Origin of the sequence: Haloferax elongans ATCC BAA-1513 (assembly GCF_000336755.1) — an archaeon.
Classification (GTDB): domain Archaea; phylum Halobacteriota; class Halobacteria; order Halobacteriales; family Haloferacaceae; genus Haloferax; species Haloferax elongans.
In genome coordinates this window covers 330,983-386,647 of the sequence record NZ_AOLK01000022.1, presented here as the reverse complement: position 1 = coordinate 386,647, position 55,665 = coordinate 330,983, and the positions used below count along the sequence as shown (strand labels likewise).

Annotated in this window: 59 protein-coding genes (2 of these 59 only partly in view); 25 read left to right on the top strand and 34 right to left on the bottom strand. The window is 62.0% G+C overall.

Annotation, left to right across the window (positions count from 1 at the left end; genetic code table 11):
* Positions 1-1,631: the 3' portion of a methyl-accepting chemotaxis protein gene (locus C453_RS16435; protein ID WP_049907768.1), read on the top strand. Its footprint begins 880 nt before the window's first position; 1,631 of the gene's 2,511 nt are visible here — the last part of the coding sequence; the start codon falls outside the window, past its left edge; its stop codon occupies positions 1,629-1,631.
* A 160-nt stretch (positions 1,632-1,791) separates the two neighbouring features.
* On the opposite strand, the gene C453_RS16430 is transcribed toward C453_RS16435, so the two are convergent.
* The gene (locus C453_RS16430) at positions 1,792-2,310 is read right to left on the bottom strand and encodes a peptidylprolyl isomerase (protein ID WP_008326196.1); all 519 of its coding nucleotides are present in this window, start codon (positions 2,308-2,310) and stop codon (positions 1,792-1,794) included.
* 137 nt (positions 2,311-2,447) lie between these two features.
* Between C453_RS16430 and C453_RS16425 the strand changes: the two genes are divergently transcribed.
* The 4 genes from C453_RS16425 to C453_RS16410 all read left to right on the top strand — a co-directional run bounded on the left by C453_RS16425 (position 2,448) and on the right by C453_RS16410 (position 6,131).
* Positions 2,448-3,419: a bile acid:sodium symporter family protein gene (locus C453_RS16425; RefSeq protein ID WP_008326167.1), complete on the top strand. Its 972-nt coding sequence runs from the start codon at positions 2,448-2,450 to the stop codon at positions 3,417-3,419.
* A gap of 72 nt (positions 3,420-3,491) precedes the next feature.
* Positions 3,492-4,508, top strand: a complete 1,017-nt coding sequence (locus tag C453_RS16420; RefSeq protein WP_008326153.1) for a succinylglutamate desuccinylase/aspartoacylase family protein — start codon at positions 3,492-3,494, stop codon at positions 4,506-4,508.
* Positions 4,509-4,619: 111 nt separating this feature from the next.
* Positions 4,620-5,501, top strand: a complete 882-nt coding sequence (locus tag C453_RS16415; RefSeq protein WP_008326151.1) for a mechanosensitive ion channel family protein — start codon at positions 4,620-4,622, stop codon at positions 5,499-5,501.
* 90 nt (positions 5,502-5,591) lie between these two features.
* Entirely contained in the window at positions 5,592-6,131 is a 540-nt protein-coding gene (locus C453_RS16410) for a hypothetical protein (protein WP_008326149.1), read from the top strand.
* 27 nt (positions 6,132-6,158) lie between these two features.
* Here the strand turns inward: C453_RS16410 and C453_RS16405 are convergent, their stop codons facing one another.
* A complete protein-coding gene (locus C453_RS16405; protein ID WP_008326148.1) occupies positions 6,159-7,226 on the bottom strand; it encodes an anthranilate phosphoribosyltransferase in 1,068 nt (355 codons plus the stop codon).
* Between the two features lie 131 nt (positions 7,227-7,357).
* On the opposite strand from C453_RS16405, the gene ahbB (C453_RS16400) reads away from it, so the two are divergent.
* The 4 genes from ahbB (C453_RS16400) to C453_RS16385 all read left to right on the top strand — a co-directional run bounded on the left by ahbB (C453_RS16400) (position 7,358) and on the right by C453_RS16385 (position 9,947).
* Complete coding sequence (gene ahbB, locus C453_RS16400; protein WP_008326147.1) at positions 7,358-8,401, top strand: siroheme decarboxylase subunit beta; 1,044 nt, start codon at positions 7,358-7,360, stop codon at positions 8,399-8,401.
* 136 nt (positions 8,402-8,537) lie between these two features.
* Positions 8,538-9,167 carry a hypothetical protein gene (locus C453_RS16395; protein WP_008326146.1) on the top strand — a complete coding sequence of 210 codons (630 nt, stop codon included), beginning with the start codon at positions 8,538-8,540 and terminating at the stop codon, positions 9,165-9,167.
* Between the two features lie 91 nt (positions 9,168-9,258).
* Positions 9,259-9,540, top strand: coding sequence for an ArsR/SmtB family transcription factor (locus tag C453_RS16390; protein ID WP_049907765.1), 282 nt, complete (start codon positions 9,259-9,261; stop codon positions 9,538-9,540).
* Positions 9,537-9,947: a hypothetical protein gene (locus C453_RS16385; RefSeq protein ID WP_008326144.1), complete on the top strand. Its 411-nt coding sequence runs from the start codon at positions 9,537-9,539 to the stop codon at positions 9,945-9,947. Before C453_RS16390 ends, C453_RS16385 begins: the two co-directional genes overlap by 4 nt.
* A 22-nt stretch (positions 9,948-9,969) precedes the next feature.
* On the opposite strand, the gene C453_RS16380 is transcribed toward C453_RS16385, so the two are convergent.
* Positions 9,970-10,833, bottom strand: a complete 864-nt coding sequence (locus tag C453_RS16380; protein WP_008326143.1) for a CehA/McbA family metallohydrolase — start codon at positions 10,831-10,833, stop codon at positions 9,970-9,972.
* Positions 10,834-11,028: 195 nt separating this feature from the next.
* Between C453_RS16380 and C453_RS16375 the strand changes: the two genes are divergently transcribed.
* Positions 11,029-12,759: a Rieske (2Fe-2S) protein gene (locus C453_RS16375; protein ID WP_008326142.1), complete on the top strand. Its 1,731-nt coding sequence runs from the start codon at positions 11,029-11,031 to the stop codon at positions 12,757-12,759.
* Positions 12,760-12,777: 18 nt separating this feature from the next.
* Here C453_RS16375 and C453_RS16370 read toward each other — a convergent pair whose 3' ends face one another.
* Positions 12,778-13,812: an NAD(P)/FAD-dependent oxidoreductase gene (locus C453_RS16370; protein WP_008326141.1), complete on the bottom strand. Its 1,035-nt coding sequence runs from the start codon at positions 13,810-13,812 to the stop codon at positions 12,778-12,780.
* 138 nt (positions 13,813-13,950) lie between these two features.
* Here C453_RS16370 and C453_RS16365 point away from each other — a divergent pair, with 138 nt between their 5' ends.
* From C453_RS16365 to C453_RS16340, 6 genes are all read left to right on the top strand, one after another.
* Positions 13,951-14,676 (top strand): HAD family hydrolase, encoded by a 726-nt coding sequence (locus C453_RS16365; RefSeq protein ID WP_049907802.1) that lies wholly within the window; start codon positions 13,951-13,953, stop codon positions 14,674-14,676.
* On the top strand, positions 14,673-15,449 hold the full coding sequence (locus C453_RS16360; RefSeq protein WP_008326139.1) for an aldo/keto reductase: 777 nt from the start codon (positions 14,673-14,675) through the stop codon (positions 15,447-15,449). The genes C453_RS16365 and C453_RS16360 overlap by 4 nt, the downstream gene beginning before the upstream one ends.
* Before the next feature lie 87 nt (positions 15,450-15,536).
* The gene (locus C453_RS16355; protein WP_049907764.1) at positions 15,537-16,241 is read left to right on the top strand and encodes an RAD55 family ATPase; all 705 of its coding nucleotides are present in this window, start codon (positions 15,537-15,539) and stop codon (positions 16,239-16,241) included.
* A gap of 6 nt (positions 16,242-16,247) precedes the next feature.
* A complete protein-coding gene (locus C453_RS16350) occupies positions 16,248-16,664 on the top strand; it encodes a hypothetical protein (RefSeq protein WP_008326137.1) in 417 nt (138 codons plus the stop codon).
* A 38-nt stretch (positions 16,665-16,702) separates the two neighbouring features.
* On the top strand, positions 16,703-17,119 hold the full coding sequence (gene msrB, locus C453_RS16345; protein WP_008326136.1) for a peptide-methionine (R)-S-oxide reductase MsrB: 417 nt from the start codon (positions 16,703-16,705) through the stop codon (positions 17,117-17,119).
* 226 nt (positions 17,120-17,345) lie between these two features.
* Positions 17,346-17,615 (top strand): hypothetical protein, encoded by a 270-nt coding sequence (locus C453_RS16340; protein WP_008326135.1) that lies wholly within the window; start codon positions 17,346-17,348, stop codon positions 17,613-17,615.
* An 18-nt stretch (positions 17,616-17,633) separates the two neighbouring features.
* On the opposite strand, the gene C453_RS16335 is transcribed toward C453_RS16340, so the two are convergent.
* From C453_RS16335 to C453_RS16325, 3 genes are all read right to left on the bottom strand, one after another.
* A complete protein-coding gene (locus C453_RS16335) occupies positions 17,634-18,062 on the bottom strand; it encodes a universal stress protein (RefSeq protein WP_008326134.1) in 429 nt (142 codons plus the stop codon).
* Positions 18,063-18,428: 366 nt separating this feature from the next.
* Positions 18,429-19,463, bottom strand: coding sequence for a PAS domain-containing protein (locus C453_RS16330; protein WP_008326132.1), 1,035 nt, complete (start codon positions 19,461-19,463; stop codon positions 18,429-18,431).
* 81 nt (positions 19,464-19,544) lie between these two features.
* Positions 19,545-20,153 (bottom strand): translation initiation factor IF-2 subunit beta, encoded by a 609-nt coding sequence (locus C453_RS16325; protein WP_008326130.1) that lies wholly within the window; start codon positions 20,151-20,153, stop codon positions 19,545-19,547.
* Between the two features lie 137 nt (positions 20,154-20,290).
* On the opposite strand from C453_RS16325, the gene C453_RS16320 reads away from it, so the two are divergent.
* Complete coding sequence (locus tag C453_RS16320; RefSeq protein ID WP_008326129.1) at positions 20,291-20,509, top strand: hypothetical protein; 219 nt, start codon at positions 20,291-20,293, stop codon at positions 20,507-20,509.
* A 41-nt stretch (positions 20,510-20,550) separates the two neighbouring features.
* Here C453_RS16320 and C453_RS16315 read toward each other — a convergent pair whose 3' ends face one another.
* From C453_RS16315 to C453_RS16305, 3 genes are all read right to left on the bottom strand, one after another.
* Positions 20,551-21,273 carry a fumarylacetoacetate hydrolase family protein gene (locus C453_RS16315; RefSeq protein WP_008326128.1) on the bottom strand — a complete coding sequence of 241 codons (723 nt, stop codon included), beginning with the start codon at positions 21,271-21,273 and terminating at the stop codon, positions 20,551-20,553.
* A gap of 148 nt (positions 21,274-21,421) precedes the next feature.
* A complete protein-coding gene (locus C453_RS16310) occupies positions 21,422-21,634 on the bottom strand; it encodes a hypothetical protein (protein WP_008326127.1) in 213 nt (70 codons plus the stop codon).
* Between the two features lie 190 nt (positions 21,635-21,824).
* Complete coding sequence (locus tag C453_RS16305) at positions 21,825-22,667, bottom strand: ion transporter (protein WP_049907763.1); 843 nt, start codon at positions 22,665-22,667, stop codon at positions 21,825-21,827.
* Between the two features lie 367 nt (positions 22,668-23,034).
* Here C453_RS16305 and C453_RS16300 point away from each other — a divergent pair, with 367 nt between their 5' ends.
* Complete coding sequence (locus C453_RS16300) at positions 23,035-25,440, top strand: methyl-accepting chemotaxis protein (RefSeq protein ID WP_008326125.1); 2,406 nt, start codon at positions 23,035-23,037, stop codon at positions 25,438-25,440.
* A 38-nt stretch (positions 25,441-25,478) separates the two neighbouring features.
* Here C453_RS16300 and C453_RS16295 read toward each other — a convergent pair whose 3' ends face one another.
* From C453_RS16295 to C453_RS16265, 7 genes are all read right to left on the bottom strand, one after another.
* Positions 25,479-26,309 (bottom strand): hypothetical protein, encoded by an 831-nt coding sequence (locus C453_RS16295; RefSeq protein ID WP_193788077.1) that lies wholly within the window; start codon positions 26,307-26,309, stop codon positions 25,479-25,481.
* A gap of 424 nt (positions 26,310-26,733) precedes the next feature.
* Positions 26,734-27,807 carry a hypothetical protein gene (locus tag C453_RS16290; protein ID WP_008326123.1) on the bottom strand — a complete coding sequence of 358 codons (1,074 nt, stop codon included), beginning with the start codon at positions 27,805-27,807 and terminating at the stop codon, positions 26,734-26,736.
* A gap of 120 nt (positions 27,808-27,927) precedes the next feature.
* The gene (locus tag C453_RS16285; RefSeq protein ID WP_008326122.1) at positions 27,928-28,770 is read right to left on the bottom strand and encodes an ABC transporter permease subunit; all 843 of its coding nucleotides are present in this window, start codon (positions 28,768-28,770) and stop codon (positions 27,928-27,930) included.
* Entirely contained in the window at positions 28,767-29,675 is a 909-nt protein-coding gene (locus C453_RS16280; protein ID WP_008326121.1) for an ABC transporter ATP-binding protein, read from the bottom strand. Before C453_RS16280 ends, C453_RS16285 begins: the two co-directional genes overlap by 4 nt.
* Before the next feature lie 208 nt (positions 29,676-29,883).
* Complete coding sequence (locus C453_RS16275; protein ID WP_008326120.1) at positions 29,884-30,978, bottom strand: hypothetical protein; 1,095 nt, start codon at positions 30,976-30,978, stop codon at positions 29,884-29,886.
* Positions 30,979-31,119: 141 nt separating this feature from the next.
* Entirely contained in the window at positions 31,120-32,271 is a 1,152-nt protein-coding gene (locus tag C453_RS16270; protein WP_008326119.1) for a deoxyhypusine synthase, read from the bottom strand.
* Between the two features lie 92 nt (positions 32,272-32,363).
* Positions 32,364-33,125: a Nif3-like dinuclear metal center hexameric protein gene (locus C453_RS16265; protein WP_008326118.1), complete on the bottom strand. Its 762-nt coding sequence runs from the start codon at positions 33,123-33,125 to the stop codon at positions 32,364-32,366.
* Between the two features lie 262 nt (positions 33,126-33,387).
* On the opposite strand from C453_RS16265, the gene C453_RS20030 reads away from it, so the two are divergent.
* Both C453_RS20030 and C453_RS20025 read left to right on the top strand, forming a co-directional pair.
* Entirely contained in the window at positions 33,388-33,675 is a 288-nt protein-coding gene (locus C453_RS20030; protein WP_152418076.1) for a hypothetical protein, read from the top strand.
* A 292-nt stretch (positions 33,676-33,967) separates the two neighbouring features.
* A complete protein-coding gene (locus tag C453_RS20025; protein ID WP_152418075.1) occupies positions 33,968-35,062 on the top strand; it encodes a hypothetical protein in 1,095 nt (364 codons plus the stop codon).
* 429 nt (positions 35,063-35,491) lie between these two features.
* On the opposite strand, the gene speB is transcribed toward C453_RS20025, so the two are convergent.
* The 5 genes from speB to C453_RS16240 all read right to left on the bottom strand — a co-directional run bounded on the left by speB (position 35,492) and on the right by C453_RS16240 (position 39,423).
* Positions 35,492-36,301, bottom strand: coding sequence for an agmatinase (gene speB, locus C453_RS16260; protein ID WP_008326117.1), 810 nt, complete (start codon positions 36,299-36,301; stop codon positions 35,492-35,494).
* Between the two features lie 15 nt (positions 36,302-36,316).
* On the bottom strand, positions 36,317-36,691 hold the full coding sequence (locus tag C453_RS16255) for a translation initiation factor IF-5A (protein WP_007542595.1): 375 nt from the start codon (positions 36,689-36,691) through the stop codon (positions 36,317-36,319).
* A gap of 144 nt (positions 36,692-36,835) precedes the next feature.
* A complete protein-coding gene (locus tag C453_RS16250) occupies positions 36,836-37,267 on the bottom strand; it encodes a DUF5518 domain-containing protein (protein WP_008326116.1) in 432 nt (143 codons plus the stop codon).
* Between the two features lie 57 nt (positions 37,268-37,324).
* Positions 37,325-39,001 (bottom strand): ABC1 kinase family protein, encoded by a 1,677-nt coding sequence (locus C453_RS16245; RefSeq protein ID WP_008326115.1) that lies wholly within the window; start codon positions 38,999-39,001, stop codon positions 37,325-37,327.
* Between the two features lie 8 nt (positions 39,002-39,009).
* Positions 39,010-39,423 carry an Hsp20/alpha crystallin family protein gene (locus C453_RS16240; RefSeq protein WP_008326114.1) on the bottom strand — a complete coding sequence of 138 codons (414 nt, stop codon included), beginning with the start codon at positions 39,421-39,423 and terminating at the stop codon, positions 39,010-39,012.
* A gap of 134 nt (positions 39,424-39,557) precedes the next feature.
* Here C453_RS16240 and C453_RS16235 point away from each other — a divergent pair, with 134 nt between their 5' ends.
* The 4 genes from C453_RS16235 (at position 39,558) to C453_RS16220 (ending at position 44,389) form a co-directional block, all read left to right on the top strand.
* The gene (locus C453_RS16235) at positions 39,558-40,856 is read left to right on the top strand and encodes a molybdopterin molybdotransferase MoeA (protein ID WP_008326113.1); all 1,299 of its coding nucleotides are present in this window, start codon (positions 39,558-39,560) and stop codon (positions 40,854-40,856) included.
* Positions 40,853-42,742, top strand: coding sequence for a molybdopterin biosynthesis protein (locus C453_RS16230; RefSeq protein WP_008326112.1), 1,890 nt, complete (start codon positions 40,853-40,855; stop codon positions 42,740-42,742). Before C453_RS16235 ends, C453_RS16230 begins: the two co-directional genes overlap by 4 nt.
* A gap of 101 nt (positions 42,743-42,843) precedes the next feature.
* Positions 42,844-43,596 carry a response regulator gene (locus C453_RS16225; RefSeq protein WP_008326111.1) on the top strand — a complete coding sequence of 251 codons (753 nt, stop codon included), beginning with the start codon at positions 42,844-42,846 and terminating at the stop codon, positions 43,594-43,596.
* Positions 43,597-43,666: 70 nt separating this feature from the next.
* Entirely contained in the window at positions 43,667-44,389 is a 723-nt protein-coding gene (locus tag C453_RS16220; RefSeq protein ID WP_008326109.1) for a methyltransferase domain-containing protein, read from the top strand.
* Here C453_RS16220 and C453_RS16215 read toward each other — a convergent pair.
* From C453_RS16215 to C453_RS16175, 9 genes are all read right to left on the bottom strand, one after another.
* Positions 44,347-45,015 (bottom strand): HAD family hydrolase, encoded by a 669-nt coding sequence (locus tag C453_RS16215; RefSeq protein WP_008326107.1) that lies wholly within the window; start codon positions 45,013-45,015, stop codon positions 44,347-44,349. The genes C453_RS16220 and C453_RS16215 overlap by 43 nt on opposite strands.
* A gap of 78 nt (positions 45,016-45,093) precedes the next feature.
* Positions 45,094-45,468, bottom strand: coding sequence for an LWR-salt protein (gene lwrS, locus C453_RS16210; RefSeq protein WP_008326106.1), 375 nt, complete (start codon positions 45,466-45,468; stop codon positions 45,094-45,096).
* Between the two features lie 10 nt (positions 45,469-45,478).
* The gene (locus tag C453_RS16205; protein WP_008326105.1) at positions 45,479-45,754 is read right to left on the bottom strand and encodes a 4a-hydroxytetrahydrobiopterin dehydratase; all 276 of its coding nucleotides are present in this window, start codon (positions 45,752-45,754) and stop codon (positions 45,479-45,481) included.
* A gap of 84 nt (positions 45,755-45,838) precedes the next feature.
* On the bottom strand, positions 45,839-46,315 hold the full coding sequence (locus tag C453_RS16200) for a hypothetical protein (RefSeq protein ID WP_083881612.1): 477 nt from the start codon (positions 46,313-46,315) through the stop codon (positions 45,839-45,841).
* Positions 46,316-46,413: 98 nt separating this feature from the next.
* Positions 46,414-47,811 (bottom strand): glutamyl-tRNA reductase, encoded by a 1,398-nt coding sequence (gene hemA / locus C453_RS16195; RefSeq protein WP_008326103.1) that lies wholly within the window; start codon positions 47,809-47,811, stop codon positions 46,414-46,416.
* Positions 47,808-48,455 carry a precorrin-2 dehydrogenase/sirohydrochlorin ferrochelatase family protein gene (locus C453_RS16190; RefSeq protein ID WP_008326102.1) on the bottom strand — a complete coding sequence of 216 codons (648 nt, stop codon included), beginning with the start codon at positions 48,453-48,455 and terminating at the stop codon, positions 47,808-47,810. The genes hemA and C453_RS16190 overlap by 4 nt, the downstream gene beginning before the upstream one ends.
* A gap of 1 nt (position 48,456) precedes the next feature.
* Positions 48,457-49,518 carry a siroheme decarboxylase subunit beta gene (ahbB, locus tag C453_RS16185; RefSeq protein WP_008326101.1) on the bottom strand — a complete coding sequence of 354 codons (1,062 nt, stop codon included), beginning with the start codon at positions 49,516-49,518 and terminating at the stop codon, positions 48,457-48,459.
* Between the two features lie 93 nt (positions 49,519-49,611).
* The gene (locus C453_RS16180) at positions 49,612-50,010 is read right to left on the bottom strand and encodes a DUF5778 family protein (protein ID WP_008326100.1); all 399 of its coding nucleotides are present in this window, start codon (positions 50,008-50,010) and stop codon (positions 49,612-49,614) included.
* A gap of 48 nt (positions 50,011-50,058) precedes the next feature.
* Positions 50,059-50,997 (bottom strand): response regulator, encoded by a 939-nt coding sequence (locus C453_RS16175; protein WP_008326098.1) that lies wholly within the window; start codon positions 50,995-50,997, stop codon positions 50,059-50,061.
* Positions 50,998-51,098: 101 nt separating this feature from the next.
* Between C453_RS16175 and uppS the strand changes: the two genes are divergently transcribed.
* Positions 51,099-52,043 (top strand): polyprenyl diphosphate synthase, encoded by a 945-nt coding sequence (uppS, locus tag C453_RS16170; protein WP_008326097.1) that lies wholly within the window; start codon positions 51,099-51,101, stop codon positions 52,041-52,043.
* A 31-nt stretch (positions 52,044-52,074) separates the two neighbouring features.
* Here uppS and C453_RS16165 read toward each other — a convergent pair whose 3' ends face one another.
* From C453_RS16165 to C453_RS16150, 3 genes are all read right to left on the bottom strand, one after another.
* Complete coding sequence (locus tag C453_RS16165) at positions 52,075-53,433, bottom strand: serpin family protein (protein WP_008326094.1); 1,359 nt, start codon at positions 53,431-53,433, stop codon at positions 52,075-52,077.
* A 75-nt stretch (positions 53,434-53,508) separates the two neighbouring features.
* Positions 53,509-54,870: a serpin family protein gene (locus C453_RS16160; protein WP_008326093.1), complete on the bottom strand. Its 1,362-nt coding sequence runs from the start codon at positions 54,868-54,870 to the stop codon at positions 53,509-53,511.
* A 569-nt stretch (positions 54,871-55,439) separates the two neighbouring features.
* On the bottom strand, positions 55,440-55,665 hold the final stretch of the coding sequence (locus C453_RS16150) for an undecaprenyl diphosphate synthase family protein (RefSeq protein WP_008326089.1). It continues 383 nt past the right edge of the window; only the last 226 of its 609 coding nucleotides appear in the window; the start codon falls outside the window, past its right edge — the gene reads right to left on this strand; the stop codon is at positions 55,440-55,442.

The window sequence follows — 55,665 nt, the reverse complement described above, 5'->3', positions numbered from 1 at the left end:
CGACCATCGAGGCGGTTCGAGCGCAGTCTGACGAGACGGTCGACGACATCACCGATACGAACGGCCGACTCGAAGAGGGTAGCGAGACCATCCAAGACGCACTCTCGGCTCTCGACGGTGTCGTCGAAGACCTCGAAGAGACGAACAGCAGCCTCCACGAAATTAGCGATGCGACCGACTCGCAGGCGGCAACGTCACAGGAGGTCGTGAGCCAAGCCGACGAAGTCGGGAGCATCAGCGACGAGACCGCAACACTGGCGTCGGACGTGGCCGGTTCGGCCCGCCGACAGACGGTGTCGCTGTCCGAGGCGATGACGAAGATTAACACGCTCTCGGAGCAGGCAGACGACCTGCAAGCGTCAATCGACGACTACCAACTCCACTCGGCGACCGAGTCGGGGCAGACGGTCGTCCAGTTCTGGCACGGGATGACCGGCGACACGGCGCTGGTTCTGGAGTCGCTCGTCGACGAGTTCAACGCGACGCACGACGGTGTCCGCGTCGAAACCGCGGCGAAAGGGAGCTATCGCGGGACGTTCGACGCGACGATGGCTGCCGCGCAGTCGGGAACGCCCCCGACAATCGCCCAACTCTACGAGGTCGGCACACAGCGGGCGCTCGACAGTGAGGCGTTTACGCCCGTCGAGTCAGTGCTCCCCGACACCTCGTTGGTGTCGTCTCTCGTTCCCGAACTCGCGAACTACTACCGACAGGACGGAACGCTCTGGTCGATGCCGTTCAATTCCTCGAATCCCGTCCTCTACTACAACGCAGATGCGTTCGACCGCGCCGGTCTCGACCCGGGTGCCCCACCGGAGACGTTCGATTCGGTGACGCGGGCGGCGGCGACAGTGAAGACGAACACGAACGTCGAATACGGTGCGACGTGGGCGAACTACAGTTGGTTCGTCGAACAGTGGTTTGCCGCTGCTGGTGCGTGTCTCTTCGACGCCGACAACGGCCGAAACGGGACGGCGAGCACGCCTCATCTCGACGGCGAGGTCGCGAGAACTGTGTTCGGATGGTGGCGCGACCTCGAACAGAACGACCTGCTGTACAACCCCGGCGTCGAAGCCAGAGGTGCCGCGAGAGAAGCGTTCCTCGACGGCCGTGCTGCGATGCTCGTCGACTCAAGTTCGAGCGCCATGTCCATCGTTCAGGGGGCCGAAGAGCGAGGATTCACGACCAAGGTCGGAAAGTTCCCCGCGCCGGACTCGCGTGCGGGCGTCGTCGTCGGTGGTGCCTCGCTGTGGGTCGCAGACGAAGCGACAGACCAGCAGCAGGCCGCCGCAGGCGAGTTCATCACGTGGCTGACCCAGCCCGAGCAACAACAGCAGTGGCACCAACACACCGGCTACTTCCCAGTTCACCGCCAGACGGAACAGCGTCTTCAGGACGCCGGCTGGTTCGACGAGCGACCCGGATTCGAAGTCGCGTTCGAACAACTGGCCGAGAGCGAGGATACGCCGGCAACTCGCGGCGCTCGTATCGGGCCGTTCACGGCGGTTCGAACCATCGTCTCTGAGGGGCTCTCGGAACTGTTCGACGGCCGCGACCTCGACGCCGTGCTCGCGGCGATGGACGACCAGATAACGACACGGCTTCGGGAGTACGAGTCGTCGGACTGCTGAACGCGTCACTGCAATCGCCTCTCGTCGCGTTCTCCGGTGCTTCTATCGGCCTCGCGCAGTTCGTCGCCGACCGTGGCACCGACTTCCCCTGCTCTCGGCAGTACGAGGCGGTCGCACTGGTCGAAGAAGACGGGGTCGGTTGACGCCTGCGGCAGTCGCGTTACTGGTCGATGTCGACTGATTCGAGGACGACGTCGGACACCGGCTTGTCGTTGCTGTCGGTCGGGACCGAACCGATGTCTTCGACGACGTCCATGCCGTCTGTGACCTTTCCGAAGACGGCGTGTTTGCCGTCGAGGTGCGGCTGGGCGTCGAGCGTGATGAAGAACTGCGAGCCGTTCGTGTTGGGGCCGCGGTTCGCCATCGACAGGACACCGGGGCCGTCGTGGCTGAGGTCAGAGTGGAACTCGTCGTCGAACGTGTAGCCGGGGCCGCCGCGGCCGGTTCCGGTCGGGTCTCCACACTGAATCATGAAGTTGTCAATGATTCGGTGGAAGAGGATGTCCTCGTAGAGCGGCTCGCCCTCTTTGGTCTCGTCGGTGTCGGGGTGGACCCACGTCTTTTCGCCTGTCGCGAGGCCGACGAAGTTCTCGACCGTGTTCGGAACCTTGTCTTCGAACAGTTCGACCGTGATATCGCCCTTGTTCGTGTGAAGCGTAGCGGTTGGGTTGTCGCTCATGGTTCCACCGTCGGGCGGATGGGTGAAAACCGTGCCGCCTCGCACCCCAGTCGGGCTACCGATAGAACTAATTGTCATTCGACAACGACTATCACGGAATGGATTATCAACGAACTGTGATGTCTTGGGGCAGCGCGATGCTGTCTGCTCTCCGGTGGCTCTCGGACCTCGCAAACACCTACTTCGTCGGCCTCGTGCTCGTTGCGTCGGCGACCGCACTGATTCGACCCGGGGCGTACACGTGGATTGCACCGTACATCTCGCCGCTCCTCGGCGTCATCATGCTCGGCATGGGGCTGACGCTCCAACCCGGCGACTTCCGGCGACTCGCCGAGCGTCCTCGCGACGTTGCCATCGGTGCCGTCGCGCAGTGGGTCGTCATGCCCGTGGCCGCCTATGCGCTCACTATCGCCCTCTCGCTCCCGCCGGAACTCGCCATCGGCGTCGTGCTCGTCGGTGCGGCACCCGGTGGCACCGCGTCGAACGTCATGGCGTATCTTGGGAAGGGCGACGTTGCGCTCTCGGTGGCTATCACGACTGTGACGACGCTGGCCGCGCCGCTCGTCATGCCTGCATGGGTCGTCGTACTCGCCGGAGAACAGTTGCAGGTCGGATTTATGGACCTGTTCGTCAACATCCTCCAAATCGTCTTCATCCCGGTCGTGTTCGGTTTCGCGCTCCGCCTCGCGCTCGATAGATACGCGCCCTCGGCGGCCGAAGTCGGACTCGACGTGTTCCCACTCGTCTCGGTCGTGACTATCGTCGCCATCGTCGCGGCGGTCGTCGGCCTCAACGTGGACACCATCCTCGGCGCAGGTGTCGCAGCCGTCTCGGCCGTCGTTCTGCACAATGCCATCGGTCTCGGAACGGGGTACGGCACGGGTCGTCTCGCCGGGATGTCCCCCGACCGCGTTCGGACGACGACGTTCGAAGTCGGCCTGCAGAACAGCGGGCTGGCGGCCGCACTCGCACTGTCGTTTTTCTCACCGGCGGCGGCACTTCCGCCCGCACTCTTCAGCGTCTGGCACAACATCACCGGGCCGCTCTTGGCGAGTTACTTCTCCCGCGGCGAGGACGCTGCCGTCGGTACCGCACCTGCTGACGACTGACGGATTTCAGACCCACCACCTGTGGTCGTGTCGCCCCCTAACTACAAGACGACACACTGCGATGCCTCGAACATGCACTCTGCGGAGACCGTGACGCTCGCCCGGCTCCCCTCCGGCGTCCCGGTACAGACGACGGTTCACACCTACGAGCCAGCCGACGGCGCGGACGGGCCGACGCTGTACGTGCAAGCCGCCCAGCACGGCCGCGAGATAAACGGGACCGAGGTCCTTCGACGACTGCACAGCCAACTCGAACGCGCCGACCTCACGGGTCGCATCGTCGCAGTCCCAGTCGCCGACCCGCTCACGTTCGACCGCGTCTCGTACGCGACGCCGGAAGCACTCGATTCCGTCAACTCGAACATGAACCGCGTCTGGCCCGGTGACGCCGACGGTACGCTCCACGAACGCATGGCAGCCAAACTCTGGGAGTTCGCCGGGAGCGCCGACGCTATCGTCGACCTTCACACCGGGAGCCCGGACATGCTCACGCACACGGTCTACCGCAAGCACGACGACCAGTCACGAGAACTCGCCGAGGCCTTCGGTGTTGACCTCCTGCTCGCGGAAGCCGCGGGTGAAGACGCCGAAGAAGAGTGGTCCGAACGCAACTTCGGCGGGAAGCTCCGCGTCGCGGCGACCGACGCCGGAATCCCCTCTATCACGCCGGAACTCGCCCACAACAAGCAACTCGTCGAACCCGCTATCGTCGCGGGCGTCGAGGGCTTACTCAACGTCGCCCGAAACATGGGCATCCTCGGCGGCGCTGTCGAACCGTGGGACGGCCAGACCTACCGGAATCACCTCGGTCGCGTCACCGCCGAAACCTCCGGGCTGTTCGTCGCGCGCGAAGACCTCCAACTCGGCCGCGAGGTCCGCCCCGGCGACCACCTCGGCTGGGTCTACGACCCGACGACGTACAACGTGCTACAGGAAGTCGAAGCCGAGCGTGCCGGTGTCGTCTACTCTATCACCCGCGAAGCGACCGTGACGGCCGGAAAGACGCTCGTCGGCGTCGCGCTCCCGCTTGACGATGGCCTCGACGAAGACGACCCCTTCGCAGACGGCGACGAAGCGTTCGAAATATAGTTTCGACTGCGTCTCGCGTTGGCTCTCACTTTCTCCACCGGTCGACGGTTCGTATCTTCTGCCAATCCGTAGCAAATAGTTAATATCTCTGTCTACATTTAACAATGTCCCATGTTACCACTTCAACTGGGTGTCTCGCTCGACCCACAGCAGTACGTCCCGCAACTGGTCAGTGCAGCCACGGCGGTCCTGTTGTTCATCGTCGTGTTCGCTGTTATCTACCTCCTCGGGAAGTCCGTCATGACCCGGGCGGTCGAAGAGGGTCTCAGACGCCGCGGCTTCGACGAGACGATTATCGGACTCGCAGTGAGTACCACGGTGGTCGTCACCGCTGTCGTCGCAGTCGCGTTGGCCGCGACAGTCGCAGGCTTCGGCGTCGTGCTCGCGGCGTTCGCGACGTTGGCCGGTGCTCTTGCCCTTGCGGTCGGCTTCGCCGCACAGGACCTCATCGCGAACTTCGTCGCCGGGGTGTTCATCATCCAAGACGAACCGTTCACTGTCGGCGACTGGATTGAGTGGGACGGAAACAGCGGGGTGGTTCGTGAGATTCAACTGCGGGTGACGAAGTTGGATACGTTCGATAACGAACTGGTGACCGTCCCGAACAGCGACCTCGCGAACGCGGCAGTTGTCAACAACGTAGCGAACGACCAGCGCCGGGTGTCTGTCGGCTTCGGCATCGGATACGACGACGATATCGGGCAGGCACGCGACGCCATCGTCGACGAAGGGTCGCAAATCGAGGGCGTCCTCGACGACCCCGAACCGACGGCCCCCGTCACGGAACTGGGTGACTCGGCGGTCGTCCTCTCGGGGCGAATTTGGATTGACCCGAACACGAGCAGTTACGGCGCGGTGCGCGCGAAATTCGTCGAGGCGGTCAAAGAGCGCTTCGACGCCGAGGGAATCGATATGCCGTACCCCAACACCGAACTCTCGGGCGGTCTCGAAGTCACGAATATCGACGGAGCGGCGGGGGCGACGAGCGACTGAACTGCTGCCTGTCGGCCGGAGACGCAGCGTTGTCATCGGCCCTTTGGTGTAATTCAAAGAACATTTATTGGACGCCGGACGAGTTGTCTCATGCAACGGCGGTCATTTCTCGCTGCGGTCGGGGGAGGAGCGGTTAGTTCGCTCGCTGGATGTGCCGCCCGGCATTCGATTCCGCAGAGCCGATTCGATTCGGACGCATCGTGTCCCGAGGAAGTCGACCGGTGTTACCACGAGACCGGCGACGAAGCCGTGTATCTGGCTCCGAAACGGGAGCGCGTCGAGATGGGTGGGTCCGCCACGTTCCATCTCGTGAATCGCCGACCATCCTCGCTGTCGATTGGGCCGGACTACTGGCGTCTCTGGCGGGAGACGGACAGTGGCTGGACGAAGGTACCCCGAAAGTCAGTCGTCGACCCCGGAATGTCGATTTCACCGTTTGGAACGCACCCGTGGAACGTCCCGATTACTCCCGATGACACGCCGCCCAATAGAGACGCCACTCCAGACTGGGTTGCCGAGTCCATCGCGTTCGAACCGGGTCGCTACTGTTTCACCGCGTTCGACGTGCAGGCCGAAGCAGGCAAGGATGAGACGTTCGGCGCGCTGTTCGACGTCGTGGAAAAACGGTAACGAACGGGGGTGTCGGGAAGTCGGAACTCAGAACGCGCGCAGGTCTTCGAGCACGTCAGCCGCAGCACCCGACTCGATTGCCTCGCGGGCCATCTCCAGCCCTTCGTCGATGGAGTCGGCGTCTTCGCGGGCGTAGATGCGCAGTGCGGCGTTGAGTGCGACGGCGTCGGCGAAGCGGTCGTCGCGCTCGCCGGAGAGCACGGCTTCCGTAATCTCCGCTGAGTCGCCTGCAACGTCGTCTTCGTCCACGCCGAGGTCGTCGTACTCGAAGTCCATGCCGTACTCGGCGGTCTCGATTTCGAAGTCGTCGAACTCGCCATTGGTCCACTCTGCGACCTTCGTGTATCCGGGGCGGATGTCGTCGTAGCCTTCCATGCCCTGGAACATGACGACGCGGCGCAGGTCGTGGTGCTCGCTCGCTTCGAAGGTGTTCACCATCTTCTTGGCGAACGCGAGGTGGTAGAACGAGCCGAGGTGCGTCGAGGCGTTCGCCGGGTTGGCGATGGTTTCGATGGTGTTGACGAAGGTACGGACGCCCATGTTGTCGCGGCGCTCCCACAGGTCGTGGATGGCGGGGTTGAACGCTGGCTGGTAGTAAAAGCCGAATCCGGTGTCGTCCACCATATCGGCGGACTCGTCGGGGTCGAGTTCCGTGCGGACGCCGAGTTCGTCGAGGACGTGCTTGTAGGCGTCCTGCTTCTGCGTCGGGACGCGGTCGCCGGAGTGGACGACGACCGGCGTTCCGGCCGCAGCGGCTGCGACGCCGGCTGCGACGCCGAGAATCGCCGTCTTGCCCTTGCCGTCGTAGTTCGCGCCGCAGTCGACGGGGTCGACCTTCGGTTCGGCGTACTGGACGTGTTCGGCCATCACGTCGGTGTAGGCGGCGAGCTCCTCGGCGTTGTTGTGTTTCCAGCGGTTCGCGAGCCAGAACGCACCGAGCGTCGTGTGGTCGGGTTCGTCGGCGAGGATGCGGCGCATCGCCTCCATCGCCTGCGCCCGCGTCATGTCCTCGGCGGATTTGGTCCCGGTGCCGACGACTTCGGTCATCAGACGTTTCAGCGGCCACTCTCCGAACTCGGTGTCGGCTGCTGCCATGGTGGAGCGTTCGGCCGAACGCGCAAAAAACGTCCTGTTCGGTCCCGCCATTCGAGGACCATCCGCCCCGTCGTCCCGGTGTGTCGCGTCCGTCCGAAAGCGATAGGCCCCCTGACTCCTAACCCCGGGCAATGAGCGCCCTCTCGGACGACTGGCGAGCCGACCTCGACGAGGTCGACGCCGCACTCATCGACGACTACCAGAGTGGCTTCCCGGTCGAAGCACACCCGTTCCGCGCTGTCGCCGCGGACCTCGGCATCGACGAAGCCGACGCTCTCGACCGCGTCCGTCGCCTCCGCGAGCAGGGAATCTTCCGTCGATTCGGTGCCGTGCTCAACCCGCCTGTCATCGGGAGTTCGACCCTCGCGGCCGTCTCGGCACCTGAAGACAGGTTCGACGAGGTCGCCGAGGTTATCAACGGCTATCGACAAGTGAACCACAACTACCGCCGCGACCACGAGTGGAACATGTGGTTCGTCGTCACCGCCGGGTCGCGGGAGACGCGCGACCGCATCCTCTCGGAAATCGAGGAGCGAACCGGCTGCGAGGTTCTCAACCTCCCGATGCTCACGGACTACTACATCGACCTCGAATTCCCCGTCATGAACGAGGACCGCTTCGCCCGCGAGAGCCTCGAACAGACGGCCGTGAGCGCGACTCGCATCTCGGAGAACGCGACGGGCAACCTCTCGGACCTCGACGCTCGGCTCCTCGTGGAGATTCAAGACGGCTTCCCGCTGTCGAAGACACCCTACGCGGACGTCGCCGAACGCATCGACGCCGACACCGACGATGTCGTCGCGGCCATCGAACGCCTCGTCGACGGCGGCTGTATCAAACGCATCGGCTGTATCGTCAACCACGTCGTCACCGGGTTCAGAAACAACTGCATGGTCGTCTGGGACGTGCCGGACGACGAACTCGACGCCCGCGGCGAGAAGGTCGGCAGCCTCCCGTACGTCACGCTCTGTTATCACCGCCCGCGACGACCCGAACAGGACTGGCCGTACAACCTCTTTACCATGATTCACGGCCGCGAGGCCGACGCCGTGGACGAGAAAATCGACGAACTCGCCGCCGACTACCTGCCGTTCGACCACGAGCGACTCTACTCGACGGAGACGCTGAAACAGACCGGCGCGCAGTACGAAGAACTCGTGAGTTCGGACGAGTAGGCGACGCGACAGAGTGCTGACCTCCGTTTCGACTGGAATTTGGGTCTAACTCGTGCCCGTTTGATGGCCGTCTCGTGCCCGAGTTCGGCAAATCTCCTTATTGCCCTCCAGCCACCGGTTCGACGGGTAAACACCCATGCGAAGCAAGACACTCCTCGGAGCGCTCCTCGCACTGCTCGTGGTGACCGGCGGCGTCGTCGGTCTCGCCGCGGCACAAGAGGGGACGACGGACACGCCGCAAACGGACACTGCACAGACTGACGACCAGCGACCGACTGACCGCCAGACCGACGACCGACCAGCAGAACCCCCCGCTGACGCCCCGCTGTCGGAATTCCTCGACCGACTGAATCTCACCGACGACCAACGCACGGCCATCGAAGACGAGGTAACCGAGATGCGCGCTGACGGTGCCTCCGCCCACGCGATTCGGCTCGTCGCTCACGGCCGTCTGCACCAGTTCGGTGTGACCGACACGGAACTGCGCGACGCTCGGTTCGACCACCGCCTCGACAACAAACTCGACCGACTGCAGAACCGCTACAACCTGAGCGACAGGGAGGTCGAGACCGTCCGCGACGCCGTCGAGGACGCTCGCGCCGACGGTTCGAACCCCGGCGAACTCCGTGAAGTCGCCCTCGACACGCTCGAAGAACTCGGGTACGACGTGAGCGACCTGCGCGAGCGCTGGAACGAACACTCGGCGAAGCACTGGCACCGACACCACCGCGGACACGGACACGGACACGGCCATGGCCACCGCTAAGCCTCGCACGTAGCCCCTGAGGGTACCCTGACGGCTCAGAACCTCCACCCGCCCGCACTGTTTTTATACCCGAACGGAGAGATGCGAATAGATGCGTCGGGTGCTCTGGTGGCTCATTGGCGGTGCGCGTGGCGGCAAGAACCGCCTGCGCATCGTCCGCACGCTCTCGGACACACCGATGAACGCGAACCAACTCGCCGACGAACTGGACCTGAACTACAAGACGGTGCGACACCACCTCGAACTCCTCGAAGAAAACGGTGTACTGACCACCATGGGCGACGGCTACGGAAAGACGTACTTCCTCTCAGACCGGATGGAACAGAACCTCGACCTGCTCGATACGATTGCGACGGAGGCCGACCTCGAATGAGCGAGCGCGACCCCGACCCGACGACACGGACGCTTCTCGTGACGCTCGTCGGCCTGCTCGTGGCCCTCGTCGTGACACTGGGCGTGCCCGCGTTCCTCGGACGCGACTTGCGACCTCGACTCGCGTTGTTCCTGCAGGTGAAACTCCTCGTCTCGACGTTCAACGTCGCACTGCTCGTCGCGCTCGCGTACAACTACGTCCGCGTCTACCGCGACTTGCCGAACCCGTTTACGATGAGCCTCGTCGTGTTCACCATCGCCCTGCTCCTGTACGCGCTCACGTCGAATCCGCTTGCGGCAGTAGTGTTCGGCTTCCGCCCGGCCGTGAGTATCGGCCCGTTCACGTTCCTTCCGGACCTGTTCGCGGCCGTCGCTGTCGTGGTGTTGCTGTACCAGAGTTATCGGTAACCCGTCGAGCGAGAGGTTCGTGCTACCGCGACGAGAACCGCGACAATAACTGGACGCCAGCGAGCGCGCCTCGCTTGGCGAGATAGCCGCTCTTGAGTGCGCCAATTTTGGCGTAGTAGCCCGATTTGAAGGCACCTTTCTTCGCGAGAATCGCACTGACAAGTGCCCCCTGTTTCGCGTAGTACGCAGACTTCCGGCCCGCCGCACCGACGTAGTGTTTCGTACTCGTCGGAATCGGCGTTCGTCGGCCCTGAACCGCGGTCGAGCCGTTGCGAATCGCGTCGAGGATGTGGTCGGCCGTGAGCGACGCGCGCGACACGTCTGGAATCTCTATCTCGGTGTATGCGCGGCCGACGTATCCGACCTTGTGGGCGTCGCTGCCGGCGACACCGGGATAGTTGCGCTCGTGCGCGAACCGTCGGCCGCGACGGTTCTTGTACCCCGTAAAGAGCCACGAGTTGTAGGTCTCGATGGCGTCGAACGCGTCGCCGTCGGCGTTCTCGTCGTATCGCGCGAGTCGCTTGCGACGGACGCCGTGACGACTTCGCTGGAAGGGGTGCGGGACGATTGCGACACCGCCGCGGTCGCGAATCCACTGCGCAGTCTCGTCGAGGGGCTGTCGACGCGGCGGGAGCTCTTCGACGCCCAGCGCCAGAAGGTGGCCGTCGGCTGTCGAAACCTCGACGCCGGGGATACCGACGAGGCCGTACATCGGCGCGAGTTGCGCCGCCCGGATGGACTCGTGGATGACGTCGTGGTCGGTGATGACCACGGCGTCGAGGCCGATTTCCGCGGCCTGCTCTAAGATGAGTTCCACCGGGTCCTCGGCGTCGTAGGACCCTTCTGAGTGGACGTGGGGGTCAATTCGGACGGTCAGCGAAGACACACCAGAAGCTATGAAGTACGGAACGAAAAATGCATGCCCGACGCATGCTAGCGCTTGACGATTCGTTTGAGGGACGAATTCCGGGTGTTGGACCCGAGAAATGCTCGAATTCGGTCTCTTCTCGATAAATGACAAATAATGTACGAAAATTCCGTTCAGCGAAGCTTTAGGAAATCTCATGGCGTTCGCTAGCACATGTCTTCGCAAGACCGCTTCGTCCCGGCCGTCGAGCGCGACGACCTCCGCGAGACGGGCCGAAAACTCGTCTCGGTCGATGGCCGAGCAGTCGCCCTCTTCGACCACGAAGGAACCGTTCGCGCCGTCGACAACGCCTGTCCGCACATGGGCTTTCCCCTCATCGAGGGAACCGTCGACGAGGGCGTCCTGACGTGCCACTGGCACCACGCTCGGTTCGAACTCGAATGCGGCGACACGTTCGACCCGTGGGCCGACGACGTGCTCACGTATCCCGTCGAAGTCCGCGACGGGACCGTCTACGTCGACCCGCACCCCGAACCGGACGAGCCACCGGAGGTCCACTGGGCGACCCGGCTCGAAGACGGCCTCGAACAGAACCTTCGTCTCGTCGTCGCCAAGTCAGTCATCGGCCTGCTCGATGCCGACGTGGACGTGACGACACCGCTCGAAACGGGCATCGAGTTCGGGTGTCGATACCGACGGGACGGGTGGGGCCCCGGCCTTACTATCCTGACGGCGATGGCGAACGTCGTGCCGGACCTCGACCCCGAGGACCGAAAGCGCGCGCTCTATCAGGGACTGGTACAGGTCGGAAGCGACGTTTCGGGTGAACCGCCGCAGTTCGAACAGCAGACGCTCGGCGCGACGGAGACCGATTTCGACCGTCTGCTCTCGTGGTTCCGCGAGAACGTCGAAGTCCGCGACCCCAACGGGGCCGAACGCGTCCTCCGAACCGCCATCGAGGCCGGGTACGACGACGCCGACCTCGCGCGGATGCTCGCGACGGCCGCGACCGACCACCGCTACATCCAGACGGGCCACGTCCTCGACTACATCAACAAAGCGTTCGAGGCACTGGACCACGTCGGCTGGGACCACGCTGACACCGTCCTCCCGAGTCTCGTTCGCGGCCTGACGACCGCCGAACGAAGCGAAGAAACCTCGTCGTGGCGGCGGCCAATCGACCTCGCGGGCCTCCTCGACGACACGTTCGACAACCTCGACCAGCACGTCGAGGCGGGTTCCGGGGAGTCGTGGACACGACCCGAAGATATGGTCGAGACGCTCCTCTCGGACGACCCACACCAAATCGTGGAGACGCTGGTCGAGGCGATTCGAGCCGGTGCGACGCCCGAGGAACTCGCCGACAGCGTCGCGCTCGCGGCGGGGACCCGTGTCGCCCAGTTTTCGACCGCGAACGAGTTCAACGACTGGAATACGGTCCATCACACCTTCACCTACGCCAACGCGGTCCACCGCCTGACCGAGCGAACCGACGCGACGGAACTCTATCGCGGCGTGTTCGACACGGCCGTCAACGTCTATCTCGACCGTTTCTTGAACACCCCACCCGCGCCTCTCCCAGAGACGAACGCCGACGCGAACCCAGACGTCGAACTCGACACGCTCTCGGAGACGATGGACGCGGAGGGTCGCGTGAACGACGCTGGCCGCGCCGCGGCGCACTTCCTCGACGGCGGCGGCGACCCCGAGCGGCTCAGGCGGGAACTCGGTGCCGCACTCCTCCGCGAGGATGCTGGATTCCACACGTATCAGGCGCTCGAAGCAGGATTCGCGCAAGCAGAACAGCGGCCGCCGGAAGAGGCGCGGACGCTCTCCGTCGCGGTCGCGCGCTATCTCGCTGCACATGCACCGACCCGCCGCGAGCGAGAACAGACGTACACCATCGCCGCCCGTCTCCGGCGCGGCGAAAAGATACACGAGTGAGTAGGTGAGCCGCGAGCGTTACCGACTATTGATGCGCTCGCCAGCCTCGATACCGCTCCAGAGGGCCGCGTGGACGCGCCCTTCACCGACCGTCCAGTCGCCGGCGAAGTACAGGCCGTCCGGTTCTCCGCGCCGGATGACCTCCCGGTTGGCGACGCCATCTGGAAGTGCGTAGCGCCATCCTTGGTCGTCTACCCAGTCGGGGTCTCGAAGTCGCTCGTCGTCGACCAGCGTTGCGACCTTGTCGGCGACCACGTCTGCGACTTCGTCCAGCGGGTCGTCGTAGTGCGCGGCCGACCACTCAGGGCTCAATTGGACGACGAGCAGGCTCTCACCGTCCGGGACGTGGCCGTCTTTGCACTCCTCGCGGGCGAGCCAGCCCACGTCGTGTTCCTTGTCGGTGTTGACGAGCGCGTACCACGGGGTGTCGAGTTCGAACGGATAGTGGAGCATCACCGACCGAATCGTCCGGTATTCGACGCTTCCGATGGCCTCCCGAAGGGACATCATGCAGTGGTCGCCCCATCCCATCTCGGTGAGGAGCGACGCCGTCTGCGGTGCCGGTGGTGTCAAGACAACGTCGTCGTACGGACCGTGTCGGGCACCCTCGGTGTCGACGACGGACCAGTATTTCGTATCCGGGTTGTGGTCGATTGCGGCCACTCGCGTCTCGCGCTCGACGGTGGCGTCAGTCTCGTCGAGGAGTCGCTTTGCGAGTTGGGTGATTCCCTCGGTCCACGTCCACTTGTATTGGTCTCGGTCGTCGCCCGCGGAGACGACACCGTCGGCGTCGAACGTCCAGATAGGTTCGTCGATGTCGACTAACCCTTCCTCGCCGAGACTTCGAACCAATCGCTCTGTTCGGTGGTCGTACTCTTTCACGTAGTTCGCCCCATGGTCGTACAGACACCCGTTCTTTCGCCGGGTCGCTGCGCGTCCACACACGCCCCTGCTCTTTTCGAGAATAGTCACGGTCGCCTTCGAGTCGCGGAGCGCATATGCGGCACCAGCCCCGGCGGCACCTGCGCCGACGATACACACGTCGCGGGTCATGGTTCGCCCCCACGTGTGAGTCCAGCCAACATCGAATACACCTGTGGTGTCGAGGGGCTAAAAGACTCGTACCGCGGCGAGCGAGGTGTTTACTACAAGATGCGAAAACAATTCACCCCTCGGCCCCTCTCTGCAGATATGTACGACTCGGTCATCTTCGACCACGACGGTGTTCTCACCACACTGGTCGACCTCTCGGTTCTCCAAGACGCCGTGTGGGAGACCTTCGACGAACTCGGCGTGTCGGACCCCGACCCGGACCACGTCGAGCGGATGGTCATCCACGTGCAACCGGACGACGTGCACACTGTCGCCGGAGCCTACGACCTCGACCCTGAGACGCTGTTTCGAACCCGCGACGAAATCGCCTCGTCGCTCCAACGCGAAGCCCTCGTCGACGGTCGTAAGGTCCCCTACGACGACTTCGATGCGATTCAGCACATCGACGCGCCCATGGGAATCGTCTCGTCGAACCAACAGGCGACGATAGACTACGTCCTCGAACATCTGGACGCGAAGCACCTCTTCGGCACGGCCTACGGCCGCGAACCAGCGATTCGGAGCCTCCATCGAAAGAAACCGGCGACCTACTATCTCGAACAAGCGATGGCTGACCTCAGCGTCGACTCGCCGCTGTTCGTCGGCGACAGTGACAGCGACATGGCTGCCGCGGCTGCTGCGGGCGTCGATTCGGCGTTCATCCGTCGCCCGCACCGCAAGGACCACACGCCGTCACCCGACCCGACACACGAAATCTCGGGACTCAACGACCTGCTCTCGCTCGACGGTGTTCCGGTCGCAGACGACTTCGCCACTGTCGGAGACGACCACACCACTGCCGCAGACGGAGGGGCGTCTGAATGACGAACGTCCCTCGCGTCGGACTCGGGACGATGGGGCTCAACACTCCCGCGGAGGCGAGCGCGGTCACGACCGCGCTGGAGATGGGCTACCGTCACGTCGACACCGCACAGATTTACGAGAACGAAGCGGTCGTCGGGGATGCCGTCGCCGCCGCCGCCGACGTCGCCCGAGACGAGGTGTTTCTCGCCACCAAAGTCTGGGCCGACAGCCTCGGGTACGACGACGTGATTCGAACCACGCGTGAGAGCCTCGACCGTCTCGGAACCGACTTCGTCGACCTGCTGTACGTCCACCGTCCGAGAGAGACCTACGACCCGCCAGAGACACTTCGGGCGTTCGACGACCTCGTCGACGACGGTCTCGCCCGTAGCGTCGGCGTGAGCAACTTCACCGTTCCCGAACTCGACAACGCACTGGACCTGCTGGATACACCGCTCGTTGCACACCAAACCGAGTATCACCCGCTGTTCCAGCGCCCCGACCTCCTCGACCACGCCGACGACCACGGCTACGATGTGGTGGCGTACTCGCCGCTGGCTGGTGGCCGAGTTCGTGAGGTGGACGAAGTGGTCGATATCGCGGAAAAGCACGACACAACCCCGGAGTCGGTGAGTATCGCGTGGCTCGTCGCAAAAGGCGTGTGTGTCATTCCGAAAGCGTCGAGTGAGACCCACCTGCGTGCGAACCTGCGTGCTGCCGACCTCGAACTCGACGCCGAGGACGTCGCCGCCATCGACGGCATCGAGAGAGAGGTCGAACTGTACCCAGAATGAACGCTACAGGCCGCTGACAGGCCAGAACGTCTCAATTCTGTCACTTATCCCGGAACGATTATAATTGGACGGGCGGTGTGTCCCAACATGCGGATTCCTAGTGGGGTAAGCGGGTTCGACCAACTCATCCAAGGAGGCTTTCTCCCTCGGCGGCTGTACGTACTGAGCGGCCCGCCAGGGAGTGGCAAGACGACGTTTACGGCGCAGTTTATGGCCGAAGGGCTTCGAAACGGCGAGCAGTGCATGTACATCACCATGCACGAGACCGAAGAGGAACTTATCAACGACATGTCGAGTTTCGACTTCGGGTTCGAGACGCTGGCGAACTCCGACGGCTTCCGCTTTATCAATCTGGTCAGTCCGAAGGGCAAGCACATGCTGAACCAGTTCTCGAAGGGTGGAAGCACATCGAGCGTCCAGAGTCTCACCGACAAAATCGTCGCGTTCGTCAACTCTCGGCAGGTAGACCGGCTCGTCATCGACTCGACGATGCTCCTTCGGCTGTTCTTCGCGAACGGGTCCGAGGAGATGACACGCTTCCTGACGGCGCTCAAGCAGGGTGACGCGACGACGCTTCTCATCTCCGAAATGACCGACCCGTCGTCGTACTCGGACGAACACTTCCTCGCGCACGGTGTCATCTTCTTCCACAACTACCTCGAAGCGACAGGGATGACACGCGGTATTCAGGTCATCAAGATGCGCGGGACGAACATCGACTGCGACATTCGGTCTTTGACCTTCACCGACGACGGACTCGTCGTCGACCCCCGGTCAAAGGTCGACATCTGAGGTACCATGTACGAACGGGTATTCGGTACGGATTGGCGAACAATCACGGACGAAGAGGCGGTCAGACGCATGTACGCGCTGGGCGTGTCGACCGGGCTTGGACATCCAAACCGCGGCGAATTCGAGCGCCTCCGGCGGCAGGCGAGTACCGCCTACGGGCGGAGCGTCTTGCAACTCGCGTTCGAGGAAGGAAAACAGCGCGTCGCGCGCAACGAAAGCGAGTACGAGACGAAACAAGACGTCTGGGAAGCGCTCGTCGACGAGGAGACGACGCCCTCGACGACGGGCCGGGCTGACGTGACGATGCGGAAGCCCACCGACAAACAGGGCGTCCCCGAAGCAGTGAGTCGAGCGGGCGTCCTCGACGGGACGACTGACGACTTCGCCGGACTCCGCCTTCCCGAGTTCCTCCGACGGGAGTAGGCGACGCCGCTTTCTTGCTGGCGTCCCTTGAGTCTCGTATGAGTGACGGAGAGTTTACTCTTTCAGACGCCGAGTGGCGAGAGCGCCTGTCGTCCGATGCGTATCAGGTACTCCGAAAACAGGGGACCGAACCCCGGTTCTCCGGCGAGCACGTCGACCGGACAGAAGACGGAGTCTATCGTTGTGTCGGCTGTGGAACCGAGTTGTTCACCTCGGAGACGAAGTACCACTCCGGCTGTGGATGGCCGAGTTTCTACGCCGCCGAGGAGTCGAACATCGAACTCCGCCGCGACACGAGCCACGGGATGGACCGAACCGAAGTGGTGTGTGCCACCTGTGACGGCCACCTTGGTCACGTGTTCGACGACGGCCCGGACCCGACTGGCGAACGGTACTGTATCAACTCGGTTGCACTCGACTTCGACCCCGAATCGGACGACGGCACCGAGGAGTAATCGGCTACTAACGCCCTGTGGTGCTGGTCGAGGGCTTGTCCGGGACGTCTAGTTGCTCCTTCGATTGTGGGGTGCTACCGTGAGACAGAGCGTGTGCGACGGATTTCTGTCGGCGTTTCCACTCCCGAGCCGAATCGCCAGATTCGCCCGAGTAGGACGTCGCTAACGAGAGAACCGCCGTAGTAGCCGATTCGTACCAAAATGGAAACACGTCGTACCGTGAGGTATGTCTCGCGGCTACTCGACTCACAGTCCACCCCGGAGCACGAACTCCCTCACACCGTACGTTCTGGTCGTTGCGGGGCTCATCGCGTTCTGTATCGCGCTCTTAGGGCCCGTCGCCGACGTCTCGTCCGGGCTGTCTATCACGAACATCGCCGCGGGGGAGATGATTGTCCTCGACGGCCGCCTGCTCGTCGTCAGCGGCGGTCTCTTGCTCATCAGCGCGATGTCGACGCTGTTTGGAGTTGCGCTGTTGCTGTTGCGGTTGGTGTGAGAACGGCAGGGAGAAGGATCAGGACTCGGTGAGCGGGGTTGCGAGAACCGGGACGTCGGCTTCGACGACGACGGTCCGCGAGACAGACCCGAGAATGTTGTCTTCGAACCGGGCGTGGGTCCCCATCGCGATGAGGTCGACCTCGAGTTCGGTGGCGAGGTCGAGAATTTCGTCTGCGGGGTCGCCGTGGTGCAGATGCGTTTCGACGGCTACCTCGTGGTCTTTCATCGTCGCGCTGGCGACTTCGAGGGCGGCCGAACCCTGTGCTTCGAGTTCCTCGATAACTTCGTCGCGTCGGTCGTCTGCGAGCGTCAAGAAGGCGCGTTTGTCTACGACGTACAGCAGATGGACGGTCGCGTCTCGCTCTGCGGCGAGAGTTGCGGCGTCTTCGACGATTGGTGCCATCGAATCGCTCCCGTCGACTGGCACGAGGATGGTGTCGTACATCACGGGGTGGTTAGACCGGTGGTGATATCACCCTGTTCATCGGTTCCCGTCCGATGGGAACAAAATCACGTCAACGAAAGAGACCGACTACGCCGTCTCGTCACTGTCTGTGTCGTCCGTGCTCGCCTGTCGTTCTGTGTTCTCGTATGATTCATCTGTCTCTTCACTCGCTTCCGCCGCGCTCTCGCGTTCGTCCTGTTCTGCGGTGAGTTGTTCGGCGCGCCGTTTCCAGTCTGAAACACGTCGTTCGGAGACGTCTGCAGTTGTCGCCGGTTCCGCGGAGGTTTGTCACTGACTTGGGGTCGCGTGGGAGCAGTCGCTGGAAACGTAGTCTGAAGTAAGTCAGAAGTAGCCAGAACGTCCCTCTCAGTCCAAGTCGTCGTCCCGCAGGACCGACTGCACGTCGACCGATTGCGGGTCGGTAATCACGGTTTCGAGTTCGTCTACGAGTGTTGCGAGTTTTTCATCCACCACGTGTCCTGACGTCTCGTCGACCCCGTTTCGACGGCCTCCGGACGATTCGAGATGCGAACGGAGACGCTCGACGAGCGTCGCGGCCGCGTCGAGTTGGGCAGTCTTTCGTCGCTCCGTAGTCACGTCCTCGGCGATACCGAGTACCGCCGGGGTCGAAGCCGACTCGATATCGAACGGGAACTTCATCACCCGCTCGACGCGCTCGGCTCCGTCTTCGGCGACCACGTGCTGGTCGCTGATGTACCTCGCCACGCCCTGTTCGATGACTTGCCGGTCTTCTTCCCGGAACTGGGCGGCCGTCTCGGGGTCGTTTACCTCGGACTCCGTCTTGCCTTCGATGTCTTCGGGAGAACCACCGTACGTTTCGGCTCCGTTTTCGTTGATGAGGAGATACTGGCCTTCGATGTCCTTGACGAACACGCACTGTGGGAGATGGTCGATGACGTTCCGAAGCAGGCGAGTGCTCTGGCGTGCGGACTGTTCTGCACGGCGCTTGGCGACAACGTTTCGGATTCGATTCGCGAGGACACCGAACCGGTCTCTCCGCCCGCCTTTTCGGAGATAGTCTGTGACGCCGGCTGAGATTGCCTTACTCGCGATTTCTTCTGACCCCCGGCCGGTAAAGAGAATAAAGGGGAGGCCAGGGTGGTGCTGTCGCACTTTCTCCAGCAGTTCGAGGCCGTCGACGACCGGCATATCGTAGTCGCTGACGACGCAATCTACCGTACCGAGAGGCGGGTCGACGGCAGTCGGGTCCGTCTCGGTCTGGACTTCGAGGGGAGGTCCTGCAGTCGACTCTCGTTCCAACAGTGTCGACGTAAGCTCGGCAAACGAAGCGTCGTCGTCGACGTGGAGTACGCGAATCGGATTCTCACGCTCACCAGTCGTAATCGCGTGCGCTGTCCCTGCCCCTTCCCCTCGACTCATGTTGCCCGGTATGGCGCTCTATTTGATAGGTATTCGGGAAGGTGGTAATATATTGATGTTTCTGCCGCCGAATGTGCCACGTCAGGCGAGTCGCGCGAACGCGAGCGAGCCGCTCGTGTTCTTGATGTAGACGCGGACCGTCTGGCCTTCCTTCGCGCCGGGAACGAAGATGGTGTAGTCACCGCGCTTGGCGACGCCGTCGCCCTTGCGGCCGGTTCCGGTAATTTCGACCTCGTAGGTGCGGCCTTCTTCCACGGCCTCGCGCTGGCGCTTCTTGCTCGTACTGGAGCGCTTCTGGACGGGACGGAAGGCACCACAGGCCTCACAGCGGAGCATGTCGACGCCGTCTTCGGTCACGAGGCGCGTGTCCGGCAGGCCACACTCCGAGCAGATGACGTACTCTTCGACGTATTCGTCGATGGCCTCTTCGAAGTCGTTGATGGAGAACGACCCGCTGTAACGGGCGCGGTCGCCTTCGAGTTGGCCGCTCGTACCGAAGGTACGCTGGATGGCGCTGTGGAGGTGGGTCGGCGTCCGCGAGAGCGCGTCGGCAATCTCGCCGAGGTTGGTGAGGCGCGTGAATGCACCGTCCGTTTCGCCCGACGGGTCCGGTATCGTCAGGCGTTCCTGTTCCACGTTCCGCTCCGGAAGGATGTCGAGCGCTCGGTCGAGCGCAGTCTGGTATTCCATAGGGTGTGGAGTGACTGGCGACGTATAGACGTTCCGTGACTGCTTTGCCCATGCCGTGCCAGATGGTGTTTGGTTCACATCCACCTCCCCCGAAACTAGCCAGTACTCCTTCAGTGCTGGCTCCCGTTCGTACTCGCATGGACTACACGTGGCAGTACTACGACCTTGTCCTCGTCGGGATACTCGTGAGCCTCGTCGCTGGCGTCCTCATCGGCCAGTTCACGTCGTTTCCCCCGACGACGAGCATCGTCGGGTTTAGTTCCGTCGCCGCCGTGTTGATGGGCCACGGCCTGTTTATCAACGGCCCGGTCGACGAACCGGCTGACCTCACAGACGAGGTCGAGACACTCAACTGACGCTCATTTCGCGGCTATTGCCCGATGCCACTACTGTTTCGCTATTTCTCCGATGCAACCACCGTATTCGTCAGCGTGCCCACGCCCTCGTACCAAATTTCCACGTCGTCGCCGGGTTCGACGAGCCCTGGGTTTGCCGGGCTTCCGAAGGAGACCACGTCGCCGGGGCGGAACGTGTAGCGCTCCGAGAGAAACGAGACGACTTCGGCGGGCGAAAAGAGCATCTGGTCGGTGTTCGCCTCCTGTCGCAACTCGCCGCCGACGTGAGTCGTCATGCCCATGTCGGAGGGGTCGACGTCAGTCTCTATCCATGGGCCGAGCGGGCCGGACCCGTCGAACGCCTTCCGAGCAGTCCGGCCGGGTTGGTCGAGGGCGTCGAGGTCGTTGAGAATGGTGTAGCCGCGCACCACGTCGGCAACCTCGGCTTCTGAGATATCGTGGCACTCGCGGTCGATAACGGCCGCCAACTCGCCCGCGTAGGTCAGTTCTTCTGTCCACGAGGGATACACGATGGGTGCCCCGGGGTCGAGGACCGAGGTCGGCGGCTTGATGAACCAGTCCGGCTGGTCGGGAATTTCGTAGTCCATCTGGTCGACCGTGGCCGCGTAGTTCCGCCCGACGCAGTAGACCGCCGATGGCTCACAGGGTGCGAGAAGGTCGGCATCGACGCCGACTTCGAACTCGTCGCCATCGACCGTCACGAGACCGTCCTCATAGCGCCCCGTCGCAACACCGTCGTCGGTTTGAATCCGTGCCAATCGCATCGCCCGCCACTGGGCGCGCCAGTCACTTCAAGCGATGTGTCGCCGCAAAGCGGGTGCCTGAGCGAGAACCGAGGTGTGAAGACGGAAACGAGATGCGATTCCGCTGGCCGTATTCGACGGTCGAATAGCCCTGTGACGGCTGGTGACCTCAGTCCATCCGCGGTAGCGACTGATTCTCCCGGTCGACGAGATTGTGGAGTCGCTCGGTTCGATTCGACTCGAACTGACGTTGACACTGTGCTGTCCACGAGTCGGCGTCGGCAGTGTCGGTGGCGGCGGTGTCGGCGTCTGGCGTCGAGCGCGACGAGCGTCGGTTTGTTCGCAGTTGCGGTTCGTATGTTCGGCGTGTGTTCGTGCTCACGGTTGGGGGTTCGATGGTGGGTCGGTCGGACAGCGATACTGGGCGTCGAGAGTGTTACTGCTGTACGTGTACGACCGACATTGTGTACTCCGCCCTTCTGGCCAATCTATAATAAATGTTCATGTTGTATACGGCCGGACTGTCTGATTCCCTCGACGTTAGCCGCGGGGAGAGGCCACTGGCTGGCGTCTCACTCCCGTGAATCGTACTCCTGGTAGATGACGTGGCCGCAGGACTTGCAGTGGGAGGCGTCGCGGTCATGGTACGCGAGTCCGCAGTTCTCGCAAACGACGTTGACTTGGTCTCTGTGGGCCCACTCTTTGACGATTTTACTCGCCTGCCACGGGATGAGGATGATGCCTGCGAGAATCGCGGCGACGGTGACTGCTCGCCCCGCCTGTGTGACGGGTATGATGTCGCCGAACCCGACGGTCGTGAGTGCGACGACGACGAAGTAGAACGCGTCGGCGAACGTCGCCACTTGCGGGTTCATCTCGTGTTCGAACGAGTAGAACATCCCCGCGGCGACGAAGAAAATCGTCAGCACGGTCAACAGCAACTTCATCACTCGAAGCGTCCCCACGGAGACGGTGCCGAAGAAGAACTCCTCGTCGCGGGTGAAGCGGTAGAACCGAAGGACGCGAACCACCCGAATTACACGAAGAAAGCCGATGTTCGCTGCGAGCGCCGGGACCGGAAGCAGCCACACCGAGAGCGTCGGAACGATTGCTACCAGGTCGACGAGCGTGTACGGGTCGGTCAGTTCGCCGACGCGACTTCGTGCGCCATAGACTCGGAGGACGTATTCGAGGAGGAAGACGAGTGCAATCGCGACTTCGAATTGCCAGAGCGCCTCTTGGACGGCCGACGACAGTGGGTACGTTTCGAGTACGAACACCGCCACGAACACGAGGTTGAGGCCGAGAAGTCCGATGTCGATGGCCTTCCCGACGACCGTCCGGTGGTCCAGAAGATAAAACCGAATCACGTCCCGGAGGGTGTCCCCATGGCGGGACGGAACGTGGCTTTCCATACTGTTCGTTAGCCGCTGGCGCACTTATAGCGTCGCCGTGTCCGTTTTATCGTGTGGCTCTGTTTGGTCCAGTTTGATATCAATATTGATGGATATATAGATTAGAATTTTTAGAGAGAATCATTGTCGATATTTTCTCACGATGATTACTCTCTTGAGTCTGGGTTCGAAGTCACTCAGCGAGACAATTATGCTTACTATACGGGATTTATCGGTGGTGGTTGCGCGTTATATTGAACTCGTTGCAGTAGCGCCTCACCATGCGTCTATGACTCTCAAAACACTATATAGCAACCCAATTTATCACAGATGAAATCAGAATATCGATTCAATGCGAGAACGCTGGTCGCGTCTCTGGAGTGAGCCGATGTCCGATTCTATCCGAGCAGTCGGAGAGAAGATTAGACAGGCAACTCCATCGTCGGTTGCACCGCGTGTCATCCGCCGGACGTACGCACGCAAGTTCTTCGCCGCGGTGCTCGTCGCCATGGTCGTCATGGCGGGCGTTGGCTTCGCCACCTACACGCAGGTGCAGGGGACGCTCGACGACCAGGTCGAACAGCAACTCACCTCGACTGCGGAACTGCAGGCCGACGGAATCGAAGCGTGGGTCGAGAGCAAACGCACCGAGACGAAATCCATCTCCTCTGCGTGGCAGTTCCAACTCGGAAACGAGCAGGCTGCCAGTAGCTTTCTCTTCCAACGCAGTTCGGCACTCGGCCAGCAAGATATCACCGCCATCCACTACGTCGACTACAGCACCGGCGAGATTCGAGAGAGCACGGCGAGTTCGTTAGAGGGTAAGACCGTCTCCGAAGTCGGACTGCCGTGGGATGACCTCTCGGAGAACATCAACCCAGAACCGGACAGAGTCTACGTCTCGTCGAAGACGTTCGCGTCTCCCATCAACGACGAGGCGTCGTTCGTCCTCGCGAGCAAGCCGCCCGAAAACGCCGAAGCGGCAGTCCTCGTCACGGTGAGCCTCCCCGAGCGAATCGCTGCGACAGAGCAAACGATGGCCGGGAGCCAGACGACGCTCTACGGGGCCAGCGGGTCGCCTGTCGTCTCGACCGCTGAAAACGGAACCATCACCGGACCGACCGAGTCGGTCACGAACGGCACGATTCTCGATAAATCGGGCGACCGCGTCGTTGCGTACACGCCGGTCGAAGGCGTCGACTGGACGCTCTCGACCGCCGTCCCGGCAGCGAGCGCGTACAGCGTCCGCGACAGCGTCGGCGGCGGGTTACTGCTGACGATTCTCGCTGCGATTGGCTCACTCGGTGCCGTCGCCGTGTTCGTCGGCCGTCGTACGACACGCCGACTCAGCGAACTGACGAGGCGTGCAGAGGAGATGTCCGACGGCAACCTAGATGTCGACCTCGAGACGGAGTCTATCGACGAGTTCGGGACGCTCTACGACTCGTTCGACGAGATGCGTGGTTCGCTAAAAGAGACGCTCGACGAGACCGAGGCGCTGAACACGCACCTCGAAACGAAAGCCGAGGAGTACCGCCGCGTCATGGAGCAGTGCGCCGCGGGCGACATCGCCTGTCGAATGGACCCCGACTCCGAGAGCGAGGCGATGGCCGACATCGCGCGGACGTACAACGAGACGATGGACGAACTCGGTGGAGTCATCGCGGATGCACAGGCGTTCAGTGACTCTGTCGCCGAAGCAAGCGCGGAGACGAGTGCCAGCGTCACCGACGTCACCGAAACCAGCGAAACCGTCTCCGAGTCGATGGCGACGATTCTCGACGATATCGTCGAACAGGACGACCACCTCGACGACGTGACCGAACGCATGAACGACTTCTCGGCGACCATTCAGGAGATGACCGCGTCTGCGTCCGAAGTCGCCGAGCGCGCGGCGGCGGCATCCGAGCGCGGTGAGTACAGCCGCGACGCCGCATCCGACGCAATCTCCGAACTCCGTGCCATCGAATCGGCGACCGAGAACACGGTCGAGCAAGTCGAGGAACTCGAATCAGTCATCGAGGAAATCGAATCCGTCGTCGGCTTCATCGACCAGATTGCCAGCCAGACACACATCCTCGCGCTCAACGCGTCTATCGAGGCGGCTCGCGCTGGTGAGGCGGGCGAAGGCTTCGCGGTCGTCGCGGACGAAGTGAAAGACCTCGCCGAGGAGACACAGGACGCGACCGGCAAGATTGACTCCGCTATCGACCGCGTTCGCGAGCAGACCGACGCGACTGCCACAGACATCCGCCAGACGCGAACTCGCGTCGGCGAGGGGTCCGAGACCATCGAAGCGGCGATGGAGGCAATCGACACCATCGTCGACGACGTGGAGGAGACAGCCGACGGGATTCAGGAGATTCGTCGAGCCACCGAGCGGCAGGCACACGCGACCACCGAAGTCGTCTCGATGGTCGAAGATGTCTCCGAAATCAGCGAGCGAACGAGCGAGAACGCACAGGACGTGACGGCCGCGACAGAAGCCCAGACGTCCTCGCTCGACGCAGTGTCCGAACGCGTCGACGACCTGTCGTCGCGTGCCAGCGACCTTCGAGTCGCACTCGACCGGTTCGACGTGGCTTCAGACGGCGACGCACAGGCCAATACAGATGGTGACGCACAGGCCCCCGACGCCCACTCACTCGTCCCGGCCGACGAGGTGGAGACGTCGCTGGAGACCCAAGAGCACGGAAGAGACGCACCCGACTCACAGCCAAATAGCCCGCCGGCACAGCCTGAGCCAATCGCGAAACCTGACGGTGGCGATGATGGCGTTGGCTCCGATACATAACAACGTCTACAGACTCTGCCGACGCAAGCCGCCCGGGGTTAGATAACGAGCGAGCCTTCGGGGAGCAGCTCGCGCTCGGTTCGCTTTGCTTCTTTTCCTTCTGGAACCAGCATGGGCTCTTCCACCGGTTCGTCGAACCGGTCTGGGTCTGGTTCAACGCGTTCGAGGACCGACGAGAAGAGCGACCCCTTTCGGCCGCCGCCCGAAACGATACCGCCGAACTTTCGCTCGTCGAAGGACGATTCGTCGGGGTCTGGAAACTCCTCGCGGATGATGTCCGCCCAGGCTCTAATTTTGGCTGCAGCCTCCTTTTGCTCGAACAGGCTCTCGTTGTAGTACCGGTCGAAGTACTTGTCTTCGACGTCCTCTTCGGAGTGCTCGGGCGACTCGTACACGACGGACTTGGTCGTCGCGTAGCCGCTCGCAAAGCGGATATTCACGGTGAAGCTGTCGGGATAGCGGATGATGATGGGGAAGAACATCATGTCCGCGACGGTGATGCGCTGTTGCATCCGCCACAGCCCCTCGTAGTAGTACGCCGCCAGCCGACTCACGCGGTCGTCTCGGTCCCCGTTGAAGTGAGCGAGCGCGACCGATTCGTAGTCGTCGCCAGCGATGCTCTCGAGCCGCCGTTTGTAGCTCTCGGAGATGCCTTCGAGTTGCCGCTCGTAGGCTTCGAGCAACGTGATATCGGGGTCCTCGAGCATGTCTGCCTTCTGCTCTTGGGCATCTGCGACGTTCATCATGTTCTCGTAGAACATCCGCTCGGCGTCGATATCCGGTAACGGCGTCCGAACTGCCTGCCGATAGAGAACGCGTGTATCCCCATTGAACCGACTTCGGTGTCTCTCACCCCGTTGCTCGCTCATATACACCATCGGTTTGTAGGGGACCAAAATTAATTCGTTGGTGTTGAGACTCTCTCAACGAGTATTTCTAGCCGTATTGAACGTTGAGAACTATTTTCTAGTACAACGGTGTTCTACGGTCGCTCGAATGTGTCGCTACGTGTGAGGTCCGACAGTGGCGTCCTCGAGTTCGGGTCGTCCATCTTCGTCCGCGGGTGACTCACGCGTGGCGAGCCAGTATAGAACCCCCGAAGCGGCGGCAGCGAGGCCAACACCGAGCGCGACACGGACATCGACGAAGGTGGCGAACCCGTGTGCGAACGACCGGACCTCGTCCCAGTCGGTGTACTCGTAGTCACGAGACGTGTCGGTGTCGCCGGTCAGTACGGCCGAGACCAGTCTGAAGAGAGCTTGCTTATACGCTCTGTGTCACGTTGATGGTTTGTCACACGACTGTCGTCCACGCGTCCCAAACGGGACGCGCAGACCCGTCCGGTCGTCGCAAGGTCATGTCGTCGAAGGCGGCCGTGTCACCGCCCTGGTCGTACATCCATAGCCAGACGAGCATCGCGACGTCGACAGGTTTTGTGAGGTTGGACAGGCGTTCGACGAACGCGACCTGCTGGGCTTCCGTCCGCTCCCAACCGATGTCTCTCGGCGTTGCTGCCCAGCCAGTTTCGGTGATTGCAATCGGTTTTTCGACGCGGTCTGCCGCCTCGACGTAGTACTCGTCTGGGATGTCCGCCGGTCGCTCGAAGACGAGGTCGGGATAGCTCGTGAACGCGACGAGGTCGGCCTTCGGAAAGCGGTCGAGAAGGTCCCACTGTGCCTGACTGGCGTCGTTTTCGCCCCCGAACACACCACCGCGAAGTCCGCGCATCCATTCGAGTTGGAACCCCGTGTACACCTGCGTGGACGGCGAGGCGTCCTTGATTGCGTCGTAGGTGTCGGCGAAGAGCGAGACGAACGTCTCGAACTGCTCCGGTTCGTCCTCGGCGTGGAGATTCACCTCGACGCCGATGCCGAAGTAGGGTGGTTTCCACTCCGCGGCAAAGTCGCTGACCGTCTCGACGAACGCGGCTTGCCCCGCTTCGTCCAGCGGCTGAAATAGCTCGCCAGCGTCGACGGAGTAGACGCCTGTCTCGATAATCGGCTGGTATCCATACTGCTCTGCGAGCGTACAGACGACAGCTGGCGCACCCTCGTCGGCAGCGAGGTCTTGCCAGTTTCCAGCCCAGCGAACCGCGAGGTCGGTTTCTCGAACGTGTTCGAAGAATTCCGTGAACTCGTCGTCCGAATAGCTTCGTGGTGACAGTGAGACGCCGCGAAACGGTGTCTCGCCTCCCGCCTCGGCTGCCGTCGATTCGTCGGTCGCGACAGTCGCCGACTTGTCAGTCGCGACAGCCGTCTGCTCGGCCGTCGCTGCTGTGGTCTCGGTGCCGTTTGTGTCGCTCTCACGGGATGCACATCCTCCCAGAAGCCCGAGCCCCGATGCTGCCAAGAACGCTCGTCGGTTCATGAACAGACAGACGTCTTCGTCGCGTGCGATAACTGTTCTGTCGGGTGAGTTTCAGCAGTTCGGGCCAATCACGACTGCATCACGACCCAGTGTCGCATGTAACACCCACGGACAGCCACGTCAGATATCTGCCGTCCGGAAGCGGAGATATGCGACCACCAGCGGAACGAGTACCCAAGCGCCGAGCACGGCGAGTGCAAACGACGGCTGATGATAGTACGGGACCGGCGGCTCGACGACTTCACCGAGGAAATGCGCGGACGCTAGTTCGGGATAGAGACCGATTAGCGCGGACGTGAAGGCCCGAATCGGATTGAGTTGTTGGAAGACCAACCCCCATTCAGGCATCGTCTCTGGGGTTACCATCCCGTTTCGGACCAGTTCGACGACCGTCGGAACGAATCCCCAGAGCCGGAAGAGAAACACTGCGAGAACTACCAACGAGCCCGCAAAGGCGCGGGTCACTGACTGAGTCTGCAGCGAGAGACAGACCGCGAGGCCAGTAAACACCATCGCCAACAGCAACGTGATGGCGAAGAACGTCGCCAGTCGTTCGACTCCGAGGGGACTGCCAATCACGACTGACGTGAGTGCGACCACAGACACGTACAGCGTGACAGCGGTCGCAACGACCGCGTAGCGACCGACGAAGGTCCCAGCGACGATATCGAGGCGGTTGTAGGGCAGTCCGAGCATCACGCGAAGCGTCCCCCGACTCCGCTTTCGTGCGATGGCATCACTACTTGCGACCACCGCGAGAACGGGAACGACGCCGCTGAGAATCATAAACATCGCGCCCGCGATACCGACGGTTTCGATGAGTTCTGGTCCTCTCTCGTACGCGTTGACGTAGAGGAGGCTGTTTCCGAGTCCGACTACGAGGCAGAACGCCATCGCCGAGACCAACAGCCGTCCGCGCGCCGCGGCAGCGTACTCTCGGACGCTGAGGGTGAGCCACCTCATGGTTCCTCCGTCGTGTAGGAGACGAACAGGTCTTCGAGCGACGGTTCGTCGGTCGTGATGTTCTGGACGGTGTTGCCGTCGACCCGCACCGCGTCGATGACAGACGCTTTGGCCGTGTTTTCACAGGCGACGACGAGTGACTCTCCCTCGACATCGACGGCTGTCACGCCGTCGAGCGCGTCGAGTTCGTCGAGGACGCCGTCCGTGACACGGTCGAGGGTGACTGTGAGTTGTGACGATGCGCCGACTGCCTCCCGTAGTCCGTCCATACTGTCGAGTGCGACGAGCGACCCTTCGTTGAGGATGCCCACGCGGTCGCAGACGGCTTCGACCTGTTCGAGGATGTGGCTCGAAAAGAACACTGTCGCCCCGCGCTCGCGTTCCTCGCGGACGATAGTCCGCATGACGCGAACGCCGAGTGGGTCCAGCCCGGTCGACGGCTCGTCGAGGACGAGGAGGTCGGGCGACCCCACGAGCCCCATCGCCAGCATGAGACGTTGCTTCATCCCCTTCGAATACGACGTCGCCGGGCGGTCCGCGGCAGATTCGAGACGGACGCGTTCGAGGAGGTCGGTCGGGTCGTCGTCGGCCCCTTTGGACCGTATCGCGAACTCGACGTGCTTGCGTCCGGACATACGTTCGAAGACCGCGTACTGGTCCGGCAAGACGCCGACGCGCTTCTTGACCACGACGGGATTCCGTCGTACGTCTTTTCCGAGAATCTCGACTGAGCCGGACGTGGGCCTGATGTAGTTGAGGAGGATGTCGATGGTCGTCGACTTTCCCGCCCCGTTCGGCCCCAGAAATCCGAACACTTCGCCCCGTTCGACAGACAGTGAGAGGTCCGAAATCGCCGTCGTTCCGCTGTAGCGTTTGGAGACGTTGTGGAGTTCGACGGCTGCCATTGCGAACTGATGGCAAACGTGTTATTTAGTGATTCTGGTCAGTCGTGGAGTCGTTTTGGTCGGCTGGCTGAGGAGTTAGAGAGTAATCGGTGGCCTCGGCACTCATAGGGTTCCTCATCGTCGGGTGCCGAGTCCGACTCAGAGCGGTGCCATCGTCATCGGCCACTCGTTTCTACACACGCGAGATAAAAACCCGCAGGGATTCACCTCACGCCTTCTGAAGCGCCACCAAGTCCACCAGCGGAAGCGGACGCCCGAAGAACATCGAAGTGGTGCCAGCGACACGGCCCCACACCGTGACGCGCTCGTCGGTCAATAACCGAAAGCCGATATCGTCGTCGAAGAACTGCCCGGCTGGCCAGCGACCGACGATGTCGCCTTTGGGCAGTCCGTTTGCGCCCTCGACGGCGATGACGGCGAAGCGCTCGTCGTCGCGTTCGGTGGTCTCGTCAATCATCCCGGAGTAGGTCACAGCCGTTCCCTCGTATCCCTCCGGGTCGTCTCGGAGGTCGTCGTACGGGATGGCCGTCGCGTTGGAGGGGGTCGTCTGCGCCGAGGCGTTCGTGTCGGGCACCGACGGGTCGTCCCGAATGGGCTGTGGCGAGGGAATCGACCACTCGACCGTCGGCAGCGACACGTCCGGGAGGAACGACCCGACCCACGCGACGCGCTCGGCGATGGCGGCCCGGAGTTTCGGCGAGTTCTGAATCATATCGGAGATTCGCTCGACGACGAGATACGTCACGAGTCCGCCGGTGACGTACCCGCCGACTTTCTTCAGCGCTTCCCGGCGAGAAATCGCCTCGGGGGCGTCGTCCTCGGCCTCGTCACCGTCGCTGTCGCCTTCTCCATCCGCTTCGTCGACGCGCTCACCCAGCCAATTCGTTTTGACGTGGTCTTCGTCACTCGCCGCGAGGTCGCGGACAAACGGTTCGATGTCGGCCTCTCGAATCTCGACTGCAATACTCGACGCGTCGAGTTCGACGAGACCGGTTCGGTGTGCGTTGGGGTTCATCTTTCCACGCCCGATTGCGGCGACGTACGGTTCGACGCCCGCCCGGTCGCACTTGCGGACGAACGCGCTCGTCATGTCGGCGGTGATTGTCCTACTCGTCGTAATCCAGATTCGAACCTCGCGGTGTGCGCCGTCGGGCGTCTCGCCCTCGGCTTCGACATGGACGTCGGGACCGCTGAACCGGACGCGCGTCTCGTAGCCTCTGGCCTCCCAGATTCGCTCGAAGACCGCGGCGAGTTCCACGTCGGAGCGCTCGTTGAGGAGCGACACGAGCGACGGCTCTTTCATTCCGTTCGAACTGTCTCGGCGGGGTGATTAGATGTTTGCGCCCGATTTTCGAAAACGAGAATGGATACCCACTACCGAGAGCGACCGCACGCAGGGTTCGGCTCGAGTGGAACCGTCTGTTCGCTGAATTCGCTGAATTGATTATGCCAGTCGCTCGCGGGCTGACGCGACGAGCAGCGGGAGCATGATGGTCGCGTCGCCGAGGACTGTCGCGTTGCGGGCGTCTTTTTCGAGTTTGCCCCAGGAACGCGCTTCGTCGAGCGTCGCACCCGATAGCCCACCGGTCGCTTCGGGGTCCATCGTAATCTGGACGCCGTAGTCGTACGCCCCCGGCGTGACGAGCATCGTCTGGAGGGTGAAGTTCTTCGGGACGCCGCCGCCGACGAGCAGACACCCCGCCGTCTCGGCGTCGTACGCGAGGTCCGTCAGCGGCGTCATGTCCGCCAGCGCGTCCAGCGTGAACGCCGAGGTCTGGGAGTACATCCACGCCTGCAGGCCGAGCACGGAGTCCTGCACGGCGGGGCAGTAGATGGGAACGTCGGACTCGTAGGCCGCCGCAGCGACGCCAGCGTCTTCCTCGATGTCCTCGCGTTCGTTGACTTCGCTGTTCGCCCGTCCGAGTTCACGGCAGAGTCGCTCGATGCTGACTGCGCCTTCTTCTTCGAGTGGCGGGAACACCTCGTCGCGGAGGTGCGACTCGAAGAGAGCGAAGTGCTCCTGCGGGAGATAGACGTTGTAGATGCGGTCGACTTCCTCGTCGCGGAGCGTCTCGTCGTGCTCGCGGGGCGTCTTCTCGCAGTGGTGCTCGGACCCGTGTTCCCGCGAGTCGTGCGAGTGGGAGCTAGACGGGCCCGGATGGGTCCGTCCGTGGTGGTGCTTGCCGCCGATGGCTTCGATGGCGTCGTGGGTCAGATTCGCGCCGGTCGTCACGAGCGCGTCCACGTGACCGTCGCGGATGAGGTCCGAGACGATTTTCCGCATTCCAGTCGGGACCATGGCCCCCGCAAGCGACATGAAGACGGTGCAGTCCTCGTCGGCCAGCATCTCGGCGTAGATGTCGGCTGCCTCGTGTACGTCGGCAGCCCCGATTCCGGCGTGGCCGTACTGCTCAACGAGTTCGCCGACGGTCATGCCCGCGCTGACTTCGGCGTGACCGAGTGGGTCGTGTTCGAACTCCTCGCGCTCGGGCATCTCGTAGCCGCCGTCGTGGTCGTGGGCGTCAGCCTCGTGGTCGTCGTCCGCGTGGCTGCCGTCCTCGTGACCCCCGTCGTGGGCGTCGTCGTGGTCGCTCATGGAAGCCACTGCGACGGCCGAGCGTTTGAACGCCCCGGTCCGGAGAAGCCGTGCGGGGGGTTGACAGATGAACTGAAACCAGAAAGCGAGGACTACAGCCCGGTCGGGTGGCTGATGTACTCCGTCTCCACGCCCATCTCGTCGGCGAGCGCGGCGAGGCTCCGAACGCCGAACGTCTCGGTGGCGTAGTGGCCGGCGAGGAACACCGTGAGACCGGCCTCGCGCGCTTCGTGGTACACTTTCTGCTTGCCTTCACCAGTGACGAGCGCATCGACGCCGGTCTCGACTGCTTCGTCTAACCAGTCCACTCCCGAGCCGGTGACGATAGCGACGTCCGAAATCTCGTCGGGACCGAAGTCGATGACCTGCGTCCCTGTGCTCCCGTCGAGTTCGTCGAGCGCCTCACGGACTTCCTCGGTCGTCTTGGGCGAGTCGAACACGCCGCGCTGACCGATGTGGACCGGCCCCATGGAGCCGAACGGCTCCCGAACCCGGAGGTCGAGGTGGTCCGCTACCCCGGCGGCGTTGCCGAGTTTCTGGTGGCCGTCGAGCGGGAGGTGCGAGACGTAGAGTGCGATATCCTCGCGAATTAGCGGTTCGACGCGGTCGAAGTTGCGGCCGGTCAGGCGGTCGAAGCCACCCCAGACGAGGCCGTGGTGGGTAACGAGCAGGTCCGCGTCGGCGTCGATTGCAGCCTCGATGGTCGCTTCTGCGGCATCGACGGCGAAGGCCACCGTTTCGACTTCCGCGTCGTCGGGGCCGACTTGGAGGCCGTTCGCGCTGGCGTCCACGTCGGCGAACTCGTCGGTCGCGAGTGTCTCGTCGAAGCGGGCGACGATGTCGGAGAGGTGCATCGTCAACATAGTGGTCTGTCGCTCTTATTTTAGTACTGCTTGTAGGATTTGCAAGACACACTCTTACCAGCCATGTACGGCTAGAGCAGAATCACTCCGATGGTGCCCTTGAGTATATGATATGCCTGCTGTCAGAATATTTGGATAATTTATGTAAAATATATACTACCATTATCGAGAAATCACGTACAATGATGTAAGTGAGAGGAGCAATCAAAAAGTAGCCAGTTACTATTTATGTCACCGTTCATTAGTATTGGATATGAGTCCCCCTGAGAAACTTACTAACAAGCCCCCAATTAGTTTTGAAACTGCACTGGCATATGCACTTCACCGAGAGATGAGACGTCTGATTATTGTATTTATTGCAGGAGTATTTATTTCCAATATCGGTTTAGTGGCATTCTTTGGATATAATGTAGCTCCTGAGTATTATCCAATTCCTAAAATACTAGGACTAATTGTCGCGATTATTGGTTTAACACTCTTGTTTGGTGGCCTTGTTGGTTCGTTGTTTAAATTAGTCGTGGATGCTACCTCTTTAAATTAGATTTAATATTCTCATCTCAAATACAACCCAATTAAGGCAGATTTTCTGGAGGAAGGGAGTTGACAGCACTGTTCTTTCTATTGCTCCTAAATATGATAGGAATTGACACACTCTCCGATTTTAATTAAAGCTGTTGAATCTAAATTAGATACTGGGAACAACTATCTAAGAAACCTGGGCTGAGTATAGATATCCCCAACCCGTATTAGTAGGTGTATTCAACTAGCTCGCATTAATGTAATTGAGTCTGAATGATAACTTATTAGTTAATTGAATGAGACTGACTGTTTGGATGTCAAACAAAGACAACCGCCCTGTGATTGGTCGCAGAAATTTGTTAAAAACCAGTGCCGCTGCCTGTGCCGGTGCGTCAGTAATACCGGCAACTACGAGTGCGAAGAAAAATCCGATTATTGAATTAAAGGGGACAGAGAATAATCCTGTGACTGCCAAAGATATCCAAAAGAAGGTTGAGAACTTAAAGAACTCATCAAAGTCTGTTCCTAAATCAGTCACCGCCCTCCCAGAACCTAGTCAGGGACAGTACACTGCCTCCTACGTTTTAAAAATTGGTTCGGACGGGGTACCAATGAGTTTTGTCGGTTACGCTGAAATTAGTGAAAAAGATCATGGGGAATCGGTCCAGAACCTCGGTGAAAAAGCCCGTTCGAGTATGGAGGATGCTAATACTATCCACGATTACCAAACCAGAGGCCAACCATCAATCCAGTCTGACGGTCTTAGCATTGGAAGTGATTGGATGCCTAAAGGCTCGCCGAGTGCAGTTGCTGAGGGAGATAATGGCAAATCCGAATGCCATGGGCAAATTCACGTATATGATATGTCTATGATTAACGATCCAAATAAACAGAATTCTGAATTATGGGCTGCGAATTGCAATTACATTTCGACAGCAAAAGAGAATAACAATCATGAGAGGGTAACTACTCAAACTTGCCAACAGAGGTGGGCAGATGCAGTTGCCACTAGTCCGACATCTGCGGGTATCTCACGAACGGCACCTTCAAACGGAGAAAACGATACAGTCAGCCATACTTACGGAATAGGCTACTCTGGTGGGCCATCCGGAACATATCAGGTCACCCACAATCGGCAGGACGTGCACATGGAAAACCAAACTGACAAGCCAAGCGATGGTACGACTGATATCGCACAGTGGTACTTTGACCCCAACGACCTCAGAGAACGGCTTGAGTATCTAACGGGGAGTAGATGCTGGTTTGAGGATATTGATTCAAGTAAAAATGAGTGTAGTGAGTATTATAAAAACTCCACCATCGGGAAAATTAAAAATGACACCAAATTCAACGCGATGGTTGGTAGCCATGTCGTTGCAACCGCAACAATGGCAATTAATATTTGTTAGGTAGCTAGCCAGCCTCGACTTCCATTTTATCTAAACACGATAAAACACGGTGTAGAAAGGAAGGAATAATACGAGTGTGTATAATTCTTCGAAACGTGTTCAGATGTTGTTGTTCTCCCCGTCCTCGTGTATGCAAGTACCTACTTATTTGATTGCAGAATGAATCCATACAGTGATGCGGGAGAGCTTGTTCAAGTAATACATCTGGTTATAAATCACACAATTGGCAACTCGTATTTGTTTGTCTTATTCTATACAATTAATTTAATTTAAAATTAGAACATTTAATAAATATCAGGGTTAGAATATTCAAAATTTTTAACTAGAATATATTTATGGCACTGTCTAGATAAGGAACGAGCAGGTCGAAGAGCTAGTGATCTATGCTACTCTCAAACCTGCTCAAAGAGAGTTTAGACACTGCTCTATCTATGAGTCTGCCTGCGAGAAGACAAATTCGCGGAGTAACTTCGCCGCCAGCGACGCTGATTGCCCGTCGTCTCGGTCGTTGACTTCGACCACGTCGAAGCCGTCAGCGAAGGGGGCGACCGACCGAACTACATCGCGCATCTCACGCGAGGTGAGGCCGAACGGCTCTTTCGTGCCGGTTCCGGGTGCAAACGCCGGGTCGGCGGCGTCGATGTCGACGCTCAGATAGACGGCGTCGTCATCGTCGAACTCTGGTTCCCAGTCGGGGACGTCCTCAGGTTCGACCACGGTCACGTCGTCGGCCTCGGCGCGCTCCCACTCCTCGGGCGACCCGGTGCGAGCGCCGAGGATGATAGCCTCATCCACGTCGAGTTCGTCGAGGACGCGGCGGGTGATAGTAGCGTGGCTCCATTCGTTGCCGTCGTACTCGCGGCGGAGGTCGAGATGGGCGTCGAGACAGACGAACACGTCGGGTTCGACGCCGCCGACGCCAGCGGCGGTGATGGTGTGTTCGCCGCCGAGGAGCAGCGGGACGGCGTCGTCCCAGACGATATCGCGGACGCTCCCAGTGAGCCACTCGATGTATTCGGGTGCGTCGTCCCACGCACGGACGTCGTCCGCGTCGTGGACGTTCAGGTCGGTGAAAAAGTGGTCGGTGCGCCGGTCGTAGTCATCGAACGACTCGGCGAACCGACGGATTCGATTCGGTCCGAAACGGGTTCCTGGTTGGAACGAGGTGGAGATGTCGAGCGGAGCGCCGAGCACGACGTAGTCTGCGTCGTCGCGGTCGGCTATCGCCCCGGGGAACATCTCTCTACCCTCCGTTTAGACGACCTTGCGCTGGCCTTCGTATTCGAGGTACTCGATTTCGTCTTCGGGGTTGAGGTCCTCGTCCTCGGGGATGCGCATCGTGAACGTCTCGTAGGTTTCGAGGTCCATGATCTGGGCGTCCTCACCGGTGACGGAGACGACCTGACCCTGCTTTCGCTCGATGATGGGAACCCAAACCTTCGCGTCGACGGGCTGGGAGAGCGAGCGCTTCTTGTTGTCGAAGACGCCGCGGGCTTCGACGCGTGCCTTCGCGCTGCCGTGCTTCCCGGGCTTTGCGGTACTGTAGGCGTAGATTTTGCACGGCTTTTCTTCCATCATCACGTAGCTTCCTTCTTGGAGCTCGCGCACCTGCTTCTGCTCTTTCGCCATGTCCTCCCGTTATCGGAAGGAGGCTATAAACGGTTTGGAACGGCGCTCCCTCGGGAAGCCTTCTCGTAGCCAGTCACACGCGCCGACGGGTCAGATTACAGGCGGTACGCGCAGAATGAATTGCAAGCCTCGACCGCACCGTCACTACTGTGCGTCTTCGACTGCTTCGACTTCCGCCATCGCCGGGTCGAACCACGTTCCCTTAGCGTCGCGTCGGGCGAGACTCCCGAGCGACCCCGAAACGACGTTCGGCATGGCGAGTGCGAGCATAATCGCAGTCGTAAGCTCACCCGATGTCTCCAAGAACGGCATGATGTACTGGAATGGAAAGAGAATCGGTGTCTGATTGAGGAACGTGAGGAGAATCGAGAGGGGCATGAGAATCGAGCCCCAGACGACGCCTGCCATCATCCCGTGCCAAGCACCGTCTGCGGGGTCACAGCCGATGAGGTAGCCGGCGAGTGCACTCCCCGTGATACCGCCGACAAGCGTAAATTGCCCCGTCATCGCGTAGACGAGGGCCTCGGTACTCGCGGCGAGACACACGCCTCCGAGTACCGGCCGCCACTCCGTCATGGCAGTCAGTAATTAGCTCGATGCGCATAAATTTACGCGTCTGATTCTCACCGCTGATTACTCTTCACGGCGCTCCCTGAGGTTTTGCCGAGTAAACTGCGGCTTCGCCTTGATTCCCGTACGAGTGCGGAACGAGCGCCACAGGAGGATGGCAACGGCTGCCGTCGGAAGGCCAGCAGCGCCGACTGCGACGAAGTTCTGTGGTTCCAACGTGTAGACGATAATCGTGGAGACGAAGCCGAACGACAGGAAGATGCCGTAGACGAGCCGTTTTGCGAGTTTGTCGAGGACGCCTCGGCTGTCTTCGAGTCGGACGTTCACCGTCAGGTTGTCGCGGTCGGCCCTGTCGAGGACGCGTTCGAGTTTCGGCGGGACGCGAATCAGCGACTTGACGGTTTGCTGTCCCTGCTGACCGGCGTTTTCGATGATTTTCTGGACGCTCTCCTCGCGGTACCCCTGTTCGGTGAGGTAGTCCGTCGCGACCGAGATGAAATCGAAATTGGGGTCGAGGGTGACACAGACGCCTTCGACGACCCCGGCCACGCGAAGTACGAGCGCGAGGTTTCGGGGGAGTCGAAGCGGGAACTCGTAGATGGTCGATTCGACCTGTTCGAGGATTTGGTTCACCCGGTACTGCTCGATGTCGTCGCCGCGGGCGTCGGCGATGGCGAGTTCCATCACGTCGCCCATCACCTGCCGGTCGACGTTGGGGCTGAGCGTCCCCATCTCGATGAGCGTATCGAGGATGGCGTCGACGTCCTGATTGGCGACGGCGATGTAGAACTCGACGATTTTCTCCTGGATGAACGGGTCGACCTCGCCGTGCATCCCGAAGTCGTAGAAGATGATGCGACCGTCGTCTGTCACCGAGAGGTTCCCCGGGTGCGGGTCGGCGTGGAAGACGCCGTCTTCGACAATCATCTGGAGGTAGGTCCGCTGGAGGTTCGTCGCCAACTCGGTCCGGTCGATACCGAGTTCGTCGAGGGCGGCGACGTCGTTTATCTTCGTTCCCGGGAGGTACTCCATCGTCAGGACGCGGTCGTCGGAGCGCTCGGGTACCGGCTCGGGGATGACGATTGCGTCGTCGTCTTCGAAGTTCTGCTGAATCTCGCGGAGCGTCCGCGCTTCCTCGTCGTAGTCCATCTCTTCGCGGATGGTCTTCGCGAACTCGTCGGCGAGGTTCTCCAGCGAGAACGCGCGAGACTGCCCGATAAAGCGCATGAGCAGCGGCAGCAACCACCGAATCGCGCGAAGGTCGGCTTCGACCAACTCCTCGATACCGGGGCGACGAATCTTCACGGCGACTTTCTCGCCGCCGTACTCCGCGACGTACACCTGTCCGAGACTTGCTCCGCTAATCGGGTCGGTGTCGAACGAGTCGAACGCCTCGTCGACCGGGCCGAGTTCCTCTTCGAGGACGACCTTCGATTCGGACCACGGTGCCGGTGGAACGTCGTCTTGCAGACTCCCGAGAACGTCGATGTACTCTGGTGGGAGGATGTCGGGGCGCGTCGACAGGAGTTGGCCGAGTTTGATGAACGTTGGCCCGAGCGTCAGCAGCGACTCGAGCAGTATCTCGGCGCGTTCGCGTCGCGTCTCCGAAGAGACGCGTCTGCTACCGCCGAAGAACACGTACTTCCGCCTGTCGCGGGTGTACGCGACGATAAGCGGGAAGAACTGGTAGATGACGACGAGGAACCGCCAGTAGGCGCGGAGATTAACCAGCGTGACCACCCGCCTCGTCAGGCGCCGTCGTCACCGGTTTGCGTCCTGTGGGCCGACGAGGCTTCCTCGGAGTCGTCGCCGGCGGTAATTGGGATGGTCCGCTCGGGGGCGGCCGCCCGCTTCGGGAGGCGAACTTCGAGGACGCCGCGTTCCATCGTCGCCTCGGCGTCGTCACCGACGGCGTCCGGCGGCAGCGGGAGTTCGGCGTCGAGGAACAGCGGGCGCTCCTCGCGGACGTAGTCGAACTCAGATGGGAGGTGCTTGTCGCGTCGCGCTTCGACGACCAGTCGTCCCTTCTCTACGCGGAGGTCCGCGGTCTCTGCGGTCACACCGGGGAGGTCGAGGACCAACAGATACGCTGTTTCGGACTCCAACAGGTCGGCGAACACCGCGTCCGGCAGTTCGGACAGCGCGTCGCGCAGTGTTGACATGAACGGTTCTTAGGAGGGAGGGTCGAAAAACCCGACGGTCCCCCACATGCACGCGGGGGAATTGATGCGGCAAAACCGACCGCCACTACCGGGTCGAGGCCGGTGCTTTTTGTCTCCGGCACCGAAGGAGAGCCATGGTTCACGACGACCGGCGCACGGCCGGGTTCAAGGAGCGAACGCGGCTCGCAGACGCTCGCGAGACGCTCCTCGCGGCAGTCACGCCACACGAGCGGACAGAACGTGTCGAACTGGTCGATGCCGACGGTCGCGCACTCGCGGAACCGGCCGTCGCCCCGACCGACGTTCCCGGATACGACCGCGCTGCGATGGACGGGTACGCCGTCCGCGCCAGCGACACCTACGGAGCCAGCAGCCGCAGCCCGGCTGTCCTCCGTGTCACCGACGACAGCAACGGCGACAGTGACGACAGCGACGGCAGCGACCGAACCGTCACGCCCGGCACTGCGATTAGGGTCCACACCGGAAGCGACGTTCCAGACGGTGCAAACGCCGTCGTCAAGGTCGAAGACACGGAACGCGTCGGCGACGAACTGGAGGTCTTTCGAGCACTCGCCGAGGGGAAGAACGTCGGCGAGCGCGGCGAAGACGTCCGCGAAGGAGAGACGCTCTTCGACGCCGGACACGAACTACGCCCCTCTGACCTCGGATTGCTTCGGTCTGTCGGCGTCGAGGACGTCGCCGTCTACGAACGCCCGCGCGTCTCGGTCATCCCGACCGGCGAGGAACTCGTCGAATCCGACCCCGACCCGGGCGAAGTCATCGAGACGAACGGGCTGACCGTCTCACGACTGGTCGAACGCTGGGGTGGCGAGGCAACCTATCGAGACATCGTCGTCGACGACGCCGACCGCCTGCGCGAGGCCATCCAGTCGGACCTCGACCACGACGTGGTCGTCACGACTGGCGGGTCGTCTGTCGGCGAGCGCGACCTCGTCCCCGACGTGGTCGCCGAACTCGGTGAGGTGCTCGTCCACGGTGTCGCGCTCAAACCCGGCCATCCCGTCGCGCTCGGGGTCGTCGAGGACACGCCCGTCGTGATGCTTCCGGGCTACCCGGTCGCCTGCATCGTCAACGCCTTCCAGTTCCTTCGCCCGGTGCTGAAACACGTCGGCAGGCTCACCGACCATCCTGTCCCGACCGTCGAAGCCACGCTCACTCGGAAGATACCGAGTTCACCGGGGACGCGGACGTTCGCACGGGTCCGACTCGACTACGAAGGCGGTGACGACTCCCGAAACGACGACGACGCTGCCACCAGCGACACACCCACTGCGGAGCCGACCCGAACGAGTGGGTCGGGAATCCTCTCCAGCGTCGCGCGCTCTGATGGCTGGGTCGTCGTCCCCGAGGAGTTGGAGGGGTACGACGAAGGCGAAACCGTAACCGTCGAGGGATGGGAGTGGTCCGCATGAGAAAACAGTTCCGCGACCTCGCCGCGCCGGAGGAAGCGCGCGAGACCATCGCGTCGCTCGAACTGACGCCCGACGCGGAGACGGTTCCACTGGCGGAAGCTCGCGGGCGCGTTCTCGCCGAGCGAATCGACGCCGAGATAGACGTCCCCGGATTCGACCGCGCGAGCATGGACGGGTACGCCGTCCGCGCCCGCGACACCTTCGGCGCAGACGAGGCAGACCCAGTCGAACTCGAACTCGTCGGCGAGGTCCACGCTGGCGTCGAACCCGATGTGGAAGTCGAACCCGGAACCGCGGTCGAGATTTCGACCGGGGCGGTGATGCCTCCCGGAGCCGACGCCGTCGTCATCGTCGAGCGAACCGAGGAGCGCGACGACACGCTCGTGACCTACACCGCCGTCGCGCCCGGGGATAGCGTGATGCCCGCCGGGACGGACATCGCCGCCGGTGCCCGCGCACTCGGCCCCGGAACGCGTATCACGCCCCGCGAAATCGGCCTGCTCTCGGCGCTCGGACTTGACGAGATTCCGGTTCGCGGCACGCCAGTCGTCGGCATCATCTCGACCGGCGACGAACTCGTCCGCCCGGGCGACGAACTCCACTCCGAGCGAGGCGAAATCTACGACGTAAACTCCTACACTATCGCCGCGGGCGTCGAGGAAGCCGGTGGCGTCCCAAAGTTCTACCCCCACGCTGGCGACGACTACGAGGAGATGGAGCGCTTGCTCCGACAGGCCGCCGAGGAGTGCGACCTCGTCCTCTCGTCGGGGTCGACCTCGGCGAGCGCCGTAGACGTCATCTACCGGGTCGTCGAGGAACGCGGCGACTTGCTCCTCCACGGCGTCGCGGTCAAGCCCGGCAAACCCATGCTCGTCGGCACGCTCGGCGAGGGAAGCGCCTACATTGGTCTCCCGGGGTACCCTGTCTCCGCGCTCACTATCTTCCGAACCTTCGTCGCGCCCGCCATCCGCGACGCTGCCGGACTCCCAGAACCACGGACTGCGACTATCGAGGGGTCGATGGCCGTCCGCGAGCGCTACGCCGAAGGCCGGATGCGACTCATGCCCGTCGGCCTCGTGACCGACGGCGACGGCGAGACGCTCGTCTACCCGGTGGACAAAGGCTCCGGGGCGACGACGAGCCTCGTCGAAGCCGACGGCGTCGTCGAAGTCCCGCCGGACGTGGAGTATCTCGCCGAGGGCGAGTCGGTCGAAGTCCAACTCTTCTCGCCGGACGTTCGCCCGCCTGAACTTCTCGGTGTCGGCGAGGACGACCCCGCGCTCTCGCGCCTCCTCGACCGTGTTCCGTCACCGCGCTATCTCGCTGTGGGCTCGCGCGAAGGCCTGCGCCGACTCCGAGACGGTGTCCCCGACGTGGCGGTCGTCGCTGGCGACACGGACCGTGATGTCGATGCTGTCGAACTCGGGTCGTGGACGCGCGAGTGGGGCCTCGTCGTCCCCGCGGGCAACCCCGAGGAGGTGTCCGACCTCGGCGACCTCGTCGATTCGGACCTTCGGTTCGTCAACCGGGATACGAACTCCGGGCTGCGGACCGCGCTGGGGAACGCCGTAGCCGACCTCGCGGACGAACGTGGCACGACCCGCCACGAACTTGTCGGGGCCATCGCCGGATTCGAACGAGCGACGAAAGCGTTCGAGAGTCCCGCCCGCGCTGTGCAGTCGGGGCGGGCAGACGTCGGTCTCGGACTCGCGGCGACCGCCGACTCACTCGGGATGGGCTTCGTCTCGCTCGGCGTCCAACCAGTCCGCGTCCTCGCCGACCCCTCCCGTGCAAGAAAACCGAGCGTACAACACCTGAAACGGGTCGTTAAGGGTGGAGCCGACGTACTCGATTCGCTCGACGGGTACGAGTTATCCGGCATATAATCATAAGAAATGCTATAATTCCCGGGAACTGAATAATTCTGCCATTTGTGAAATATAAAAAATGTGTAACGTTTTTATCCTCTCGGATGGTATTGACTACCATGCAATCTCAGTTGACGGTCCTTCACGCAGACGACGACCCGGGGATGCTTGCCCTCTCGAGGGCGGCATTTCGGGAAGTCGAGGCCGTCACCCTACTCACCGCCGAATCCGCGTCTGAGGCTATCGATATCGTTTCGTCTCCTTCGACACCGGTCGATTGCGTCGTGAGTGACTCACTCGTCTTACCGAACGGCGTCTCACTCGTCGAGGCAGTTCGCGAGGAGAACGAAGAGATGCCTATCTTCCTGTTCACCGCGAAGGACTGGGGCGAAGTCGAACAGGTCGCGACCGCTGCGGGCGTCACGGAGTACGTTCAGAAAGCGGGACCGGGCGACCTCTCGACGGTTCTCCAGCGAGTACGGGGTATCGTCGAAACGGACGGCGACGACGTCGATTCAGCGCTCAAGATGGGCTCTTCGGCGGTCGGTGCCGCCCTGACGGAACACGAGACTGCCGCTTCGACCGCGACACTCGGCCTCGCGGAGGACTGGGAACTCATCGGTCAGTGGCTCGGTGACGAAGAACTCGGGTTGGTCATCGTCGAGGCAGTGGAGTCGTACGCCGGCCTGTCGGCTATCAAAGACCCGCTTTTCGAGTCTATCGACACTGACTCGCTCGAATCGCTGATTCGCCCGCTCGTCGAGAACACAGAGCGTCCGGGTATCGAAGTTCGATTCCCCTACGGAGAACTTCAACTCGCAGTGACGAGTTCCGGCGACATCCTTGCACGCCCGCTCGACGAGGCGACGTGACGACCGCACCGCCCTCCGAGGCAGAGACAGAGGCAGGAAGTTAGACGGCGGTGGAGCGGACCAACGAACTGTGACTGACGGCGACCGTGGCCGTAGGCTCTACGACTGGTGGAGTCGCCACCAGGGCGTGTTTCGATTCTTCTCTCGGCTCTTTCTCGCGGGACAAACACACCTTCGTGAGCGGGCACGTGCAGCCCTCGATTTGGATTCGGGAGACACCGTCCTCGACGTCGGGTGCGGCCCCGGCGTCAACTTCGACGCACTGCGTGCTGCTGTCGGCGACGAAGGAACGGTTCTCGGACTCGATTACAGCGACGGAATGACAGTCGCCGCACGAGAGCGAATCGAGCGCGACGACTGGGCGAACGTCCACGTCGTCCGCGCTGATGCTGCTCGGCTTCCGGTGTGTACGTCGTTCGACGCTGCCTACGCGACGCTCTCGTTGAGTGCGATGGCGAAGCCAACACAGGTCATCGACAGTGTCTACGACGCGCTCGCTCCCGGCGGTCGGTTCGTCGTCTTCGATACGCGTCCGTTCCCGCGACTCCCGCTTTCGCTTCTCAATCCGCTTTTCAACCCGCTTTCGAAAGCGGCGACGAACTGGCATCCAGAACACGACCTCCTCTCACTGCTCGACGCTCGGTTCGACTCGGTTCGGTTCACGGACGCGAACGCCGGGACGTTGTTCGTGGCTGTCGCGACCAAACACGACGCAGACGGCCGGTCACTCCGCGCTTCGGTACCGGTTTCTCACCAGGACCGCGCGAGTTCGTCGAACGTCTCCACTCGGTAGTCGCCGAGCACACAGCGCCCGCGGAAGTCGGGACCGTGGCGTTCGATGTGAATCCCGTCTAACGAGGCGTTCCACGCCGCGCCGATGTCGCTTTCGCCGTCGCCAGCGAGGACGCCCGCAGTCCCGCCGTCGGACCGGAGTCCGTCGTCGACTCCGAGTTGCGAGACGGCCTGTTTCACCGGGGCTGCGTCCGGTTTCCAGCCGGTTTCTTCGGTACAGCAAACTACCGTGTCGAACCAGTCGCGGATGTCGAGGTGGTCCAAGACGGGGTCGGTGAGGAACTGCTGGCAGTGCGTGACGATTCCCACGGGGCGGCCCGCGTCGTGGATATCGTCGATGATTCGGGCCGCGTCCTCGTGGAGATACGTGGCTTCGGCCCGCTTCATCGGGTCTTCTTCGCGGTGGAACGCCGGCCAGAACTCCTTGGGGTCGATACCCCACTCGCGGAGCGTCGGGTCTCGCGCACCGCCGAGGCCGTGCCAGATAACTTCCGCTTGTCGGTTGGTGAACTCGTAGCCGAGGCGGTCGCCGACGCGGTCGAACACGTCACGCGTGTACGCCCAGTCGGCGTCGACGAGCGTGCCGTCGAGGTCGAACAGCCAAAAGTCGTAGGTGGAGGGACTCATTCGGACTACGAGATAGGTCACGTCCAAATAAAGGTATTCCGCCGCTGAACATCAGCCAAGTCACCCCGATTGAGCCACTCAGTCGTCTGCTTCGACGTGAATCGCGCTCCCGAAGTACTTGTGCAGCGCGTCGCGCACCGAGTCGGCGTTGAACTCGTCAAGGTGTTCGCCGACGGCAGCCCTGAGTTCGTCCAACGACGCTTCGTCGGTGCGCAACTCCGCGAAAGTACACGACTCGACGGGGACATCGACCCACGACGAGGCGAGTTTTCGGGCGTAGACGGGGTCGTTGACCTCGCCGCGCCAGAGCACGTCGCGGAACAACATCCAGCCTTCCTCACCCGGCGGTGGCGGGGTCACACGGACTGTCGTCTCGAACGACGCCGGCTCTGTCTCGATGGTCGGCATCGTTTCGAGGCGGAACTCCACCCGAAACACGTACGTGAGTGTCATCGCCCGAGTGTCAGAACTCGTCGTCGAACAGGTCGGCGAGTCGCAGGTCTTTCTCGGTGATTCCGCCTTCTTCGTGGCTCGTGAGGCGGACTTCGACCGCTTCGTACCGAATCGTAATCTCGGGATGGTGGAACTCTTCTTCGGCGACTTCCCCGACGCTGGCGGCAAACGCGACCCCATCGAGGTAGTCGTCGAACTCGTAGACGCGCACGATTTCGTCGTCGTCGCGTTCCCAACCTGCCCCGAGTTGGCGGTCGACTTCGTCTGGAGAGAGAACCTCAGCCATAGCGGATATGTCGCGTGGCAGACCGATAAGGATTCTGCCGACCCGGGGGACGTGGGAGTCGTTTCGCTGGCAACACCTCCGGTTTCACCGCTTTCGCAGGACGAATCCCGGGCCAGTCAGTGTCCATCGGCCGTCACGACGCCGGACGACCTGCCCGGTGACAGAGAGTCGGTCACCGCACTCGACGGTCGTCTCGGCTGACGCACCGCGTTCGCCCACGACGGCACCGGCGGGTGGGATTCGAACGTGGACCGCCCCTGTGGGGTCTTCGAGGACGAACGGGCGCGTCGCTCGGCCACTGGCGACTCCGGCGAGTCTGGCGTTCGCGTCGGCCGTCCACGCTTCGAGTGCCGGTCCAGTGCCCACGACGTCGGCAACCGTCCCGACGACTGTCGCTCGGGCGACGTCGTCGAGGTCGGCCACTCGCCGCCGAGGTGCCGAGGCGACGAGTCGGCGACGACGCCACGCGCGGACATGGGCGGCGATTCTACGGCCGAATCGGCAGCGGCGAGCACTCGAAGCGTACTGGAAGGGTGACCTGTCTGTGGACGAAGCGAACATCGAGACGGTCTGGACTCGGATTCGAATAAAAAGGTTCGCAGCCACGCCGACCGCGACGTCCGGCGCTCGCGTCTCAGTCGTCAGGGGACACTCGCGCTTCAGTCGTCAGAGAGCTGTTCGAGGACGCGTCGCGGCAGTTCGTCGTCCGACTCCGCCCGGTCGCTGTTCTGGTCGGGACGTGACCCCGATGCGCCGAACGAGGGGCGTTTCGATTCGCCCTGTTCGTCGGGTCTCCGCGTCGGAATGTCGTCGAATCCCGGGTCGAACAGGCGCATCGCGGTCTGGATGGTCGTCCAGTCGTCGTCGCCCGCGGCGTCACGGAGGCTCTTGGTCGGGGCAGCAAGAATCTGGCCGACGAGCGCGTCCGCGAGCGACTCCACGGTCTCGCGTTGCTCGTCGTTGAGGTCGCCCTGTGCTTCTAACTTCGAGAGCGCGGTCGAAACCTCGCGACGCTTGACGTACTCGGCCGCCTCGTACATCGAACTGATGGCCTCGTCGGCCCGCTTTCGCTTGTAGGCGGCCAAGAGCCGGTCGAACTCCTCGTCTATCATGACTTCGACCTGCTGTGCAGCGCGTTCGCGCTGGACCTCGGTCTGGTCGGTCACGGTTTCGAGGTCGTCGATGTCGTGGACGATCACGTCCGTGAGGTCGTCGACCGCCGGGTCGACGTCCCGCGGTTGGGCGATGTCGATGAGCATCGTCTCGCCCGCGTCGGCGAGCGTTGCCGCCTCGACGACGTAGTCAGGGCTGCTGGTCGCGGTGATGACGAGGTCGGCCGCAGCGATAGCCGACTCGATAGTATCGAGGCCCGTCGCCTCGGTCGAACCCGGAAGGTCTTCGACGAGACTCTCGGCGCGGGCGACCGTGCGGTTTGCGACCACCAATTCGGCCACGTCCGCGGACGCGAGGGCCTGTGCCGCGAGGGTACCCATCTCGCCCGCCCCGACGACGAGAGTCTGAGCCGTTTCCATCGGGTCGTCGAGTTCCGAGCGTGCAAGCCGGACAGCCGCGCTGCCGAGCGAGACCGCTCCCTCGTTGATTGCCGTCTCGTTACGTGCGCGCTCGCCGACGTGGACTGCTTTCAGCAGCGCGTCTTCGAGCATCGGACCGATACCGCCGACGTCGCGAGACGCCTCGATGGCGGCTTTCACCTGCCCGATAATCTGGTCCTCACCGAGGACCAGCGATTCGAGCCCCGCCGAGACGCGCATGAGGTGGCGAAGGCTCTCTTCGTGGTCCATGTGTCTGACGCCCCCATCGCGAACCTCGGGGGCGAAGTCGTCCAGCGCGCGGCGGCCGTCGGCGGCGTCCTCGGTGACGACGTACGCCTCGGCACGGTTACACGTCTGTAGCGAAAACGCCTCGGTGACGCCCTCCTGTGCGAGGAGGTAATCGACGACGGTCTGTACGTCGTCTTCGGAAGCGCACTCTATCTCCTGGACGCTCGCCCGGTCGTGGGCGACGCTGACGCCGGAGATGACACCCGCGCTCCTCATAACTCACCTCGCTGTGTGTCCTTAATCACGCGCGCTGCCTCTCGCCGGGGGTTTGCGTCCCCACTACGTAAAGCCTTCCAAACTGACGGGTCCCGAACCACGGCGCGAACCGCATCACGGCGCTCTGTCGGTGACATGTCGGACGCTTTGAGGTCGGCCCGAATCTCGGCAGTCAACTCGGCCATCGCGCCCGCACCGTCGAGTTCTGCTTCGATACGCTCGCGGAGGTGCTTCGACAACGCCGGACTCGCCCCGCCCGTCGTAATCGCAACCGACACGTCGCCGTCGTCGACTGTGGCGGGCACGACGACGCTTCCAGCATCTCGCTCACCGCTCCGGTCGGCACGGTTGACCAGTGCCCCTGCGTCGCGGGCAGCGGCGACGATAGCGTCGTTTACGTCGGTGTCACTCGTCGCGGCGACGACCAGTGCGGGTTCGAAACGGTCGACCCAGTCTGTCACGTCGTCTGGGTCTGGTGCCGCCCGGACGAGTTCTGCGTCGCCGAAGTCGCGGTCGGCGAAGTCGGGACTGACGACGACAGTTCGCGTTTCGCGGGCGAACCGACGGGCCTTGCGGGCACCGACCGGGCCGCCGCCAAACACGAGGATGGTCTCACCGCCGAAGTCGTGCACCAGTGGAATCATCTCACTCCGTGTTCGCTGCTGCTCGTTCGTCCAGTCTGATTCCCGTCTTCTTCAGGATTCGCGTCGAAAAGAGGGTGTCCCAGTCGTCGTCGCCAACCTCCCAGTACTCGCCCATGACTTCGCGAACGCGCTCGATGCGTTCCTCGCTTTCTGCTTCCGACCGGCCGTGGGTCATCGCGAAGAAGTTGTACGGCCAGACGCCCTCGTGCCGGGGGCGACGGTAACAGTGGGTGACGAAGTCGAGGGCGGCGATTTCGGGGCCGACCTCCATCACGAGGTCGTCGGGAACGTTCCAGACTGTCATGCCGTTCTCGGAGTAGCCGAGCGCGTAGTGGTTCGGAATGACGCCGACGCGGCGCACCTTTCCCTCCAGATTGAAGCGCTTGATGGTCTCGACGACCCACTCGGTGTCCTGTCCGAGCGCGTCGGCGACGTCGGCGTACGGCGTCTCCGTAATCGGGAGTCCGCCCTGAATCTCTAAGACAAGGTCGCGCTCGTCGGGCGTGATGGTTCGTTCGTCGGTCGGTTCCACGTCGGGGCCGAGATGCGAGAGGTCGAGGTCGCCGTCGGGGACGGGACCATCGAGGAGGAACTTCGCGCCGACGTGGAACTCGTGGCGCTTCGGCATGTTGTAGGTCTCTTGGCCGGTCTCATCCTCGATTTTGCCCAGTACCTCGTCGACGCGGGCTTCGTCGGCGACGGAGACGACGAACCACATGTTCAGATGCGGGTGCTCGCGTTCGTAGTTGTGCGCGACTTCGCGGTGTGCGTTTACCTGTTCGGCCACTTCGTCGAACCGCTCCGGCGGTGCGTGCATGGCGACAAGGGTCGCCGTTCCGCCGATTTCCTCGGCGTTGACGAGTGCTCCGAACCGCGAGAGGACTCCGTCTTCGTCGAGCGTTCGAACGCGTTCACAGAGGTCCGTTGCACTCACGTCCACTCCCCGCTCGCGAAGCGCTGCGGCGGCGGGTTCGAAGGGGCGTTCGACGACGGGGAAGCCACCCTGGAAGGCGTTGACGATGGCGCGGTCGAGAGGAGAAAGTTCCGCGTCCGCCTGTTTCATAGAGGTGTCTCGGGATGCGAGGGGAATAAACGCCTCGCTTGTTCTCAGAAGGGAGAGACCGCCGCGAGAGTCGGACAGTCCCGAAAAACCGGCTCAGGGAACGGGCGTGACGCGGTCGACGTGGTCGAGGTCGGCGAGGTCCTCGACGATGGCGTCGTGGTCGGCGGTCGCCTCGTAGTAGAACACGAGGTCGAAGGTCCCGTTGCGGAGGAGTTGCTGGCACTCCCAAACGAACTCGTCGTCGTCGACCGAGAGGCCCTGGAACTGGTTCGACGAGAAGTCCGTGTCGTCGTTTCCGGCGTAAATCCACGCCTCACCTTTGTCAGCGTGTCCGGAGATAATCTCGTTAATCGAGACGGTCAACTCCTGCATTTCGAGGTCTTCCTGCCCGGAGAGGTCGGTGTGGATGATAGCTCCCACGAGTTCGATGTCGCCCGGTTCGATGAGCGCGAGCGTGCGCTTGTAGAGGTCCTCGTCGATGGTCTCACTCATGATTGACTCTTCTCGGGGAGGTACAAACGGGTGGCGATTCGCCCCGATTTAGACGACTGTCTCGATTCGCCGTGCGAGGCGCGCGTAGCCTTCGTCGCCCATCGACTTGGGGACGTAATCTGTCACGCCCGCTCCGATAGCGTCTGCCGCGATAGTCTCGCTCCCACGACCGGTGTAGAGGATAAACGGGAGGCTGGCATCGCGGTCGCGAACGCGGCGAAGCAACTCCAACCCGTTCATTTTGGGCATCGAGTAGTCGCTGACGAAGCAGTCCACGTCGTCGTGTTGGACCGCTTCGAGCGCCTCGTTCGGGTCGTCGTACGCGACGTAGTCGTATCCGTCGGCGAGCGCTGAGAGACGATGGCAGACCAACTCCGCGAGGTTCGGTTCGTCGTCGACGACGACGACAGTCGGTCTGTGCGTCGATTCGAGTTCCACAGACGGCGTCGTCTGGAGGTGCCTGATGAACAGGTTTCGGTGTCGAGCCTGCTCGAATGCGACCGCTATCGACCCCGAGTCAGCACCGAGCACGACCGCCTGCTCTTCGCGGCTAATTCGGGTGATACTCTCGTACCGGAGGCGGGCAGTCCGACCATCGCAGTCGACCGCGACGCCCTCTCGCGTAACTGCCAGCGACCCAGATTTGCAGGTCTCGTCGACCGTAACGACACACGAGGCATCCGCGAGCAGTGCCTTGACGAAGAGCACTCGGAACCGGCCGATAGTGTCCTCGTCACCGCCGATTGAGACGATTTTCTGCTGGTCGTTTTGGGTCGTTCCGACGACGAGTTCACGCTCTGTCTCGCCGTCGTCGGGGATGCGAACGACGAAGTCGAATACGACCGACAGCGGAATCGACACGCTCTGCCCGTCGGGTGACTTCACAACGAGCGCATCGGGCGTGAGCGTGACGACCGCCGATTGTGCACGCTCGAACGATGGGCCTGCCACTGTCGCCTCGAACTGGGCGAGCGTGGTGTCCGCCATAACGTCTGTATATTCACGAATTTGGACAAGAATCTGTCGGGCAGGACACGGGTGCGTTCGAACCCACAAGAAACATACGTCACGCAGGTTACTCATCGAATATGCTTGGGTGGGTTCGACGTGGTTTTCGGCGCGCGTACGAGCGCGTTCTCCGGCGTGAAATCGGAGACGGACCGACCCACGTCGCGATAATTCAGGACGGAAATCGTCGCTACGCCAGAAAGCACGGCGACGACGCCTCAGACGGTCACCGGGCGGGGGCTGAGACGACAGAGCAGGTGCTCGAATGGTGTGAAGAACTCGGTATCGAAGAACTCACGCTCTATACCTTTTCGACCGAGAACTTCGACCGACCGCCCGAACAGCAGGAAGCGCTCTTCGACCTCATCGAACAGAAGTTGTACGACTTCGCCGACGCGGACCGCGTCCACGAGCGCGAAGTCTCGGTCCGCGCGATTGGCGAGGTCCACATGCTGCCCGACCGCGTCCGAGACGCCGTCGAGTACGCCGAGTCGCGAACCGCCGCCTACGACGGCTTCACGCTCAACATCGCACTCGCCTACGGCGGCCGAGCCGAACTCCTCAGCGCGGCGCGAGACGTGTGTCGCGCAGTCGAGTCCGGGACCATCGACCCGGCGGACGTCGACGTAGAGGCAGTCGACGAGCGCCTCTCTCGGAAAACGGTTCGAGACGTGGACCTCATCATCCGCACTGGCGGCGACGAACGGACCTCGAACTTCCTGCCGTGGCACGCCAACGGGAACGAGGCGGCCGTCTACTTCTGTGCGCCCTTCTGGCCGGAGTTCTCGAAAATCGACTTCCTCCGCGGGATTCGAACCTACGAGTCGCGGGAGAAGTCGTGGCAGCGAACCCGGACCGAGCGCGCCGTGGCGCTGGTTCGCGCCGTCGCCGAAGTGGAGTTAGCAGACGCGCGTGCCGTCTCCGGGCGGCTACGCGGGCAACTCCCCTCCTCGGGGGCAGACGAGGTCTCCGCCGAGTTGGAGCGGCGGACACAAGAGTCTCGAACCGAGAAGTCTGCTGACTGAGGATTCCTGGGCTGAGACTGGTACTAGAAGCTTATTCGCTTCCCTGTGCGTTTCCAGCGTCGGCGACCCGACCGAGGAAGAGCACCGCGTCTGTCGGCCGGTCGCGAATCGCGAAGAGGAACGGCCGGTCGAATCGGAGTTCACCCCACGACGGCGGCAGTGACTCTTCGACGAGCACGGCAGTCGCGGCGGCGGCCTCGGTTCCTTCCTCGTCCACTGAGACGAACGACTTGTGGAACACTTCGTCGATGTGGAGCCCGGCGTCGCCTCCCGCGACCATTCCGCTGAAGTCGGCACCCGCACCGAACGGGGCAGGCATCCCGAGGTCCGAAAGCGCCTTCGAGAGTTGCACCTCGGTCTCGAACTCGAATTTGGGGAAGACGAGCTCTCCGATACTGGTGCCCAGTTCGTCGAAGATGCCGAACAATTGGCTCGCGTCGAGGTTCTTTTCGAACTCCTCGAAGGTTCCTTCGTCGGGGAGAATGAGCACCATCGACACCTCCTCGCCGACGTAGGGGAGTTCGATGGCCTGCGCACCGGGAAGGTCCGCGTACTGGGTCTTCAACTCCTGTCGCATGAGCGGGACGGTCGATTCGGACCCATCCAGCGCGGTGAACGTCCCATCGGTGGTCTTCTCGGGGTCGAACTTGTGCAACCACTCGGCCATGAAGTAGATAGCATTGGTGAGCACGAGCACCGTCTGCGGCGAGATGGCGTCCGCTGGCAGCAGGTTTTCGATGCGGTCTTCGGTTGCATCAGCGACCCAGCCGTTGATGCGCTTTCGTTCGCCGTCGGGGTCGCCGGTGAAGTCTGCTTCCCGGAGTCCAGCCCCGTAGTACTCTTCCAGCAACGCGAGATAGTCCTCGGAGAAGGGATAGCCCTCCCGACCCCACAGCGCATTTGCCACGGCCAGTTGGAAGGCGTCCACTTCGGACCCGTCGATGGGGTCCATCGCAGTCTGTCGCTGCTCCAGCGCGGCCTGCAGGTCAGAAAAGGCCGGATGGATATCCTCGCCGAGGGTATAGTGGAGTACTTCTTCCATCTGCTTGCGGGTGTCTCCCCGGGCACCGGCGTAGGTCATCGCAAGTGCAACTGAGATGCTGTAGGGTGAAAGGAACTGGTTGCCGCCATCTTGGCTGGCGAGATGCGTGTGCAGGTCGAGGGCGAATGCGGCGTTCCCGGACGCGAGCGCAGCTAACTGCTCGTCGTCCACGCTTGGTTCGCCCGTGGGCGGTTCCCCTGTCGGTTCTTCGGTCGTCTGTGTCGGCGGCGCTGTCGTGGTCTCTGTGTCAGTTTGGGTCGTCGGACCTCCCTGTCCGTCACCGGTACATCCCGCTATCGTCGCAGCGGCGAGGGCACCCGACAGCGCAAGTAGTTCGCGCCGGTTCATACTGGTGATTTCACTCGTCCGACAATGTGTTTTCTGTAAACTCAGATGGGCGTTTGTGTTATCGCTTCGCTGGCGTTACTCGCTTCCTTGCGCCGCCCCGGCGTCGACGACCCGGCCGAGAAAGAGCACCGCGTCGGTCAGCCGGTCACGAATCGCAAAGAGGAACGGGCGGTCGAATCGGAGTTCGCCCCACGACGGCGGGAGCGAGGTAAACCCGATGACCGCTGCTGTTGCACCTGCCGCCTCGGTCCCCTCTTCGTCCACTGAGACGAACGCCTCGTGATGCACATCGTCGATTTTGAGGTTTTGCTGGCCGTCCGCGGACATCCCGCTGAAGTTGGCAGCCCTCTCGAACGCGACGGGCATCCCGAGGTCCGAAAGCGCCTTTTTCAGTTGGACTTTCGTCTTGAATTCGAATTTGGGGAACACGAGCGTCCCCTCCGCGTCGCTCAGTTCGTCGAAGATGCCGAATAGTTGGCTCGCATCGAGGTTCCTTTCGAACTCCTCGAAGGTGCCTTCGTCGGGGAGAATCAACACCATCGAAACGTCTCCACCCACGTAGGGCAACTCAACGGCCTCTGCGCCGGGGAGCGATGCGTAGTTCGTCCTGAGGTCCTGTTGCATCATCGGAACCGTCGATTCCGAACCATCCAGCGCGGTGAACGTCCCGTCTTGGGTCTTCTTGGGGTCGAACTTGTGCTCCCAGTTCGCCATGAAATAGATGGCGTTGGTGAGCACGAGGGCTGTATCCGGGGTGATAGACCCTGCTGGCAGCAGGTTCTCGATTCGATCTTCGGTCTGGTCAGCAACCCAGTCGTTGATACGTTTTCGCTCGTCGTCAGGGTTGTTTGCGAAGTCCGCTCGCTGCAACCCTGCGCCGTAGTGTTCCTCCAGCGACGCGAGGAAGTCCTCGGAGAAGGAGTACGCTTCTTGCCCCCAAAGTGCGTTCGCCACGGCCAGTTGGAAGGCATCCAATTCCTCTTCGCTCCCGGGGCCGGTGGCAGTCTCGCGTTTCTCCAGCGCACTCTGGAGGTCAGAAAACGCCGGATGGATATCCTCGCCGAGGGTGTAGTGGAGGACCTCTTCCATCTGCTTGCGCGTCTCACCCCGAGCGCCAGCGTAAGTCATCGCCAACGCGACCGAGATGCTATAGGGTGAGAGGAACTGGTTTCCGTCGTCTTGGCTGGCGAGGTGCGCGTGTAAATCGAGGGCGAACTCGGCGTTCCCGGACGCGAGCGCGGCCAATCGCTCGTCGTCTACACTCGGCTCGCCAGCCGGGGGTTCGTCTGCCGGTGTCATGGTCATCTCTGTCGGTGGTGTTGTCGTGGTATCCGCGTCGGTCTGCGTCGTCGGGTCTGCCTGCCCACTGCCGGTACACCCGGACAGCGTCGCGGCGGCGAGGGCACCCGACAGCGCAAGTAGTTCGCGCCGATTCATAGTACAACTGTCAGCTACCTAACGATGTGCTTTCTGTAAACTCAGATGCGCGTTTGTGTTATCCAGTGTAGACGCTCGAGGATTCGATTGCAGACTATCGAGGACGGTGTCTCTGTGTCGGCGCAGAGCGAATCCGTCGTCTGTAGGCTCTCCAGCCAGACATACCAAGCATCCCAGCGCTTACTCCTCCGAATAGCGAGATAGCCACGCCCTCGTATTGCGGGCCGAACAAGAGTATCGTCGCACAAAAGACCACAGACGGGAGCCACGACCGCCAGTCATCGAATTGGAATTCGGCGTACAACCACGGAAACACGAGAATTGCACCGACGACGACCCACTCCCACTGTATCGGTTCCAGTGGAGGGCCGAGCAAGAGCACGAAGAGGAAGGTGAGTGGAAAAATACTATCCTCTCTTTTCACCCACTTGGTCGGGTGCTCGGTCTGGAGGGCGTCCATACGAAAAAGACAATGTAGTAACAAGTATATGTGTGTCTTTGTTTCCCTGCGAAGACATCTCGACTATCGCCCACCTCACCTCGCCGACGAAGCCGACGCGAAGTTCGGCCTACCGCCCAAATCTCCGCTGTCTGTCCTGATAATCCCGCAACGCCCGCAGGTAGTCCCGCTTTCGGAAGTCCCGCCAGTTCACGTCTGTGAAGTACAGTTCTGCATACACCGACTGCCAAATCATGAAGTCCGAGAGGCGCTCTGCGCCGGTCTTGACGACCAAATCGGGTTCGTCGGGGAACACCAGACGCTCTTCGACCTCTTCGGCGTCGATGTCGTCGGGG

Coding starts and splice junctions, on each gene's coding strand:
- lwrS (WP_008326106.1), bottom strand. CDS start 45,468: ATGACACTCACGTACGTGTTTCGGGTGGAGTTCCGCCTCGAAACGATG.
- C453_RS16360 (WP_008326139.1), top strand. CDS start 14,673: ATGACGAACGTCCCTCGCGTCGGACTCGGGACGATGGGGCTCAACACT.
- C453_RS16200 (WP_083881612.1), bottom strand. CDS start 46,315: ATGTTCGCTTCGTCCACAGACAGGTCACCCTTCCAGTACGCTTCGAGT.
- C453_RS16415 (WP_008326151.1), top strand. CDS start 4,620: ATGTTACCACTTCAACTGGGTGTCTCGCTCGACCCACAGCAGTACGTC.
- C453_RS16365 (WP_049907802.1), top strand. CDS start 13,951: ATGTACGACTCGGTCATCTTCGACCACGACGGTGTTCTCACCACACTG.
- C453_RS16290 (WP_008326123.1), bottom strand. CDS start 27,807: ATGAACCGACGAGCGTTCTTGGCAGCATCGGGGCTCGGGCTTCTGGGA.
- C453_RS16230 (WP_008326112.1), top strand. CDS start 40,853: ATGAGAAAACAGTTCCGCGACCTCGCCGCGCCGGAGGAAGCGCGCGAG.
- C453_RS16355 (WP_049907764.1), top strand. CDS start 15,537: ATGCGGATTCCTAGTGGGGTAAGCGGGTTCGACCAACTCATCCAAGGA.
- C453_RS16165 (WP_008326094.1), bottom strand. CDS start 53,433: ATGAACCGGCGCGAACTACTTGCGCTGTCGGGTGCCCTCGCCGCTGCG.
- uppS (WP_008326097.1), top strand. CDS start 51,099: ATGCTTGGGTGGGTTCGACGTGGTTTTCGGCGCGCGTACGAGCGCGTT.
- C453_RS16305 (WP_049907763.1), bottom strand. CDS start 22,667: ATGGAAAGCCACGTTCCGTCCCGCCATGGGGACACCCTCCGGGACGTG.
- C453_RS16370 (WP_008326141.1), bottom strand. CDS start 13,812: ATGACCCGCGACGTGTGTATCGTCGGCGCAGGTGCCGCCGGGGCTGGT.
- C453_RS16330 (WP_008326132.1), bottom strand. CDS start 19,463: ATGAGTCGAGGGGAAGGGGCAGGGACAGCGCACGCGATTACGACTGGT.
- C453_RS16190 (WP_008326102.1), bottom strand. CDS start 48,455: ATGATTCCACTGGTGCACGACTTCGGCGGTGAGACCATCCTCGTGTTT.
- C453_RS16325 (WP_008326130.1), bottom strand. CDS start 20,153: ATGGAATACCAGACTGCGCTCGACCGAGCGCTCGACATCCTTCCGGAG.
- speB (WP_008326117.1), bottom strand. CDS start 36,301: ATGTTCCCCGGGGCGATAGCCGACCGCGACGACGCAGACTACGTCGTG.
- C453_RS16340 (WP_008326135.1), top strand. CDS start 17,346: ATGTCTCGCGGCTACTCGACTCACAGTCCACCCCGGAGCACGAACTCC.
- hemA (WP_008326103.1), bottom strand. CDS start 47,811: ATGAGGAGCGCGGGTGTCATCTCCGGCGTCAGCGTCGCCCACGACCGG.
- ahbB (WP_008326101.1), bottom strand. CDS start 49,518: ATGAAACAGGCGGACGCGGAACTTTCTCCTCTCGACCGCGCCATCGTC.
- C453_RS16410 (WP_008326149.1), top strand. CDS start 5,592: ATGCAACGGCGGTCATTTCTCGCTGCGGTCGGGGGAGGAGCGGTTAGT.
- C453_RS16320 (WP_008326129.1), top strand. CDS start 20,291: ATGGACTACACGTGGCAGTACTACGACCTTGTCCTCGTCGGGATACTC.
- C453_RS16405 (WP_008326148.1), bottom strand. CDS start 7,226: ATGGCAGCAGCCGACACCGAGTTCGGAGAGTGGCCGCTGAAACGTCTG.
- C453_RS16265 (WP_008326118.1), bottom strand. CDS start 33,125: ATGCACCTCTCCGACATCGTCGCCCGCTTCGACGAGACACTCGCGACC.
- C453_RS20025 (WP_152418075.1), top strand. CDS start 33,968: ATGTCAAACAAAGACAACCGCCCTGTGATTGGTCGCAGAAATTTGTTA.
- C453_RS16285 (WP_008326122.1), bottom strand. CDS start 28,770: ATGAGGTGGCTCACCCTCAGCGTCCGAGAGTACGCTGCCGCGGCGCGC.
- C453_RS16250 (WP_008326116.1), bottom strand. CDS start 37,267: ATGACGGAGTGGCGGCCGGTACTCGGAGGCGTGTGTCTCGCCGCGAGT.
- C453_RS16425 (WP_008326167.1), top strand. CDS start 2,448: ATGCTGTCTGCTCTCCGGTGGCTCTCGGACCTCGCAAACACCTACTTC.
- C453_RS16240 (WP_008326114.1), bottom strand. CDS start 39,423: ATGTCAACACTGCGCGACGCGCTGTCCGAACTGCCGGACGCGGTGTTC.
- C453_RS16255 (WP_007542595.1), bottom strand. CDS start 36,691: ATGGCGAAAGAGCAGAAGCAGGTGCGCGAGCTCCAAGAAGGAAGCTAC.
- C453_RS16280 (WP_008326121.1), bottom strand. CDS start 29,675: ATGGCAGCCGTCGAACTCCACAACGTCTCCAAACGCTACAGCGGAACG.
- C453_RS16430 (WP_008326196.1), bottom strand. CDS start 2,310: ATGAGCGACAACCCAACCGCTACGCTTCACACGAACAAGGGCGATATC.
- C453_RS16335 (WP_008326134.1), bottom strand. CDS start 18,062: ATGTACGACACCATCCTCGTGCCAGTCGACGGGAGCGATTCGATGGCA.
- C453_RS16315 (WP_008326128.1), bottom strand. CDS start 21,273: ATGCGATTGGCACGGATTCAAACCGACGACGGTGTTGCGACGGGGCGC.
- C453_RS16175 (WP_008326098.1), bottom strand. CDS start 50,997: ATGGCGGACACCACGCTCGCCCAGTTCGAGGCGACAGTGGCAGGCCCA.
- C453_RS16350 (WP_008326137.1), top strand. CDS start 16,248: ATGTACGAACGGGTATTCGGTACGGATTGGCGAACAATCACGGACGAA.
- C453_RS16395 (WP_008326146.1), top strand. CDS start 8,538: ATGCGAAGCAAGACACTCCTCGGAGCGCTCCTCGCACTGCTCGTGGTG.
- C453_RS16420 (WP_008326153.1), top strand. CDS start 3,492: ATGCACTCTGCGGAGACCGTGACGCTCGCCCGGCTCCCCTCCGGCGTC.
- C453_RS16295 (WP_193788077.1), bottom strand. CDS start 26,309: ATGAGCGAGCAACGGGGTGAGAGACACCGAAGTCGGTTCAATGGGGAT.
- C453_RS16225 (WP_008326111.1), top strand. CDS start 42,844: ATGCAATCTCAGTTGACGGTCCTTCACGCAGACGACGACCCGGGGATG.
- ahbB (WP_008326147.1), top strand. CDS start 7,358: ATGAGCGCCCTCTCGGACGACTGGCGAGCCGACCTCGACGAGGTCGAC.
- C453_RS16375 (WP_008326142.1), top strand. CDS start 11,029: ATGTCTTCGCAAGACCGCTTCGTCCCGGCCGTCGAGCGCGACGACCTC.
- msrB (WP_008326136.1), top strand. CDS start 16,703: ATGAGTGACGGAGAGTTTACTCTTTCAGACGCCGAGTGGCGAGAGCGC.
- C453_RS16270 (WP_008326119.1), bottom strand. CDS start 32,271: ATGAGCGACCACGACGACGCCCACGACGGGGGTCACGAGGACGGCAGC.
- C453_RS16300 (WP_008326125.1), top strand. CDS start 23,035: ATGTCCGATTCTATCCGAGCAGTCGGAGAGAAGATTAGACAGGCAACT.
- C453_RS16275 (WP_008326120.1), bottom strand. CDS start 30,978: ATGAAAGAGCCGTCGCTCGTGTCGCTCCTCAACGAGCGCTCCGACGTG.
- C453_RS20030 (WP_152418076.1), top strand. CDS start 33,388: ATGAGTCCCCCTGAGAAACTTACTAACAAGCCCCCAATTAGTTTTGAA.
- C453_RS16160 (WP_008326093.1), bottom strand. CDS start 54,870: ATGAATCGGCGCGAACTACTTGCGCTGTCGGGTGCCCTCGCCGCCGCG.
- C453_RS16385 (WP_008326144.1), top strand. CDS start 9,537: ATGAGCGAGCGCGACCCCGACCCGACGACACGGACGCTTCTCGTGACG.
- C453_RS16390 (WP_049907765.1), top strand. CDS start 9,259: ATGCGTCGGGTGCTCTGGTGGCTCATTGGCGGTGCGCGTGGCGGCAAG.
- C453_RS16235 (WP_008326113.1), top strand. CDS start 39,558: ATGGTTCACGACGACCGGCGCACGGCCGGGTTCAAGGAGCGAACGCGG.
- C453_RS16205 (WP_008326105.1), bottom strand. CDS start 45,754: ATGGCTGAGGTTCTCTCTCCAGACGAAGTCGACCGCCAACTCGGGGCA.
- C453_RS16180 (WP_008326100.1), bottom strand. CDS start 50,010: ATGAGTGAGACCATCGACGAGGACCTCTACAAGCGCACGCTCGCGCTC.
- C453_RS16215 (WP_008326107.1), bottom strand. CDS start 45,015: ATGAGTCCCTCCACCTACGACTTTTGGCTGTTCGACCTCGACGGCACG.